The 57671-nt window shown below is 34.2% G+C and carries 51 protein-coding genes and 1 tRNA gene (2 of these 52 cut by a window edge); 34 read left to right on the plus strand and 18 right to left on the minus strand.

The annotated features are described in order from the left end of the window. The 7 genes from RAH34_RS17340 to RAH34_RS17370 all read right to left on the minus strand — a co-directional run. Window positions 1-3559, minus strand: the 5' portion of a protein-coding gene (locus RAH34_RS17340; protein ID WP_306596946.1) for an SDR family oxidoreductase. Its footprint begins 641 nt before the window's first position; 3559 of the gene's 4200 nt are visible here — the first part of the coding sequence; the start codon lies at window positions 3557-3559; its stop codon lies off the left edge, out of view. Between the two features lie 23 nt (window positions 3560-3582). Then, window positions 3583-4335, minus strand: a complete 753-nt coding sequence (locus RAH34_RS17345; RefSeq protein WP_306596947.1) for an SDR family NAD(P)-dependent oxidoreductase — start codon at window positions 4333-4335, stop codon at window positions 3583-3585. Window positions 4336-4483: 148 nt separating this feature from the next. Further along, window positions 4484-12547 carry a non-ribosomal peptide synthetase gene (locus tag RAH34_RS17350; protein ID WP_306596948.1) on the minus strand — a complete coding sequence of 2688 codons (8064 nt, stop codon included), beginning with the start codon at window positions 12545-12547 and terminating at the stop codon, window positions 4484-4486. Window positions 12548-13625: 1078 nt separating this feature from the next. Continuing rightward, the gene (locus tag RAH34_RS17355) at window positions 13626-14348 is read right to left on the minus strand and encodes a metallophosphoesterase (protein WP_090000243.1); all 723 of its coding nucleotides are present in this window, start codon (window positions 14346-14348) and stop codon (window positions 13626-13628) included. A 40-nt stretch (window positions 14349-14388) separates the two neighbouring features. Continuing rightward, the gene (locus RAH34_RS17360) at window positions 14389-14811 is read right to left on the minus strand and encodes a hypothetical protein (protein ID WP_306596949.1); all 423 of its coding nucleotides are present in this window, start codon (window positions 14809-14811) and stop codon (window positions 14389-14391) included. A 65-nt stretch (window positions 14812-14876) separates the two neighbouring features. Then, the gene (locus tag RAH34_RS17365; protein ID WP_306596950.1) at window positions 14877-15290 is read right to left on the minus strand and encodes a hypothetical protein; all 414 of its coding nucleotides are present in this window, start codon (window positions 15288-15290) and stop codon (window positions 14877-14879) included. A 6-nt stretch (window positions 15291-15296) separates the two neighbouring features. Next, window positions 15297-15761, minus strand: a complete 465-nt coding sequence (locus RAH34_RS17370; protein ID WP_090000240.1) for a hypothetical protein — start codon at window positions 15759-15761, stop codon at window positions 15297-15299. Between the two features lie 148 nt (window positions 15762-15909). Between RAH34_RS17370 and RAH34_RS17375 the strand changes: the two genes are divergently transcribed. Continuing rightward, window positions 15910-16146, plus strand: a complete 237-nt coding sequence (locus RAH34_RS17375) for a helix-turn-helix domain-containing protein (protein WP_090000239.1) — start codon at window positions 15910-15912, stop codon at window positions 16144-16146. Between the two features lie 286 nt (window positions 16147-16432). On the opposite strand, the gene RAH34_RS17380 is transcribed toward RAH34_RS17375, so the two are convergent. Both RAH34_RS17380 and RAH34_RS17385 read right to left on the minus strand, forming a co-directional pair. Beyond that, window positions 16433-16879, minus strand: a complete 447-nt coding sequence (locus RAH34_RS17380) for a RadC family protein (RefSeq protein WP_090000238.1) — start codon at window positions 16877-16879, stop codon at window positions 16433-16435. A gap of 188 nt (window positions 16880-17067) precedes the next feature. Further along, window positions 17068-17418 carry a hypothetical protein gene (locus RAH34_RS17385; protein ID WP_306596951.1) on the minus strand — a complete coding sequence of 117 codons (351 nt, stop codon included), beginning with the start codon at window positions 17416-17418 and terminating at the stop codon, window positions 17068-17070. Between the two features lie 402 nt (window positions 17419-17820). On the opposite strand from RAH34_RS17385, the gene RAH34_RS17390 reads away from it, so the two are divergent. From RAH34_RS17390 to RAH34_RS17420, 7 genes are all read left to right on the plus strand, one after another. Further along, entirely contained in the window at window positions 17821-18252 is a 432-nt protein-coding gene (locus tag RAH34_RS17390; protein WP_090000236.1) for a hypothetical protein, read from the plus strand. Further along, window positions 18252-19172, plus strand: a complete 921-nt coding sequence (locus tag RAH34_RS17395) for a hypothetical protein (protein ID WP_090000235.1) — start codon at window positions 18252-18254, stop codon at window positions 19170-19172. The genes RAH34_RS17390 and RAH34_RS17395 overlap by 1 nt, the downstream gene beginning before the upstream one ends. 81 nt (window positions 19173-19253) lie before the next feature. After that, entirely contained in the window at window positions 19254-19676 is a 423-nt protein-coding gene (locus tag RAH34_RS17400; protein ID WP_306596952.1) for a very short patch repair endonuclease, read from the plus strand. After that, window positions 19677-20852 (plus strand): restriction endonuclease, encoded by a 1176-nt coding sequence (locus RAH34_RS17405; RefSeq protein ID WP_306596953.1) that lies wholly within the window; start codon window positions 19677-19679, stop codon window positions 20850-20852. 1 nt (window position 20853) lies between these two features. Next, complete coding sequence (locus tag RAH34_RS17410; protein WP_306596955.1) at window positions 20854-22665, plus strand: AAA family ATPase; 1812 nt, start codon at window positions 20854-20856, stop codon at window positions 22663-22665. Next, window positions 22658-23965 (plus strand): LlaJI family restriction endonuclease, encoded by a 1308-nt coding sequence (locus tag RAH34_RS17415; RefSeq protein ID WP_306596956.1) that lies wholly within the window; start codon window positions 22658-22660, stop codon window positions 23963-23965. The genes RAH34_RS17410 and RAH34_RS17415 overlap by 8 nt, the downstream gene beginning before the upstream one ends. Window positions 23966-23986: 21 nt before the next feature. Further along, window positions 23987-24712, plus strand: coding sequence for a hypothetical protein (locus RAH34_RS17420; RefSeq protein WP_306596957.1), 726 nt, complete (start codon window positions 23987-23989; stop codon window positions 24710-24712). Here RAH34_RS17420 and dcm read toward each other — a convergent pair. The 8 genes from dcm to mce all read right to left on the minus strand — a co-directional run bounded on the left by dcm (window position 24698) and on the right by mce (window position 33417). Further along, entirely contained in the window at window positions 24698-25666 is a 969-nt protein-coding gene (gene dcm, locus RAH34_RS17425; protein ID WP_306596958.1) for a DNA (cytosine-5-)-methyltransferase, read from the minus strand. The genes RAH34_RS17420 and dcm overlap by 15 nt on opposite strands. Beyond that, the gene (locus RAH34_RS17430) at window positions 25659-26219 is read right to left on the minus strand and encodes a hypothetical protein (protein WP_090000228.1); all 561 of its coding nucleotides are present in this window, start codon (window positions 26217-26219) and stop codon (window positions 25659-25661) included. Before RAH34_RS17430 ends, dcm begins: the two co-directional genes overlap by 8 nt. Before the next feature lie 77 nt (window positions 26220-26296). Next, on the minus strand, window positions 26297-27550 hold the full coding sequence (locus tag RAH34_RS17435; RefSeq protein WP_090000227.1) for a DUF3871 family protein: 1254 nt from the start codon (window positions 27548-27550) through the stop codon (window positions 26297-26299). Then, window positions 27528-28505, minus strand: coding sequence for an AAA family ATPase (locus tag RAH34_RS17440; RefSeq protein WP_090000226.1), 978 nt, complete (start codon window positions 28503-28505; stop codon window positions 27528-27530). The genes RAH34_RS17435 and RAH34_RS17440 overlap by 23 nt, the downstream gene beginning before the upstream one ends. Window positions 28506-28922: 417 nt before the next feature. Beyond that, a complete protein-coding gene (locus tag RAH34_RS17445; protein WP_306596959.1) occupies window positions 28923-31439 on the minus strand; it encodes a DEAD/DEAH box helicase family protein in 2517 nt (838 codons plus the stop codon). A gap of 55 nt (window positions 31440-31494) precedes the next feature. Then, window positions 31495-32694, minus strand: a complete 1200-nt coding sequence (locus tag RAH34_RS17450; RefSeq protein WP_090000224.1) for a site-specific integrase — start codon at window positions 32692-32694, stop codon at window positions 31495-31497. A gap of 188 nt (window positions 32695-32882) precedes the next feature. Continuing rightward, window positions 32883-32956: transfer RNA gene (locus tag RAH34_RS17455), tRNA-Ile, on the minus strand. Window positions 32957-33018: 62 nt separating this feature from the next. Then, entirely contained in the window at window positions 33019-33417 is a 399-nt protein-coding gene (gene mce / locus RAH34_RS17460) for a methylmalonyl-CoA epimerase (RefSeq protein WP_114820906.1), read from the minus strand. A gap of 93 nt (window positions 33418-33510) precedes the next feature. Here mce and rbfA point away from each other — a divergent pair, with 93 nt between their 5' ends. The 8 genes from rbfA to RAH34_RS17500 all read left to right on the plus strand — a co-directional run bounded on the left by rbfA (window position 33511) and on the right by RAH34_RS17500 (window position 41671). Next, window positions 33511-33870 carry a 30S ribosome-binding factor RbfA gene (rbfA, locus tag RAH34_RS17465; RefSeq protein WP_034693455.1) on the plus strand — a complete coding sequence of 120 codons (360 nt, stop codon included), beginning with the start codon at window positions 33511-33513 and terminating at the stop codon, window positions 33868-33870. 3 nt (window positions 33871-33873) lie between these two features. Then, window positions 33874-35079 (plus strand): ABC transporter permease, encoded by a 1206-nt coding sequence (locus RAH34_RS17470; RefSeq protein WP_114820907.1) that lies wholly within the window; start codon window positions 33874-33876, stop codon window positions 35077-35079. Window positions 35080-35158: 79 nt separating this feature from the next. Then, window positions 35159-36952 carry an endonuclease gene (locus tag RAH34_RS17475; RefSeq protein WP_306596960.1) on the plus strand — a complete coding sequence of 598 codons (1794 nt, stop codon included), beginning with the start codon at window positions 35159-35161 and terminating at the stop codon, window positions 36950-36952. Between the two features lie 62 nt (window positions 36953-37014). Then, window positions 37015-37752 carry a shikimate dehydrogenase gene (locus RAH34_RS17480; protein ID WP_306596961.1) on the plus strand — a complete coding sequence of 246 codons (738 nt, stop codon included), beginning with the start codon at window positions 37015-37017 and terminating at the stop codon, window positions 37750-37752. Window positions 37753-37826: 74 nt separating this feature from the next. Next, a complete protein-coding gene (locus RAH34_RS17485; protein ID WP_114820910.1) occupies window positions 37827-39626 on the plus strand; it encodes a DUF349 domain-containing protein in 1800 nt (599 codons plus the stop codon). 63 nt (window positions 39627-39689) lie between these two features. Beyond that, window positions 39690-40715 (plus strand): bifunctional diaminohydroxyphosphoribosylaminopyrimidine deaminase/5-amino-6-(5-phosphoribosylamino)uracil reductase RibD, encoded by a 1026-nt coding sequence (gene ribD, locus RAH34_RS17490; RefSeq protein WP_306596962.1) that lies wholly within the window; start codon window positions 39690-39692, stop codon window positions 40713-40715. Between the two features lie 63 nt (window positions 40716-40778). Then, window positions 40779-40952, plus strand: a complete 174-nt coding sequence (locus RAH34_RS17495; protein WP_162800915.1) for a hypothetical protein — start codon at window positions 40779-40781, stop codon at window positions 40950-40952. Window positions 40953-41065: 113 nt separating this feature from the next. Continuing rightward, on the plus strand, window positions 41066-41671 hold the full coding sequence (locus tag RAH34_RS17500) for a YigZ family protein (RefSeq protein WP_306597013.1): 606 nt from the start codon (window positions 41066-41068) through the stop codon (window positions 41669-41671). Here RAH34_RS17500 and RAH34_RS17505 read toward each other — a convergent pair. Then, complete coding sequence (locus tag RAH34_RS17505; protein ID WP_171006330.1) at window positions 41668-42378, minus strand: zinc metallopeptidase; 711 nt, start codon at window positions 42376-42378, stop codon at window positions 41668-41670. The two genes, RAH34_RS17500 and RAH34_RS17505, sit on opposite strands and share 4 nt — an antisense overlap. A 104-nt stretch (window positions 42379-42482) precedes the next feature. On the opposite strand from RAH34_RS17505, the gene RAH34_RS17510 reads away from it, so the two are divergent. The 18 genes from RAH34_RS17510 to RAH34_RS17595 form a co-directional block, all read left to right on the plus strand. Further along, window positions 42483-43610, plus strand: coding sequence for a GNAT family N-acetyltransferase (locus RAH34_RS17510; protein WP_114820913.1), 1128 nt, complete (start codon window positions 42483-42485; stop codon window positions 43608-43610). A gap of 51 nt (window positions 43611-43661) precedes the next feature. Further along, window positions 43662-43838 (plus strand): hypothetical protein, encoded by a 177-nt coding sequence (locus RAH34_RS17515; RefSeq protein ID WP_185144340.1) that lies wholly within the window; start codon window positions 43662-43664, stop codon window positions 43836-43838. A gap of 67 nt (window positions 43839-43905) precedes the next feature. After that, window positions 43906-44952: a T9SS type A sorting domain-containing protein gene (locus tag RAH34_RS17520; RefSeq protein ID WP_306596963.1), complete on the plus strand. Its 1047-nt coding sequence runs from the start codon at window positions 43906-43908 to the stop codon at window positions 44950-44952. A 115-nt stretch (window positions 44953-45067) separates the two neighbouring features. Beyond that, window positions 45068-45439: an NADH-quinone oxidoreductase subunit A gene (locus tag RAH34_RS17525; protein WP_034693436.1), complete on the plus strand. Its 372-nt coding sequence runs from the start codon at window positions 45068-45070 to the stop codon at window positions 45437-45439. 95 nt (window positions 45440-45534) lie between these two features. Next, on the plus strand, window positions 45535-46095 hold the full coding sequence (locus tag RAH34_RS17530; protein ID WP_002983540.1) for an NADH-quinone oxidoreductase subunit B: 561 nt from the start codon (window positions 45535-45537) through the stop codon (window positions 46093-46095). 6 nt (window positions 46096-46101) lie between these two features. Beyond that, the gene (locus RAH34_RS17535) at window positions 46102-46596 is read left to right on the plus strand and encodes an NADH-quinone oxidoreductase subunit C (RefSeq protein ID WP_062675584.1); all 495 of its coding nucleotides are present in this window, start codon (window positions 46102-46104) and stop codon (window positions 46594-46596) included. 62 nt (window positions 46597-46658) lie between these two features. After that, window positions 46659-47882 (plus strand): NADH dehydrogenase (quinone) subunit D, encoded by a 1224-nt coding sequence (nuoD, locus tag RAH34_RS17540; RefSeq protein WP_089697003.1) that lies wholly within the window; start codon window positions 46659-46661, stop codon window positions 47880-47882. 91 nt (window positions 47883-47973) lie between these two features. Beyond that, entirely contained in the window at window positions 47974-48483 is a 510-nt protein-coding gene (gene nuoE / locus RAH34_RS17545) for an NAD(P)H-dependent oxidoreductase subunit E (RefSeq protein WP_062675585.1), read from the plus strand. Between the two features lie 107 nt (window positions 48484-48590). Next, entirely contained in the window at window positions 48591-49949 is a 1359-nt protein-coding gene (nuoF, locus tag RAH34_RS17550) for an NADH-quinone oxidoreductase subunit NuoF (protein ID WP_306596964.1), read from the plus strand. 5 nt (window positions 49950-49954) lie between these two features. Continuing rightward, window positions 49955-50866, plus strand: a complete 912-nt coding sequence (locus tag RAH34_RS17555; protein WP_185144341.1) for a hypothetical protein — start codon at window positions 49955-49957, stop codon at window positions 50864-50866. A gap of 41 nt (window positions 50867-50907) precedes the next feature. After that, window positions 50908-51906: a 2Fe-2S iron-sulfur cluster-binding protein gene (locus RAH34_RS17560; protein ID WP_034693425.1), complete on the plus strand. Its 999-nt coding sequence runs from the start codon at window positions 50908-50910 to the stop codon at window positions 51904-51906. 108 nt (window positions 51907-52014) lie between these two features. Next, window positions 52015-53076, plus strand: a complete 1062-nt coding sequence (nuoH, locus tag RAH34_RS17565) for an NADH-quinone oxidoreductase subunit NuoH (protein ID WP_306596965.1) — start codon at window positions 52015-52017, stop codon at window positions 53074-53076. Between the two features lie 88 nt (window positions 53077-53164). Further along, window positions 53165-53563 (plus strand): four helix bundle protein, encoded by a 399-nt coding sequence (locus RAH34_RS17570; RefSeq protein ID WP_306596966.1) that lies wholly within the window; start codon window positions 53165-53167, stop codon window positions 53561-53563. A gap of 72 nt (window positions 53564-53635) precedes the next feature. Further along, complete coding sequence (locus RAH34_RS17575) at window positions 53636-54193, plus strand: NADH-quinone oxidoreductase subunit I (protein ID WP_034693420.1); 558 nt, start codon at window positions 53636-53638, stop codon at window positions 54191-54193. After that, a complete protein-coding gene (locus RAH34_RS17580; RefSeq protein ID WP_034693417.1) occupies window positions 54193-54690 on the plus strand; it encodes an NADH-quinone oxidoreductase subunit J in 498 nt (165 codons plus the stop codon). The genes RAH34_RS17575 and RAH34_RS17580 overlap by 1 nt, the downstream gene beginning before the upstream one ends. 4 nt (window positions 54691-54694) lie before the next feature. Further along, on the plus strand, window positions 54695-55024 hold the full coding sequence (gene nuoK / locus RAH34_RS17585; protein ID WP_002983557.1) for an NADH-quinone oxidoreductase subunit NuoK: 330 nt from the start codon (window positions 54695-54697) through the stop codon (window positions 55022-55024). A gap of 2 nt (window positions 55025-55026) precedes the next feature. Continuing rightward, window positions 55027-56940, plus strand: coding sequence for an NADH-quinone oxidoreductase subunit L (nuoL, locus tag RAH34_RS17590; RefSeq protein WP_034693414.1), 1914 nt, complete (start codon window positions 55027-55029; stop codon window positions 56938-56940). 2 nt (window positions 56941-56942) lie between these two features. Further along, on the plus strand, window positions 56943-57671 hold the beginning of the coding sequence (locus tag RAH34_RS17595) for a NuoM family protein (protein ID WP_114820916.1). 765 nt of this gene lie beyond the right edge of the window; the window shows 729 of its 1494 coding nt (coding positions 1-729); the start codon lies at window positions 56943-56945; its stop codon lies off the right edge, out of view.

Consider the following 57671-nt stretch of genomic DNA (forward strand, 5'->3'; position numbering starts at 1 on the left):
CTAAATCAGTTTCAGAAAAGCTGATCATTTTTTGTCCCTGAACATAGCCACATACGGCAATTGTAGAAACATAATGAAGATGTTTATCTTGTCCTTTTTTACAAAAATCTATAATTCGTCTCGTGCCATCAACATTACTCGCTTTAAGCACTTCGTATTTTTCGCTCAGATTTATATTGGCTGCAGTATGGTAAACAATTCTGACCTCATTGGCCAGAGATAGATACACCCTCTCACTCAGTCCCAATAGATCCATAGAAATATCTCCTTCAATAAGAATCACTTTATTTCTGAGCAATTTTGAATGAGCATCCAGCCCATGCTCTTCGATCGAATTGTAAAACCGATCCTTAATTTCTTCTCTGTCTTTTCCTCTGACTAGAACATATATTTTCTCAAAACCGGCGTCTAAAAGCTGAAACAGAAGATTTGCCCCTAAGTAACCCGTCCCGCCTGTAAGCAAGACAGAACTTGTAAAATCCTGATCCCCATCAAAGTGTGGATCGGTATAAAGAAAAGGTTTACCTACCGAGTGAACATTATTTTCGGAAAAACTGGTTATTAGCTTTTCGGACACCTGTATTTCATCAAACTTAAAACAGTTATTCAATTTTTCGGCAAATCTTCGCAACAGATTCTTTGACAAATTAACATAAAAATTATTAGAAACGGTCTGTACATCAACCAACAGCCTGTTACCAATAAACCGGAGCGTAAAGTTTAATAAATATTCCCCATGCGCCTGTTTCGTCCTTGTTGATGCAAGATTAAATGCCGAAGGCTTAAATCTGATATATTCACCATCAAACGTTTCAGGAAATCTGCCTAGATAATTGAATCTGGCCCAAGACTCTTTGTCTTCCTGTGAAGTCAGATCAATATTCATTTGATGGGATTGTTTTCCTTTTTCGGTTAAGATTTCAATGCATTTTGATAAGGAAAAGTCTTCTTTTTCAAGCTCAAGAGGAATTGAATTTGCCCACCATCCAACGGATCTGCTGATGTCAACAAATTCATTTGACCGTGGTCTTCCATGAAACTCTACATCTACACATATTTTATCTTCATTGAGCTCTGTGAAAAGAGCTGTTGTAAAGGCGTGAAAAAGATAATTATCGATAGATATATTAGGATTTCTTTTTTCAAACTGAAGGAGATTATATCCAAATTCTTCGGAAAATGTCATATTAAAGGACTTAAATCCTTCATACGGTATCTGTTTATCTTCATGATATTTCTTTTCGAAGTGGGATTCTGATTTGCTGTGTATTTTTTTTGCCTTTTTCTTCAGATCCCCGTAAAAGTCATTGATCAAATTTTCTTGTGGAATATTAGGTTTTATTCCTTTCAGAAGATTATCATATATATCAAGGATCTCTTCAAATAAAATTTGCCATGAAGTAACGTCTATTACAATATGATGCGCTGCAAAAAACACATAATCTATTCCGCTTGCATCATCTAAAAATACATGCGTTAAGAATGTTCTTCCCTCTTCAAGAGAGATGTTACCAATCAGTTCTTCTGATTTATCAAAGATCTGTACACTTGTTGCCTTTTCCTTATCTAAAAAGCTGAATGTGAGTCCCAGATCTTTATCATTTTGATGATAAGGGCCAGAGTTAAAGCATCGTGTTAAAAGTTCGTGGCTTGATACAGCTATTTTTACAGCTAGACCAAACTCTCTCAGCTTCAAATCTGATGTTTCAAAAAGAACAGTCTGGCAATAGGCATCAAGATCAAACTTTTTTTTCAGAAATAGGCGTTGAGAAAGAGTCTGCTCATTTTTTGCAATACTAGCTCTCTTTTGAATCACTTTTGATTTATTTAAATTCAGAAAGTTACAGAAGTTTGAGTTTTCATAAAGTTCATTAACAGTAACGTTAAAACCCTGGCGCTGAATATTCCCAATCAGTTTAATGGCCTGAATAGAATTGGCACCCAGTGCAAAGAAATCATCTAATGGCTGAATTTTATCAATCATTAAGGTTTTCTTCCATGCAATTTCCACTACACTCTCCCAGTCCTGTTCAGTGGACAATTTTAAGCCATCAAAATAGGTTGTATCATTTTTGAACATACTTTTAATCTTCCGGGTATCAATCTTTCCGTTTTTATTTGAGATCACCTCTTCGAAAAAAAAGAATCTTGAAGGAATTTTATAACTTGATATACGATTTTGCAACCATGCTTTTAATTCATTTACATCCAATTGTTTATTATCTGCAGTATTGAGATACGCTTCCAGCCAGGTATTTTCTTCTTTTTTGTAAAGGTCTACAAATACGTAATTAATTTCCGGGTGAGAAAGTAAAGACAGTTCTATTTCTCCCAGTTCGACACGATATCCGCGTATTTTCACCTGACGGTCCATTCTATAAAGAAATTCAAAACTTCCATCTGGCATTATTTTACAGTAATCTCCTGTTTTATAAGTTTTTACAATGCCATTGCTTTGGAATTTCTCTTCATTTTTTGCTATGTTTTCAACACCAAAATATCCTAGGCTCACTCCAGGTCCGGAAATCACAAGCTCTCCTTCGTTTTCTCCACCGCTCAAACTGCATTTGTTCTCTCCTATCGGGAATCCAATGGGAACAGAATCTGAACATGTCCTGATATCCGAATACTGATCGATTTTATATAATGTTGCACCAATGGTTGTTTCAGTGGGGCCATAATGGTTGTAGAAGCTATTGCACAAATTGCAACCGAAAATCAGATCAACATTATTCCAGGTCAGTTTTTCACCACCTAATACTAAAAAATCAAGTACTGTATTTTCAAAAGAAGTTGTCTGTCCGTTTATTATTGACAAAATATGTGAAGGGGTGGATTTAAGAAACTGGATATTATCCTCTTTGATTATACTCAGAAATTTATTTGGGTCTCTTGAATCAAACCGGTCAAAAATTCTCATACATCCTCCTGAAATAAGGGCAATCAAAAAGTTTGTGAGTCCCAGATCAGCCGCAAATGTAGTTACGTGAGCGGTATTAATTTCTTTAGGACTTCCAATATCTGCATATACGGATGTGATATAATGTAAGACGTTCTGATGTGAAATCTGAACAGCTTTGGGTTCTCCGGTTGTTCCGCTAGTTAACAGCATATAGCAGATATCTGCAGGGACTACAGGCTCATATTTTACATTGGGCTGTGGGAGGATCAATTCGTCATAAAAATGGACCGGGGAAAGGTTCTCGATATTTTTGTCTTTGCAGGAAGATTTACTGACAAAAGCAATAAAGCTTGGTGAGAGATAGTTAATCTTTTCTTTTGTAAGGGTTTCCTGATCATCATTGTCAATCAAAACAGGGATTGCTCCGGAGAATAATATTCCCCAGAACAATACAATTGATTCTACATTTTTTTCTGTCATGCAGATAATCCTGTCACCTCTTTTAATTTTTTTTGAAATAGATTTCGCCACCAACATTGATCTGTCATAGAGTTCTTCGTAAGTGAATGCCTGCTTACTATCCTTAATACTTTTATTCTCCGGGAATACTATTGAAGCATTAATCAGTAAATTGGTTAAGTTTTTATATTTATCCATAGTAGTTTAAAATAGGTTAATGATCATGGATAAACTTGTCTTGTAGGTCTGATAGATAATGAATCAACCGTCACATTACCGGGAAGACTCAAAATAAAGTCAATGGTCTGAGCAATATCTTCACCACTTAAAATAGGGCCTATTTCTGCTTCATAATTTTTAAACCACTCCATATCATAGCCTGCTGTAGCCTGTAAATTAGTCTGTACCATTCCAGGTTCAATTAATGATACTCTGATTCCTTTAGGAGCGAGTTCACGTCTCAATCCTTCTGTAACTCCATAGGCTGCAAATTTAGTAGCACCATAGACAGAATTAAAGGGAGAGACGTTTCTTCCGATATTAGATCCAATCACCACTATATCTTTCGTAATTCCGTCCATGACATTTGTTGCTTCCAGGCTAAATACTCTAAGCTGATTCATTAATCCTATAAAATTGGTATTGATTAAATTGTCCCATTTCGTATCATCTGAATTCGTAACACTTCCCGGGAGAGAAATCCCTGCGTTGGCAATGAGTACAGATGGTGCCGTATTCCAGGTATCATATGCTTTTTGAATCATTTTTTCAGTAGTTTCAATATCAGTTATACTTCCTATCACCGTTTCTGATATCTTTTCTCCGGCAATGGCATTTATCTGATCTTGTATTTCTGATAAAGCTGATTCATTTCTTCCATTCAAAATGATTCTATATCCATTTTTCGATAATCTCAGGGCAGTAGATCTCCCAATACCTGATCCTGCTCCTGTAATTAAAACTATTCTTTTCATATTATTTTTTCTATATTGACTGGGTCTCTTCCCTTGTTGGGTTTTTAAATTCACTTTTACATTTTTTATACAAACGTTTTGTTTAAAAGAGCCCTGTATTTAATTATTTTATTTTTTGAAAGTGTATTCTCTGTTTCTTCATTAATTTCTATACATTCACGGAGGTTTTTCTATAGATCAAATCAGAAAGTTCTTTCACGGTATTATTTTCAAAAAGATCGGCAAAGCTTAAGCGGACATTAAAGTTTTCTATAAGCCTGGATTGAAGTTTGATAAGGTGTAAGCTGGAACCTCCTAGTTCGAAGAAACTCCCTTCCTGATCTAAAATATTTCTTCCGAGCAGTTCGCTCCATATTTCAAGGATTTTAAGTTTCTGCTCATTTATAGGTTCTTCGTGATTTAATACTGCCTCAGATTTTTCAATATCAATATTTAGCAAAGCTTTTCTGTCTGCTTTTCCACTATTGTTAAGCGGAAAGGTTTCCATTTGTCTGAATCCGCTAGGAATCATATAGGGAGGAAGTTTTTTACTTAAGAAGCTACGAAGATCCTTTATTGAAATTTCTTTTGGGGCTACAAAAAATACATAAATGCCTTTTTCATTATTTTCTTTAAGAACGGCTACGGCAGCATCTATACCTGGCATTGCAGTGACTGCATTTTCAATTTCCCCAAGCTCAATACGCTGGCCATTCAGTTTAATCTGGTTATCTTTTCTTCCTATAAATAAAATCTGTCCGTCGTCTGTCCATTTACCTATATCTCCTGTCAGATATATTTTTTTATCTGCTGCATATTCTCTTTGTACAAATCGTTCGTTCGTCAGATTTTCTCTGTTGAGATATCCTTTAGAAACACCTTTTCCTGCAATACAAATTTCACCGGCTACTCCAATAGGTTTTATATAACCATCTTCATCTGTGATATATATTTCTGTGTTGAGAACAGGCTTACCAATAGTAATCTTTTCGTCTTCTTTATGTATATGAGAGAACGTAGACCATATTGTGGTTTCAGTAGGACCATACATATTGTACATTTCAATATTATTTTCAAATATTGTCTGTACTTTCTGAATGACAGATCTGGTTACCAATTCTCCACCTAAAAGAATTTTTCTGAAAAGCATACCTGCACTCTTGTATTCTTCCAGTTTTGGAAGCATAAGTTCCAACAATGACGGAGTACTCTGAATAAATACATTTCCTAATGATTGAAAATAATTTTCAAAACCAGATGAAATAAGATCGGCAGTATCTTCATTCAGGATGGTTTTTATATCCTTCAGAAGAACTCTGTACCCTCTTGTTAAAGGCCATATCAATTCTAAGAATGAGATATCAAAAGTAATATTGGTGATAGCCAGAAAACTTCCGTTTTCTTCATAGAAAATAGGATTCATTGCTTCGCAGAAATTGGCCAGATTATCATGGCTGATTCGAACTCCTTTCGGTACTCCTGTTGATCCGGAAGTGTACATAACATAAGCCAGTGAAGAAAGGTCTATATTCTCATGCTCGAGTGAAACAGCATATGATGGCTGCTGTGATACAAATTTCCCGATTACTTTTTCATCGATGATCACTTTGAACTTACAGTCTTCCGCTACGTATGCCAGTCTTTCTTCGGTTTCAAAAGGATGAACAGGAATATAATGAGCCCCAACTGAAAGGATAGCGATCATAGCAAACATCATATATTCATTTCTTTCCAGACGAATACAAACCCCATCATTCTTATTAATATTATATTCTGTTTTCAGGAAGTTCGCAAATTGATTTGAGCATTCTGACAGCTTTTTGTAAGTAAAAGTCTTTCCTTCAAATTCCAATGCTGTTTGATCAGGGTGGCTGAGTGCTATATTATGGAACTTAGTGATTGGTGATATTTTCTCAATTGTAACTTCTACAGGATTAAATGATTCTATCAATGATTTTTCAGACGGACTTACATAATCTGCATATCTGATTTCGCCATCAGGATTGTGCATTAAAGAACTTATCAAAAACTCAAAATTATCAGCAAGACGTTCAATTGTACCAGGGAGAAATAAATCACTGTTATATTCTATGTTCAATGACAGCCCTTCATTTGTTTCAACAAAGTCGAACGTCAGATCGTATTTCGTCGCTTTTATTGGAAGACTTGTTCCCAATATAAACTGTTCATTTTTATCTGCAAATAACTCTGAATACCCGGTATTTTGAAGAACAACCATAATTCCGAACAGTGGAGACCTGCTTGGATCTCGCTTTATGCCAAGATTCTCAATCACATATTCTATTGGAACTTTATCATTTTTAAATGATTCTATTGCTTCTTCTTTTACAGCATTAACTATTTCATCAAAGCTACTGTTAGGTGTAACTGATAGCTTCAGAGCAATCATATTTAAGAACAAACCTATCTGGTCCTCAAGGTCGGCATGCTTTCTTCCTGCAACCGGTGTGCCTATGATAATCTCTTCCTGGCCTGTATACTTGTATAATAGAGACTGAACCGCAGCAACCAGTCCCATGTATAAAGTGGCTTCTTTATTAAGGAGAAATTCTTTCAGTTTTTTCAGCACTTTTGCATCAATAACTTTTCTATACTCATCACCTTTAAATGATTTTACCTTAGGTCTCGCAAAATCTGTTGGAAGGTCAAGAACCGGTATTTCAGCAGCAAACTTTTCTTTCCAGTATTTTTTTTGTTCCTCATATTCTTCATTCTTCATTTCGTTTTTCTGCCATGCAATAAAATCTACATATTGAATAGATTTAGCTTGAATATTCTCTGGAGTTCCTGTCTGAATGTGGTTATATACAGTGTTAATTTCATTTACAAAGTTTGCTATGGACCAGGCATCAGAAATAATATGATGCATATTCAGAATCAACTGCCAGTGAGCATCTCCTGTCTGGATAAGATTGATTCTGAACAAGGGGCCGTTTTCAAGATCAAACAAATGATTTGAGACTTCCGCAGTAATTTTTTTTATCAGTAATTCTGAATTTTCAGTATTATTTATATTATCAATCTCAAGTACCTCATGTAAAGCAAAACCTTCCATGATTTCCTGTCTAACGTCTGATGATTCGGCTTTTCGGAATACTGTTCTGAGAGATTCATTATTTTCAATTACTTTCAACAGCGCATCTGTAAAACAGCTGACATCAAGGTTCCCTGAAAAGGAGAATAAATTGACAATATTATTGGAAATATTTCCATCTTCCAGCTGGCTCATAATCCAAATTCTTCTTTGAGTAGAGTTTAACGGATAGCTCTTCTGGCGAATAATAGCAGGAATTTCAGAGTCCGAATGATGGGTCAAAGAATCCATTATTCTGGCAATTTCAACAATTGTAGCAGATTTGAACATATGAATCAAATCAAGCTTAACGTTTAACTGTTTTGAAATTAAGGATACAATTCGGACTGCTTTCAGGGAGTCACCACCGATTTCAAAGAAATTATCTTTTATTCCTACTCTTTCTATACCAAGTATTTCCTGCCAGATGGCTGCAAGCTTTTTCTCAGTGTTTGTAGAAGGTGAAATGTATTTTGAAGCATTGGACTGAAGATCAGGTTCCGGTAAAAGATCCTGATTTACTTTTCCGTTTGGCCGCAGCGGAAGTTCTTCAATGACAACAATGTGTGGGATCATGTATTTAGGAAGTTTTTCAGAAACGATGCGATACAGTTCTTCAGAAGTTACATTTTTGATCACCACATATGCCACGAGATATTTCTGATCATACTGATCACTTTTGGCAAGAACTACGCAGTTTTCAACACCGGAAATATCCAGAAATTTATTTTCAATTTCTCCCAACTCAACTCTAAAACCTCTGATTTTTACCTGAAAATCTTTTCGCCCTTTCAGTTCAATTTCTCCATTTTCACGATATTTCCCAATATCTCCCGTACGGTAAAGTATTCTTTTTTCACCCATTACCTCGATTTCACCATATTTTGATGCAGTCAATTCTTCATTGTTGAAGTAACCTGAAAAACCATGACTTCCATCCACACAAATTTCTCCCCACGCACCTATCGGGCAAGGTCTCAGAGTTTCATCCAGGATGAAAATCTGTGTATTTTTTATGGGTGTTCCCACAGAAGGAACACATGATTCATCAATAGACTGAAAGTCGATACACTGGGACGTAACAACATGCTGCTCCGAAGAACCGTAATGGTTATGAAGCATAACTCCGGGTTCTCTTCGTAAAAACTCTTTCAGCCCCTGAGAAATTTTAAGCTGCTCGCCTGCAGTCACTATATTTTTAAGAGAGCTTTTAAAATTGTCCGGAAATTCATTGAAATGACTAAACAAAAAGTTCAAATAAGTGAACGGCAGATACAAATTCTGTATTTTATTTTCACTTAGGAAGTTTGTCATATATTGAATATCCTGACGCTCTATTTCTCCAATCAGGAATAATTCTCCTCCATAGCAAAGGGTAGTAACTATTTCCTGAAAAGATACACAGAAGTTAATAGAAGTAAACTGCAGACATTTCAGGCTTCCGTCTATCTTGGCGCCCTCTTTATGCCATTGTACCAGATTGGCCAGAGATCCGTGAGATAAAACGGCACCATTTGGCATTCCGGTAGATCCAGAAGTATAAATGATGTAAAGCGGTGAAGAAGCTTTAACAGTTCTTGAAATATTTTCTGTTGAATACTGATCAAAATTAATGGTATCTATAGAAATGAGGGAACCATCAAAGAAATTAAGCAGTTCCCGCTTATCTTCAGTCGTAAGAATAATTGATCCTTTACTGTCATGCACCATATGCTCTATTCTGTCCTGAGGATAAGATGGGTCTATGGCAAGATAGGCAGCTCCTGCTTTTACCGTTGCCCATATGGCAATGATCATTTCAAAGGAACGATCCAGACAGATTCCTACAATACTGTTTTCTTTAATATCATGTTCCTGTATCAGGAAATTCGCATATTGATTAATATATTCATTCAGCTGCAGGTAGGTGAGTTTTTTATTTTCGAAAGTTACAGCATAATTATTGGGAGTTTTTGCAACCTGCTTCTCAAATAGTTCATTAATAAACTCAATATCATTGGTATTTCTTGCTTTATTGAATTGATGTAAAAGAGTTTCTTTTTCTTCTTCACCAAGAATCTTAAGGTTCTTTATTCTCTGATCATTTCCGTTGAGTGATTCACTGATGATATTTTTATAATTACAGGCAAGCCTTTCAATCGTTTTTCTATTGAATAGATCTTTATTGTACTCAATAGTCACTTTTATTTCATCCTTGAAATCATCAATAAAGAAAATCAGATCAAATTTGCTGATATTAACCTCTTCTGCAAAGTCAAGAGGAAGGGGCTGAATTTCTATTCCACCTTTTTTTTGATAAAGCACTCTTGTATTGTCATAGGCCAGCATTACATTAAATAAAGGAGAGTTGGCCAAATCCCTATCCATGTTCAGTTCTTCAATCAGTAAGTCAAAAGGAAAATCCTGATGGTCATAAACATCCAAGGCTTCTTTTTTAACGGATGAATAAAGTTCATCTAGTTTCTGATGTGGATCAATTCCAAAACGATATACAACGGTATTGACAAAAAATCCTATTAAATTATTCAGCTGCTGATCATTTCTTCCAGCAATAGGAGAACCGATAATGATGTCTTTCTCACCTGAATAAGTATACATAAGTATACCTAAAGTTGACAGGAAATGCATATTTATCGTCATATTATTATCCTCACATACCGTATTTAATTGTGCGAGCTGATCTTTATCTAGTAAGAAGCTAACGGAAGCTCCGTTGAATGTCTGAACAGGTTGCCTCTGGTAATCCAGCGGAAAATCTATTCCCGTTGGCTTATCAGCCAGCTTATTCAGCCAATATTCTTTATCGCCATCAAAAAAGCGATCTTCAATCAGCTGATTATGCCAGTAGGTATAATCTATATAATTGAATTCATTTTTGAGCAAAGAGTAATCAGCACCATTACTTATCGTTTCATAAAGTTCAAATAATTCATTTATCAGAACGCCCTCAGACCATCCGTCACTGATAATATGGTGTTGATTAATACATAAAAGTGATTGATTCTGACTTAGTTTAATAAGTAAAAATTTTGCAACAGGTCCTTCTTCCAGATTAAATCTTTCTTCGGCAAATGCAGCATATAAGCTCTTTGCATTATGGTATTTATCAGCGTGCTGGGATAGGTCCTTAATGGTGAGCTCTACACTATATTCTGTAAGTATTTTTTGTCTTGGTTCTCCGTCAACCATTTGAAAGCATGTTCTGAAACTCTCATGTCTATCCATCAATTGTGCAATGGCGCTTCGCAACACGGATTCTTCAATGTTTCCTTTCAACTCAACTCCCATTGGCATATTATAGGCAATTGAATCTTTTTCAAATTGAGATAAAAGCCAGATTCTTCTCTGGGCATAAGAAAGCGGATAATGATCCTGAACTTGTATTTTTTTTATAGAGGCAGCTCTGACTCCATCTGCAGTAGTATTCTTTTCAATCAAATCTGCAACCTCTCCGGCAGCAGGATTTTCAAAAATATCAGAAATCTTTAACTGGCCTGAATATCTGGTATTCAATTGATTCAGAAGACGGGTGACCAAAATACTGTGCCCGCCAAGATCAAAGAAGTTATGCTTTAGTCCTATATCATTTACTGAAACATTCAGTAAATCAGCAAACAGTTCCAAAACGGTTTGTTGAACTTCGGTTTTCGGAGCCACATATTCAACATTATAGACAAGGTCCTGATGGTTTATTTTCGGCAGATGCTTCTTGTTTATTTTTCCATTCGCTAATAATTCAAATTTTTCTAAAAGAATCACATGCTGTGGGAGCATGAAACGCTGTAATTTGGATTTTAAATAATCTCTTAATTCGTTGGTTTCGAAAACCTGGTCTGCTGTATAATATAAGGTTATAAATTCGCTGTCCTTATCAAATATGGCAATAGCGTCAACAACTCCTTGAAAGTTCAGAACATGTTGTTGAATTTCACCCAGCTCCACTCTGTTTCCCCTGACTTTCACCTGGTCATCTACTCTTCCTAAGAATACCATGTCTCCATTTTCATTCCATCTTCCGTAATCTCCCGTCTTATATAATTTCTTCCCAACTTCAAATGGATTATCAATAAAGCATTTTGAGGTCAACTCTTCGTTATTGATATACCCATACGAAGTTCCTTTTCCACTAGTACAAATCTGGCCGGATTCCCATTCCCTAGCTAAGCATCCAAACTCATCAAGAAGATAAACATTCGTATTGATAATAGGTTTACCAATCACATCAACCTCTTCTTCAAAGCGATCTTTAGACAATTTATAGGTGAATGTGTCATTTGAAGACTCTGTCTGTCCATAACCATTCCAAATCTCTACAGAAGGGTTTCTTCTGTATATTTCTTTAATCAAATTCAAAGGAATTCTTTCTCCAGTAAGTATAAGTGTTTTGATGTTGTCAAAATTTCTTACCTCTCTGAAAAATACATATTCTTTTAACTGAGAGGGTACAAGTTCTATTGTATCAATACCATAAGTGTTTGCCAAATCAAAAAGACGATCAATATCCATTACTTCTTCCGATTTTGGAATTACCAATGTAGCGCCTAAAATTAATGGCACCCATAATTGCCATGTTCCTCCTACATAATTCATTTTTGAAGTGTGTAGTAAGACATCTTCTTCTGTAAGACAAAGTTGTTCAATCTTGGATTGGCACTGGTTCATTAATCCATCATGGGAAAGTATCACTCCTTTTGGTGCTCCGGTAGAACCGCTAGTATAGATAATATATGCTTCATTTTCAGGATTTACGGTTACTGGCTGACTTACTTCCAGATCGCTGTAATTATTACGTAAAGCACTAAATTCTTCAAAAACAGTATTGTCTATCAAAAGTTTTGCAAGGCAATCCTGAAATATATGAGAAGTATGATCAACAGGTGAATCTTCATCTACAGGAACAAATACAGCTCCAATACGAAGTAATCCAAATATGGTAATAATTAATTTTTCAGAACGTATCATCTTTACAATGACTTTGTCACCTGCCGATATTTTTTTTTCTGTTTGTAGATAGTTTGATAGTTGAATAGATTCTCTTATCAGATCATTGTAGGTTAATTCATTATCACCATATACTATTGCAGCATGCCTTCCTCTTTTTAACTCATGCCTGTCTGATAATTCAATTAAGTTTTTCATGGTATTTTTCATTATTGAGATTCATGGTTTGTTAGGGCACTAAACTATACAAAAAAAATCAAATTGCATCTAAAATATTTAATTAATTCACCTGGTGTTGTATTAATACGTGATTCAAAATCAATATAACATATTGTATTATAATTATTTAAAATACTTTCCTCAATATAATATAACCTTGATTCATGTTATTTCTCATTATTGGGGGTTAAGTAAAATTTCCAACACTTAGTTAATTTTCACAACACATTGCTTATCTATAAATTGAAATCAAAAACACCCATTTAAATACATAATAATCAATTATTTATAATTTAGAAGTGGATTTTTCATTTTTAAAAAAAGTATTGAAAATTTAGTGTAATTCTTTTTCTCAATAGTTCAAAACTGCTCTGTCATAAATTTGTGTTTTGATTGTTTTAAGTTTATTTACAAAGCCTTCCACTGGACCTTTACCACAAAACAGGTTAATTGCACTTTCTATGGATTGATATTCTGTAGCAAACTTTTAGCAAAATGATAGATTTCTTTAACTCCTGAATTTAGATTTCTGGTAATCAACTTTTTTAAGAACTTCCTTTGGAGGAAAGCGCCCTGTGAAACGTTTTAAAAAACAACGAAAATATTATTCAGGAAAAAAGAAGCATCATACCCAAAAGCCAGATGGTGGTGGAAGAACAGAGTCGAAAAATCATTTGTATTCACTGTAGATAAGGGTTCAACATGATTTCAAGCTGTTTAAAGAAAGTAGGCTCCTTATACTACCTTCCACAGAAATACAGGCAGATAGTTAAATCTTCAAAGTATCGTAAAGGGGATTTTATTACTTTCCATATTCAAAAATAAGCAAAAGTTAAAACAGGAAAGCCAATGAAAGATAAATCGGAATTATTAAAATTATTGTACATATGCTGTACCTGAATAAAAAAACCACTTAGTAAAAATTACATAAGTGGTTTATTTTCTGTGGTCCCACCTGGGCTCGAACCAGATCATATTTCATATTGATATTTAACATTTTACATATTTTCCTTAATGAATGGATACCTAAATGGATACCTTTTAAGCTTAAACTTTACTAATACCTGTTATCAGTATACAAATCTTCAACTGTATCACTCTGCCAAAATTCTTTACTAGCAACATCTAGAATTGTGATCTTTCCTCCAAATCCTGCACCAGTATCTAGATTCCAAATATTATATTTATTCATAGGTTCTGTTTCATCCCAATTAAGTGTTGGAGTATGACCTATAAATATTTCTTTATGAGATTCATATATTCTCCTTTCTTTAGAAAGCTCTTTATTTTCATTGTTTAGAAGAGCTAGCTCCCATAAAGTTCTATCCCAATAATATGTATTAGGATTGTCATGACCTAGACCACTATGAGATGTGAACCCTGCATGAACATATCCCCTGTTCTTAGTGTCAATATAGAAATCAAACATTTCATTAAAAAAGTTTAAATGTACTTCACTATCCAAATAGTCTGTTCTAATATAAGAATCAATAGTTTCTGTACCTCCATTCATTAACCATTCCATATTAATTTCACCTGATTTTAACCATTTCTGACAGTAATCATCATGGTTTCCTTTAATGAATAAAGGTTTATAAAGACATTCTTCTGAAAGTTCTATGTAGAATTGTACTAATTCAGCACTTTCTGTGCCTCTATCAACTACATCTCCTAAGTTTATTAATAAGTCTTCATTTGGATTGAAATTACACCTTTCCAAAACCTGTTTTACAGCTTTTAAAGCCCCATGGTTATCAGTTGTTATAAGTATTCTTCCCATTTTATATTTTTATATTAATGTTAATAATGATTTCAAAGCTTTATTCCAGTAAGGTTTTGATGTAAGCAAAGGAGTTTGAAAAGTAAATCAACCTTATTTCTTTATTTACAGGAAAGTAGATATTCCAATAAGTCACTTTGCTAGTTATAAACTTGTGAATAATCATACCATCAGGAAGAACTTCAGGGTTCACTCTAGTGGCTCTTTCTGATAAGGCTTTATTGAGCCTTTTGTAATAGTGTTCAGATTTCTTATCAAACTCAAGGATTACAACTTCTAGTATATCCCAATAGAATATAAGCTCTGTTCTGTGAGGTATGAAGTTTAAGAACTTCTTAATTTCACTTCCTACCCATATATAGCTACAATAAGAATTATCAGGGATGCTGTCTGATATGCTCAGTAGGTTTAGTTCCCACTTATCATATTGGTAGCCTATACGAAATGGTATTTTGGGTTTCATATTAGTTTTGAGATTAAAAAACCACCTGCTTTGAGGTGGTTATAAGTATTATTGTTCTGTAAAGCTTATTCTTTTCTACATACAGTTTTATAAATGGTTTCAATAACTGAGTTTGGTACAACAGGTTTGGGTTCTTCAAATATAGGAAAATCATGTGTCCCTATAACTTTTCCAGCACTATCATACTTGATTGTATTCTTGAACAAATATGTTTTTTCTAAACATGAGATTCTCATCAAAGTTAAAAAGTATCCTCCTCCAGTGGTAGAATATTTTCCTGACTTGGTTTTTATTTTCTTTACTGAGATTCCTTTTTTTAACCAGAAGTCAGTGTATAATCCCATATTACTATCTACATCACTTGATATTTGGTAGTAATAATCAGTACCATCTTTGCTAGTTGTAACATACTGGAACCCATCTTGTGAATAAAGACAAACTGATATTGTCATTATGAATAATAGTAAAATCTTTCTCATATTACTTTAGTTTACATATTTAACTTTAGGTTGTGGGAACTTTTTAATGTATTCTTTTGCTTTTTCAGGCTCAATAATATCAAAAGAAGCTTTTCCTGTTGTCAGACCATAAGCAGGGCTAAGTCTTATGTAATAGGTCTTTCCTTCTTTAGCATTTACAGTAAAGAAATCTTTGTTTTCAGTCTGATCCTTTCTAATCTTATTACCCTCAAAAGCTCCTTCTAAATTATATGTACCTGCATTTACATCCCAACACAGGTAGTTCTTATAATCAAGTCTGCCTATCATATCCCCATTAGATGATAGAGTTATATAGTAATGGCTTAACTTTCCTGTTGGTCTTATAACATAGATTCTAGCCTTATTAGGAGATACATCAGAGTTTATATCTGGAAATGATACATATTGAGATGTTTGAGAGTAAAGGTAAGTTGAACATACTAAGATGAACAGTAGTAAAGTTTTTTTCATTGTTTTAAGTTTGTTTTAATTAGCAAATTACTTTTAAATCTGATCAATACCTTACGGAAATCCATAAGGTAACAAAATCAATATTGCCATATATGGCATTACAAGCTGTAAATATAATCAACAACTTTGACTTGACAAATATGACAAGTTGGAAAAATCAGAAATATTAAAATTAATTGGTAAAAGGATTAAAGAATTGAGAATGCAAAAAGGTATTTCTCAAGCAGATTTAGTGGGCAGAATGGAAGGAAATATTGACCCTACCAATATATCAAGAATTGAAGCAGGTAGGACTAATCCTACAGTAATTACTTTATACAGGATAGCAGAAGCTTTAGAAATTAAGCTTGTTGATCTATTAAATATTGAAGCTTCTGAAAGGTAAGATTTGGCTATTATGGTTTGGAGACTTTTAGAGCTTTTATTTTTCCCATCTATCTCCCTTTTAATCTAGCACCTCTGAGTATCTATTCCATTACTTAAGAGCCTTCTTTGTTAATCTATCATAAACTTGAATATTATAATTTGGCTATATTATATATGTAATAAGATTTAGCCATTAGCTTTAATTAAGGTAGTTTAGGATAGTATTCAGCTCTTATGTGCGAATGTGAATAATATTAAAAATAAATTATTAGTCCTAGATTACATATAAAGAGAAATCCATATAACTACAATAACCCCTCATCAGCAAAACTAAAATAACTTTCCTTTGAGATAATTAAATGGTCTAGGAGATTTATTCCCATAACATCACATGCAGACTTTAATTTCTTTGTAATATCTAAATCAGCTTTACTAGGTTTAAGATTTCCAGTTGGATGATTATGAACTAAAATAATACCTGTTGCTAGAGCCTTTAGAGATACTGATAATACTAATCTAATGTCAACAATACTAGATGAAATACCACCTTTAGATAAAGAATAAAAGCCTAGCACCATAAGAGCATCATTGAGAAATATTACTTTCACTTCTTCCTGTATTTGAATAGTATTAAGATTCCATAGACTCATAACAATATCATAACTATCATCACTGTTGCTTATTTTTTGTTCTGGACTTATATTGTTAGAATAAGAAACAAGTAATTCTGCAACTTTTGTATTTGTTTTCATATAAAGATTAGGGTTGTTAGTGAATGAATAAGTTGAAAAATAAAAATGTCCATTTGTGTATAAGTATATAGCATTACCACACAGAATGGACTTTTCATTATAGAAAAGAAAAATACGTCCAAAATTCCTAAACCCTATATATGGATTCAGGAAAAATGGACGTATTAAGTCTTCATGCTCTAGAATAACTACGCAAAGGCTTCTTCAAGTTGTTTTGCTAGTTTGTCCTCAGAACTTTCTACACCTTCTGGAAGATAGATGTATTTGTGATTGAGAGTGACTTCCTCTCCAGATTCTTTGATAATATACTGATAAGGCTCTGTAGTAATCTTTGCAACTTTACCAGACATATCAGAGCCTATTAAGCCTTTACAGGTTTCTTCATCAAATGTAGTTGATACAGCAGCTTTTTTAGCTGTAGCATAGTATTGACCAGTAGCCTTACTTAGTACCATTTCAATGCCTCCTTGCACCTCTAGAAGATAAAATTTTTTTCCATCCTCTTTTTGTACTTGCTTGTAATTAATAATTCTTACCATTGTTTTTAAGTTTTAAAATTTTAAGATTACTTTTTAGAGAAACAAGCTCGCAGCAAGATTAAAAATTTATTACAAAGTCTAATTCTGCTTAAAAGTTGTTTTCACATAAAATGTATGGGGGGAGTTTCCCTTCATTCAAGAATGGGGGCAGGTGTCATAAGGGTATGGAGCAAAAGAATAACTTCATAATTTTTTTTTAAAAATATTTGAGTAAATAAAATACTTAATAAGATGTGTATGAAATACATGGAGGTATAATTGTAAAAATCACTAAATTTGGAAAAAACTAATTCATGAACAATTTAATTGAAATATCTCCGGCATTATAAGACAGTGTTATCATCATAATTGAAACTCAACTTCTTAACCTAAACATGTAAAATCATATTTTGAAATTAAAAAATGCCAAACATAAATTACACTAGACCAATAGGAAGAAAAAAATATATTTCTATTGAAAAACATCAATCCACAGCTAGGAATAAATATGCAAAGTGGATTAGTATTAATGTAGAAAGAGACTTATTTGACTATGCTGACTATGGTAATTTTACTAAAATAGAAAATAATCCAATAGATATTGAATGGACATGCACTTCTTCAAATAATATGTGGTCACTATTACCAAATAAAAACTCAGTAGGTCAGGATAATGAACAATTTGGGTTCTTCCAAAGACCTGTAAATGATAATGATGACTGGCATGGTTTTCCTGTTATCCCATTTTCAAAATCTAGATATAATATTTCGAAAGATCTTTTAAATCTTTGGGTTGAAAAAGGAGTTATTTCCATTGATGACATATCATCAATTGTAAAAAGAAAAAGAATATAATGAAACAGGAGAAAATAATCATATCATTAGAAGCCTATAATTTTCACCTATTTATTCATTACTTGGGAGAAGATATAGAAGTAATAAAGTTTGACAACTTCCAATCTAAATTTCATAGGATTAACATTGCAAATCTAAATTATATTGATAAAATTACTAGTGATAATAATATTACAGAAGTAAATTTTTATAATAATAATTTATTCGCTCTTAGTGATAATAAGTTATTACGTCTTAATTTATCAAATGATTTCGATAAAAAAATTATGTTTATTGATGAAGAGTTTGACCAGTTATTTTTAAACAAGTCTAGCCAACGTATAGATTTACTAAATACTGACAATAAAATTAACTTTTTTAATGCTAATTCTACTGGTGGATTAAAGTCTTCAGCTAAGGATATAGATATAGAGAATGATCAAACTGTTACAAATATGAAGAGTAACAATGATAATATATATTTATCAATAAGAGGATATGGTGTAAAGGAAATAAATAAAACAAATTCAAATTCATTCAGAACCGAAGATGCACAAGATTTAGAAATATTAAATAGAAACAATATTATAGTTATTGCAGATGCATTTGAGGGACTTATCTTATTTGAAATAAATGATAAGACAAAACCAATAAAGAAAATTAGATTTGAAAATGAAATAATTCAAGAAGTAAGATTATATCAGAAGATGCTATTGATTAAAGGGAAAAACGGATTATATTTATATGACTATTTATATGATAAAAAATTTAAGATATTTGAAGGTTCTGTAGGAGCTGTTACATCTTACTATGATATGATTTTCTTTACTAATCACAATAAAATACATATGATTAGTAAAGAAAACAATTCTATTAAGACCTTTAAATTATTTAAAGATCAAATTGAAATTCAATTTAGTAAAATAAAGAAAAATTTTTAACTAATTTAATCTACATCCTATTTTCAACTCTAAAATACCCTTTTGAATTCTTTTGATTTATAACCCATAACAATAGCATATATGGATAATTTAACACCTGAACAAAGAAGAAAGAATATGCAGGCAATCAAAAGTAAGGAAACTAAAGAAGAGGTTCTGCTCGCTAAGGCATTATGGAATATGGGTTATAGGTATAGAAAAAATAATAAAAAGATATTTGGAAAGCCTGATATCAGTTTCTCCAAATATAAAATAGCTATATTCGTTGATGGTGAATTTTTTCATGGAAAAGATTGGGAAAACCAAAAAAATAGAATAAAAACTAATAGAGACTATTGGATTCCAAAAATTGAGAGAAATATACAACGAGATAAGGAAGTCAACGAGTACCTTCTGTCAAATAATTGGAAAGTAATAAGATTTTGGAGTAAAGAAATCAAAAAAAATCTTTCTTCATGCTTAGAAATAATTCAACAAGAAATCTCAACTGTAAAGAATAATTGAATGTTTTTAAATGTACAAACACAGCAGAAAATTGAAGAATATCAGGAGAAATTAAAAGCTATTGGAGCATTATCTAAACTCTTCAGTGAGTCTGATAAGCCCTATATTCAATATAGAATTGCTGAGAATATATTTTGTGATGTTTTTGGGGCTGAAAATCTCGCCAGGGCTGATGGAGCTTATGATGCAGTAATAAATAAGTGTGGTATTGGAATTAAAACCTTTGTATTAAATGGATCTTCAAAAGTTGAGAAGGTTGCTGAATTTAATGCAGATAGTTCAATTCTTAGAACTCTTCGAGGACTTGATCTTGCAAATAGACTGGCAGATTTAAGAAATGAAAGAATTTTAGTTGCAGATAGAACTTATGATATTCATAAGAGAGTTTATCACATTATTGGAAGAGATAAAGGTGTAATAAAAATCTTTGAGGATAACTATGATTTGATAGATAAAGAATCCATAGAAATTATTGATGATTCAGCTGTAGCATTAAAGTTCAAAGATGCCCTTAACGAATATAATTTTAATCATTCTAAAAGTGTATTGATGAAAAGGTTTACAGTTCCTAATAACTGTAAAAGTATTGATATTGATATAATTAATGATCCTATTACTATATTGAGGAATGCAATAGCTAACCCACGTGTTCAAGTTGAAAATATAAATACATATATAGAACCCACTAATCAAATTACTCAAAATGAATTAACTCCAGGGGAAGACTATATTATACTGCCATTATATTCCGCAAAAAGAAAAGCTAAAGGGCACAGTCATATAGTTCCTGAAAAGAGCCAATTAAATCAATGGAATGCAGGTGGAAGAGCAAGAAACTATGGAGAAGTATATATTCCTATACCTGTAGAAATTAAAGACTTAGACTTTCTTCCACCAAGAGAAGAGCCATTCACATTAGTGATTCCTAGCGGAGAAGAGTTTTCCGCAAAAGTATGCCAGGAAAATGGAAAAGCCTTAATGACTAACCCTAACAATGCACTTTCGAATTGGATGCTCAGAGATATTTTAAACTTAAAAGAAGGTGAACTTCTGACTTATAACAAACTAATTGAAATTGGTTATGATAGTGTAAAAATAACCAAAACACCTGATAATAAATTTTATATAGATTTCACAAAATTAGATGAGTATGAACTATTTTTAGAAGAAATATAATATGGATAGAGACTTATTAATTGATGAGTTTTTAGAATGGTCTGAAAAACAACAAAATTATAAAAAGGGATATAAAGGGATATTAAAGAAAGATCTCTTGAAGAGATGGGATGAACATTTTTTTGACAACAATCTCTTTGATGTAAATATTGACTTCATAGAAGATGATATAGCACGAATTAAAGAGATGGTCTATAACAATAATGAAGCTGGATGGAAGGCAGAAAATGCAAAATATAGAAAAGGGGCACCACAAGCTATATTAGGGAATGAAAACTATTTGAAATTCTTGAAAGAAAAAAAACCTGTTGTGGAAAAAACAAGAAATTACTATTCTTATAAGACATCAAAAACATCAATAGATCTTGCAAGTCCAGACAGTATTGCTGAATTTGAATTTGATGGAATTTATCAGCATGAAAACAAAACAAATATTGGTGATATTATTTTTTTTAATCAACATGGAGACAAGCCTGCTTGGCCATCTGGTTTAAGTGCCATTTGTATCGTGACTGCTGGACCACATAGTAAAGGCTATGATGCAAATAAGCCAAATAATTTTAAAGTTACATTAAAACCAATAATTATTTTACCAAGAGTTCTTTCACGAAAAGAATTCATAGGATATTTCGCCACCTATAATATATCTTTTATAGGGCCTATGATAAAAAATGAACAGAATCAAGCTAATGCTGAAATTAGCACTTTAGAGGCTAAAAATTTAGTTGGAATTCTTATTGATATCTTTCCAGAACTTAAAGAGGAGATAAATGCAATTTTTGGAGATGATTTTTATATTACTAATCTTAAAGCTATTGAAGGAGGGTATAAAGATTTAAATATAGTTTCAAACTTAGATTTAGAGCCTAATCCTATTTCAGAAGATTTTCCTAAAAACCTAATTTTATATGGAGCTCCAGGAACGGGTAAGAGTTATGAAATGAATAAAAGAGCAAATGCTTCTTTCCCAAATGAGTTTTTATACAAAAGGGTTACTTTTCACTCAAGTTACTCCTATAGAAACTTTGTTGGAACCTATAAACCCAAGTCCTTATATAAACAAACAGATATAATAATATTTGATTCTGACAGAGTTACCATGAATGAACATAAGGTTGAACCTGTTATTGAATATGCATTTGAGCCTGGCCCTTTTTTAATATTATATGAAAGAGCAGTCAAAAATCCAGATCACAATTTTTTATTACTGATAGAAGAGTTGAATAGAGCCAACACTACTGCTGTTTTTGGAGAGCTATTTCAACTGCTTGATAGAAATGATAATGGTGAGAGTGAATATCCTATTACCTTAGAAGCTTCAATATATGATTATCTAAGAGGGAGAAATATTACTGAAGCTGAAATTAAAATCCCTTCAAATTTCTATATATGGGCAACCATGAATAATGCAGATCAGGGAGTACTGCCTCTTGATACAGCTTTTAAAAGACGCTGGAGCTTTGAACATCTAGGAATAAATAAGAGTGAAGCCCAGATAGATGGTATTTATATCAAGATGCCTTTCCTTGAAGGCAAACCAGAACTTAAATGGAATACTTTTAGAAGAATCATAAACCAAAAGCTTCTTGAACTTGGAATTCATGAAGATAAGCTTGTAGGTCCTTTCTTTTTAAATAAAAGAGAAATTACAAATCAGGAATCAGTTAAAAACAAACTGCTTCTGTATCTAAAAGAAGATGTTTTAAGATATAAAACTGGAATATTTAAAAGTTCTTTGAAGACCTTCTCAGAAATAGCAGAAGAGTATGATAAAGGAAATAATGTATTTGATGAAACTTTAGCTTTTGAATAATCCTGTTATTTATATTGAACAAAAGCTATATACTAAGTCTGAATTGTTGATTTCTTTTTCAGAAGAGGAATTATTCACATTAGGCTTAAAGGGTATAATTGAGCAGAGTAAAACCTATTATAAATTTACTTTTGTTGGAGTTGTATCTGTACGAAGTGTGGCATTTGCTGTTATACCTAAAATATACACTAGAGAGCTAAAAGAGTCTGCTTTATTAACAATTAAAACTTTAAAAAGATATACAAAAACCAATAGACATCTATTTGATGGGATTGATTTTTTCAACATAGAGCCTGATAATCCTGAATGTTCTGAATTAGCAATTGCAGAGTTCTTATTAGAGGACTTTCAAAGTAATGGAATTTATACTTACAGAGATAGACTGTACGAAATAAATGGGAATGGAGACATTCACTGGGTTCATACAGTTAATGATATTGATCCAGTCTATTCTTCTGGTCAGCCAATTTATACTGATACTATAAATCACACTATAATTGAAGATACATTTAACTTAACAGCAGCTATTCAAAAGTGGGGGTTAAATTATATTTCAGAAAAATATTCAGTATTTCTAGGAATAGATCTGATTAATTTTGATTTTGATTACGAAGAGGATCTAAGTGAAATAGGAAATCCAGAGCAGTTAATAAATCATCTTCTAAAGTTATTACAAACTGTTTATACTGACAGAGAAATATATTTAGTAAAATCATTAATATTCTTAATTAGAAGTAAGACGGGAGCTTTGGAAAGTGATATGTCATTGTATGGTACAAAAGCATATTCAACTATTTGGGAAGATATATGTAAGCAGATATGGAAGTACAAGCATTCAAAAGATTCTTATTTTCCAAGACCTAAATGGGATATTTTAGGTAATAATTATGAATCTAAAAATATATTATTACCAGATATTATTATAAATGATAATGAAAATAATACCTATCTATTTGATGCAAAGTATTACAGCCTAAAATTTAAAAGCAGTCTATCTGGAGAACCAGGATACAAAGACATTTTAAAACAGTTTCAATACCAGCAGCATATTGAAAATAAAATAGAAAAAGCAATTGGAAACTTTTTTCTTTTCCCAGCAAATGAGGATGAGTTTTCAGAACTTAAAGAAGATGAGCATGCTGTTATAATTAATAATATAATACTGATTGGAAATATTAAATATGAATTATATCCAGGTAAAAAAATATTAATTATTTTATGCCCATTTAAAGACTGGCAGCAGATGTATCTGGAAAATAAAAGTTTAGAAGTTACAAATTTAAAAGATCTAATTTCTTAATTTTAACTAAAACTAATACAGATGAGCAGACTTGAATTTAAAGATGGAATATACAGGATAACTAAAAAAATTCCTTTTACTGAAAATATGGTCAAAAAGGAATTTATTAGTATAGCTTTCGAATTTGCATATGAAATGGCATATGGAGAAGGATTTCATAGAGATCACAGAAATGGTGGAAGTTTAGTTAGAACTCCAGCAGAAGTCTTTGCTAATACTTTCCAAGGTAAGCTTGCAGAACTGATTTTAAATAATGAATTAATAAAAAATGGTATTACAACCTCTGGAGTTGATTTAGGAGTATTTAAAAAAGGAATATGGGATCACGGAGATATAGTTGCAGAAGGTAAAAATATTAACATCAAATCTATGGCTTTCTTTTCTAATTTATTCTTACTAGAGTGCAGAGATTGGGATCAAAGTGGCAATTATATACCTGATAATGGAAGTTTTACCTATGATTATTTTATAGCTGTTAGAATTAAGCCAAATGTAAAAGATATAGTTCTCAATGATAAAAATTTTGATAAACAGAGGATGCTTGAATTAATAAATAATCAGGATTTTTCATTTGATATTCCAGGAGTTCTATCAATTACAACTTTAAAAGAGATCATTAAAAGAAAATATATAATCAAAAAAGGAGATAGATTAAATCATACCACAATGGATGCTGACAATTATTACATCCAATGTGGTGATTTAAAGGATATTAATTTGATGTATAATAAATTAAAGGGTATTTGATTCAAGTACATCAAAAATTTTACCTGCAAGTCTTTCAATAACAGGAACACTTACAGAATTACCTGCTTGTTTGTATAAGTGTGAATTAGCAATCTCAGGAAGTTTAAAGTCATCAGGAAAACCTTGAAATCTAAAACATTCTCTTGGAGTTAACTTCCTAAAACCAAATTCTGTTTTAACCATAGGAACATTGTGTCCACCTGTTCCCATGTTTGCAGTAAGTGTTGGACATACATTAGATTTATTTTCCCTTACATACTGTCTTCTGAACTGATAAATAGTATCTTCTTTTGTCATAGTCTCTTCTAACATGTGATACATATATTTATCTTTTCCATAGTAAAACTTATCATCAACTTTTTCATGAATAATAAGATCTTTTATTTTCCTTTTTAAAGGGTCTTTTTTAGGAAACTGAAACTTAAAATCATCTGGGTGCTGTAAAATGTTTTTATCAAAACAAACCATAAAGATTCTCTCTCTATTATGAGGAATATCTCCATAATCTTTAGTATTTAAAACTTTTGCATCAAATGTATAACCTCTGCTTTCCAAGTTTTCTTGTATAACCTTAAAGGTATTGCCATGGTCATGTCCCACTAAGTTTTTTACATTTTCTAAGAAAATTACTTTAGGTCTAATTAGATCAACAATCTCCATTATGCGAAAAAAGTGGTTTCCCCTATCATCTGTAAATCCTTTTCTATAACCAGCTACTGAAAAGGGCTGACATGGAAATCCTGCAGCTAGAACATCAATTTTCTTTAGCTTATTAATATCAAAAGATATGATATCATTCTCATATAGTTGATGGGAAAAATTATGCCTATATGTTACACATGCATTCTTGTCATATTCATTTGCCCATGAAATATTAAATTTTGCTTTTTTAAATCCTAAACAAATTCCTCCTATACCAGCATATAAGCTCCCTACTGTGAATTTTTTATTCATTATCTTCTTTTATGATTAATAATAATTCTTCCAATGAATCGAATTTCTTTAAGTGGCTAAATCCATTGAACTCCACAACTTTTTTTGATTTTGAACCAATCCCAATAATTCTTTCTCTTCCTTGATATTTTTTAATAGTTTTATTTGATGCAAAACCACATATCCAAACCTCCTTAAGGTTATTAAGAATAAAAAAGATTATAGGACAATCAGAGTCTTTTTCTACCTCTGGAGTATTACCATATAAACTTAAGTTTAAACTAATTTTTATATCAGATATTGTAATATCAGATTGGATATTTTTAAGTTCTGATTTCTCCCAATCAAAAAGTTTAATCTTAAGTAGTTTTTCAAGAGAAACAATAGGTAAGCACTTACTTAATCTATTTTTATAAAACTGCTCACCTTCAAATTTGTCTCTTAACTCATTCAGGTCTTTAAGCTTAAGTTCTTTAAGTACCTTATTTTGTATTAAATGGATATCTCTATAAGGTACATCAACAACATGAAACAAAGCTTTATATTTAAGTACATTATTTACAAAGTGATTCATCAATACAATTTTTTCGAGCTACAAATATAATCATTCATTAGGTTTAAATATGTACCCAATATTTATTGGGTACACTATTAACTCAAAAACCAATGATAATCAGAACTATCATTAAGCATTTTTTGAATATCTTTTGAAAACTCAAAAGCATTCAAATTTCTATCCAGAAAAGTATCTATATAGCTACTTTTATTAGCTTGTGTGAAAAGGTTGTAAACATTCCACAAGTTAATCCTGCCATCCTCTTGTCTGCAAAAATTCTTATCTTCATAATAATCCTTAGCTATAGTATTAATATGACTATCATTAAAGTTTAATAAAGGGATATTCTGTTTTTCAGACTTAGGTAAGTGTTGATATAATCTGCTTCTACCTATAAGCTGAGCAAATTGATGTTCAGATAGATAATATTGTGTAAGCTCTTTCATTTCCATTAGATGAAGTTCAGCATTATAACCTTGTATTGTTTCAAGTACCCTAGTATACAAGTCTTGTAAACTTCCAACCCTCATATCTTCCAAAAAGCCATCTGTATTAATACACATGTTCATGCAGATTTGATTCTGAAAGCCTATAAAGAACTTGAATCTCTCCAGAGACTTCTTATTATAAAGATTCTCCAAGTTATAACTTCTAACACCTCCAACTGTCAAAGAAATCTCATTACCATTTACTCTATCAGTTATACTAGGTACTTTAATAACAAATGCCATTCTTTCATAATAAATGGTTTTCTCATGCTCTAAAAGCTCTTTTACAGCCTTATGAATAGCTGAAGGTATTCTGCCCTTAATTTGATGAGAAACCCTGATTTCAGGTTCTGTAATATGGTGATGTGGAAAAACTGTCTGAACTGCACTTAAAACAACTTCAATAAATTCCTGATGAGCAATAGTTTTCTCATTATCCTTACTGAATACAGGAATAATACAGTCATTCTGTAAATGATCTAATGTAGCTTCTGATGTATTAGCTATGATAAAAGGACTAGTCTGTTTATCATCATTTTTAGCTAGCCCAACTGGAGTATCAGGTCTATTCTGAATTTTAGAGTCAGACATTAAAAAAGCCTGAACTACATTTGAAGTTTCAGGCTTTTTATTTGGAATATCAACTTGTATAGGGATATTAACATCATTCATCTTGCTTGGATAAAATATTTCTGCTTCTTCAAAGCTCTCATTGTCATCTAAGAAAATATCTCTAATTAATTTCTTTTCTACATGAGTAGTATTACTTACACTTCTTAGCTTTAGATTAATTGGGTTTTGTTGTGGTCTTAAAATTACCTCTATAATGTTGGGAGTTTTACTGAAACTTTGAGTGTCCATTTTTACTAAAGTTATTAGGGTTAGTTAGATTGATAAGTAAAGATTTCTTGGCTTCAAAATCAGGTTTTAAGCTTTCCTGATATTGTGGAAACTGTCTGTATAAAGCTAATAGTTCAGTAACAGACTTGCAGTTCTGAATAGCCTCATATACTTCCTGTTCTGTAGCATCCATTAGATTCTGACTAGGAGAACATTCAAAAGCATCACTTGAATCTATTTTAGGCATAGAGTTTCTTCCTGTAGAACTTGGAATAATTTGAGATGGATTAGTTTTTGAGCCTGAATTACACCACTCTAATATCATTTTACCTGTATCAGAAGTAATAAGAAATTCAGGCTTATTCATAAATAATCCTGTTCTGTCTTTTGAAGCTTTAGCAAGATGATTCTCATTAATAAGTTCGAAATTGATAGTTAACTCATATTCAAAGCCATCTCTGGTGATTTCTTTAGTTCCATGTTTCACTACTTGAGTTTTACCATTACTTCCAACATCAAGAGAATAATCTATTTTCCTTCTTGTTGTAGTAATGATGTGACAGGTAGATTGTAAAATCTTATTAATGAAACCCTGGTGTCGTGGAGTTACATTAGCCCAATCTTGAAATCTTCCACCTAACTTTTCATGGATTTCTAGGCAACCTCCTATACCATTCCATTCATGGCTGGCTGAATCTATGATAATGACTTCAATTCCTGATTTCTCACATAGTTCAATAGCTTGGATATATCTTTCAGGAGAATAAGGAGCTTGTAGATCTAGAACATTGTAATTCCCTAAATCTGAATATAGAGAAGCTGAAGAATTCTCTGTATCTATTACAGCTATTTTACTCCAATCCTGTGTCATTCCATAGGCTAATAATAAGGCTGATTTGGTCTTTCCAAATCCACTTGCACCAGAAAGCCCTAACCTGAGCTTTACTTGTTGTCTTTGTGATTGTTTTAATTGCATAATGATTAATTTAAAAGGTTAAAAAATGAAATTATTTTATAGGTGAATTACAATTTGGCTATTAGCTTCAAATATGCATGGGTAGGACTAAAACTATTGATATTGTCCTGAGAATTTTGTAATTTTGTATACCAAAAGTTTTGGAACAAAACTACAACAGAGTTGTCCTCCTCTGAATTCGTGCGTTGTTAAATCATAGATTTTTAAGGTTGGGGAGATTTAAAAAGAACCCCTTGTGGCACTTGCTGAAACTAACCATTTTAAGGCTAGCACATTAGGAGTATAGTATATCTTCAAAGAGAGTGTAGAGTTTACTAGAAATAATATATCCCTGTACCACTAGAGTACAGGGATTATGTTTTTCAATCCGTCCATTTTTCTTAAAACCTATATATAGACTCAGGGATTTTGGACGGATTATTTTCTTATTTCTTCTGTTATGTTTTTTACTTCTTCCTCAGAAAGTGCATTTACTTCAAAAAATGTTTCAGGTAAGGCTTCATAGTCATAATCAGGTAGAGAGATATAATTTACAACTTCTGTGTGTCTAGGAATAGGTTTAATTTCAATAATTTTCTTCCCATTTCTCCTAGCACCACTAGCTTCTTTATAATCTGTTGTTTTGAAAAAATCATTCAATATTATACTATAAAGGGATTCAATTTGTTTGCTTTCTTCTTTATTTATAAATCTATGTTTAAATTCATACCTTGAAAGTATCTCATCCTCTTCTAGGAAATGCTTTAGTATTTCTCTAAATTCTTCTAATCTGTCTTGTGGAATGAAGTTTTCATTAGGTTTATTTAAGACAAATTGAAATGTACCCTGATGGGCTGTAGTTATGGTTATTTGAGAATTAATCACTTGTTGTCTTAAAAAATTCAAAAATTTAAATGCTTTAAGTCTTCTAGTGGCATTTGGGTTATCTTGAATATCCTCAGTATTAATTATTTCTGCATGTGCTATCCCTTCAAGGAAATACTGACTTCTATCATATACACCATCATGAAGTTTTCCATCTTTAAAATACTCATGTCTGTTTACTGGATTATTGGTATAACCAAAATGCTGTACAAAGCTAAGTAGCTGTAATTCAAAACACTTATTATGATTAGCTGTTCCATGCTTTTTTAATGGTAACAATTGTCCACTAGAATTTTGAAATATAAGTTGAAAGCTATTGAATAAATCATCCCTGAATATATTATAAAACTGGGTATCATTATAAAAGTAATATATATGCATTCTTCTATCATCTTGGAAGTAATAGCTATTACAATATTCTTTTAATCCCTTTTGTATTTCTCCATATTTAAAGATTAATGCTGGTACTCTATTACCTGAAGCTAGTTTACAATTAATAAACTGATTGGTAATAGCACAATAAGTAATATATGAAGATAGATCATTCCCATAGAAATCATATTTTTTAGCTAGTAAAGCTTCTCCTTCATTTAACTTGAATAACCTATACTCAGGGAAGTCTAGCCTAACACTATTTAATCTATCTAGTGACTTAACAAAATCAATCTCATGTCTTACATTTTCTTTTATTTCTTTTTCATAGAATGCATTAAGTATCTCATCTTGTGATGATAAAGAAAGATATTTTGTTTTATGTTCTAATTGCTGAGTATCCATTACTGAAGTATAAAATTCTTTGAATACTTCTACCTTTTCTACTTCCTCAAACTGTAAAGATTCAAAATCAAAATCTTTTGGTTTAGGGAGAATAAGATGTATTTCTCCTTTCACTCTTTGTCTTGCTAGTGCCTGAATAATTGAATTTATGCCTCCAGAGAATATTCCATAGTTATTTTTAAAAGGCTTTTTAGCTCCTTTTGGAGGTAAGATAATAACATAAGCATGATTGCCCTTTTTAATGCTTACACCAGTTTTAAAATTAGTACCAACATTACACATGCTTGGATTGTATCTGTTTTGGGGGGTAACTCTATCATTCCTTTGGTTTAGAACTAATTCAGAGGTACAATTATTGATTTCAGCATATTTCGAATATAGCTCCTTTCCAATACCTGAACCTTTATTTTTAATAATATTATCTGCTAGTGTCTTTGAATAAGATAATATGTCAATATCCTTATCAAGGTAAATAAGCTCCTTAACTAGGTCAGTAATAGCTTTATCATCATAAGTATAAAACTGTTCGTTATTATAATGCAGAAATAGCTCACTTTGCTTTTCAGAAAACCTTCTCCTTTCAGATTCTATGATTTGTATTTTATCATCAGTAAGCTCAGCTAGATACTCAATAACAACTTTTGAAGCTTCATTATATGTAGCACTAATGATATAGTTTTTCAGGATTACATTTCTCCATTTCCAAAGATTGAAAATATATTTTTCCTTAAAATTATGAATAGCATCATGTATTTCATCATAGATAAAAATAACTTTCTTCCCATGTTTTTCACAGTATTTAACTAGTCTATTAGTATAATACCTTTTGACACTAGAGCTTACAAAAGCATCTTCTCCAGGATTTCCTAACAGACAATTTGCTGTAACTATATGAATCCTTTTATGCCAGAAATCTGTTGGTTCCTCATTCCCTAAAACCTCATATCTGAATACATCTCTTTCTGGAATTTCTTTTTCCAATATATCCTTATAATACTGTTCCACTAGACTCACAAAAGGAGAAGCTAGGAAAATAACATAATCAGTATTACTGTAATATTGCTTTACAATATCAATTATTGCTGTAGTCTTACCTTGTCCTACACCTGCGTTAATAACCACAGTATTCTTGTCATACAGCTTAATGTGATTAGTTAAAGGAGTTTTAATGTATCCATCACTATCAGGAGAAATAATAACTTTCTCAGTAGTATGGAAATTAGAGAAATCTTCAGGATTAATTTGTTTGAACTCAATAGGAAAGTCTTCAAAGTGGGTATTAGGTAAATTCATGCTTAATATAAAGTTTAACTGCCTTGTAAAAATACACAAAGCAGTTAATCCATAGTTATTTTAGTTTAGAATTTAACCTATTCATCTGCTCACCAACCTTACTCTTAACAACTTTAGCATAGTGCTCTTGAGTAATAGTGATTTTAGAATGACCTAGCAGTTCTGATACAATCTCCATAGGAACATCATTAAAGAGTAATACTGTTGTAGCAAAGGTTCTTCTTGCTAGATGGTGAGTAAGTCTTTTATTTAGTCCAACTATATCAGCTATCTCTTTTAAATAAGCATTAAATTTTTGATTACTAAACTTTGGTAAAGCTTTCTTTTCATCAACATAATCATATTTCTCAATTATCTTCTTACCTCTAGAAAGTAGTGGTATTGATAATAAATGCTGAGTTTTTCCTCTGATCATATTAATCCATTCATTACCATCAAAGCCAATTATAATATGTGATTTCTCAAGGTTTACCATTTCATTATATGCTAAACCTGTATAACAGCAGAAAACAAACAAATCTGCTACTATTTGTAATCTCTCTGCTTTAAATTGATACTCTTCTATTTTAGCTAGCTCTTCCCTAGTCAAATAAGTAATTTCTTTTTTGATATGCTTTACTTTGTAGCTTGTAAATGGTTCTTTTTGTATAATATCTTGGGATATGGCAAGCTTAACTATCTTCCTGAACCTTTGTATCATCTTATTAGTAGTTGCAAGGGCTAAGGATTTCTCTGCCTTCAGGAAGAATTCATAATCTTGAATAAACTTTAAGTCCAAATCTTTGAAATGATAATCTCCCTTATTAAAAGAATACTTAATAAAGTCTTTTAATAGCTCTTTTGCCTGTTTAAACTTCCATAAAGTTGCTATAGAATACTCCTTACCTATTAGTTTTTCAATTCTATCATTATGTTCTTGAAAGAGCTGTAATATAGTTTTGTTCTTTTTAGGAGGATTTCCTTTATACTGTAAGAAAACATCTTCCACATCAAACTCTTCTTCATTAACCTGTAAAAACAAAAAAGCCTGATTAATTTTATTCTTAATCAGACTCAATTGTGTATTGATAGTTTCATTCTCAGAATTTGGTGGTTTAGCTTTCTGCTGCTTATTATCCCAGTTTTGAGGATTAATAAATATGCCTGTAGCAAAAGGTTTTCTTTCTCCCATGTAAGTAATCCTACACTTTAAGGGAGCTAGACCTTTACTATTAGATTTTGATTTATCTAATACAAATAATATTTTAATTGTCATTTTCTAGTGTTAATGAGGGTTATAATGGGGTTCCAATTTCCCAGAATAGGGTTCCTTTTGGGGACCTTTTTTAGTTTAGATTTAAAAGATAATGAGAATGTTCTAGAAAAAATAAGAATATAAAACCTTGATTCTAAGGCATAAAAAAAGCCCAACAAACTTGACGTTTTGTTTGGGCTCTTAATTAGTGGTCCCACCTGGGCTCGAACCAGGGACCACCTGATTATGAGTCAGGTGCTCTAACCAACTGAGCTATAGGACCTCAAAACTTGGTTAAATTTTGTGTTTGCAAAAATAGTAAAATTTCTTTCACTACAAAATTTTTTATTGCTTTTCTTGGCAAAGTTCTACCAGCACTCCGTTGGTAGACTTGGGATGAAGGAATACAACTAATTTGTTATCAGCACCTTCTTTCGGTTCTTCGGAGATAAACTGAAATCCTTCTTTTTTTAATCTTTTTACTTCCTCAAAGATATTGTCAACGCCAAATGCCAGATGATGGATGCCTTCTCCCTTTTTATCAATAAATTTAGAGATCGCACTTTCAGGATTACTGGCTTCTAAAAGCTCAATTTTACTTTCCCCTGTTGCATAGAAAGAAGTTACTACCCCTTCCCTTTCCACTGTTTCTTTCTTATAGGATTCTTTTCCTAATAATTTGGTAAAAAGTTCATCAGAAACCCCTAAAGACTTTACGGCAATACCAATATGTTCTAGTTTCATAAATACTAATCAATATAATTAAATCGTAAATTTGATACCGTAGTTGAATTTCAAAGTATCAATTCAAACAAAAGTACTAAATTTGCAGAAATTATGGAAAGTAACAGACAAAGAAAAGTAGCACAGATCATTCAGGAAGACTTCGCAGAGCTTTTCCGCAAACAGGCTTCAGAAAGCAAACAGAGCATATTGGTATCTGTTTCAGATGTAAAAGTAACTGCTGACTTAGGAATTGCGAAAATTTATTTAAGCATTTTCCCACAGGAATTCCGTACCGCTGTGATGAAGGAGATTGAAGAAAACAAACCTCAATACAGAAACTTCATTGGCCAGAAAATGGCAAAACAGGTACGTATTATTCCACAACTTAACTTTTACCTGGATACCGCTCTTGATGATGTTGAAAGACTGGAAAGAGAATTAAGAGGCGAAGGCGACAATCCTGTTTTATAGATCTTGAAGAATATTGCATTTTACATAGCATCCAGATACCTTTTGGCTAAAAAGGGAAGTACTGCCGTTACGTTCATTACGTGGCTGGCCGTAGGTGCCATGACGGTTGCTGTGGCTGCAATGTTCGTCATTATTTCTGTTTTTTCAGGGCTTGAAGACCTGAACAAAGATCTCATTTCCAATCTTCATGCAGATCTTACTATAAAAAGTACTTCGGGGAAAACCATCAAAAATCTGGATAAAGTCAGTAAAACTTTAAGCAGTACTAAAGAAATCAGCAGTTTCTCCCGTGTTATTGAAGAAAAAGTATATATCAGTTTCAACGGAAAAGGTGATATTGCTTACTTAAGAGGTGTAGATTCTGCCTACGTGAAAGTAAATCCTATTAATAAAGAAGTGTTCTACGGAACGTATCCGAGTTTCAGATACTCCAATGAGGTATTGATGGAAAACAGTCTGGATAACAGACTTTCGATTCCGGTAGATTCTTCCAATCACTACGCAACAGTTTTCATGCCCAAACCGGGAACAGGAATTATCAGTAAGGAAGAAGACATCTATAATAAAAGAGACATTCTGGTAACGGGTGTTTTCCCCGGTAAAGACCAGCTGGACAATTATATCATTTCTCCTATTGAACTTACAGAAGAATTACTTACCCTTCCTAAAAAATCGGCTTATCAGATTGTTATTAAACTGAAAAATCCGGAAAATGCAGATGCCGTAAAACAAAATCTGCTTTCTTCTCTTGGAAAAAATATTGAGATCAAAACCAAGGAAGAGGAAAATGCCGCTTTCTGGAAGATGATCAATACTGAAAAACTTTTTATTTACCTGATCTTTGCATTGGTGATCTTTATTACCACCTTTAATTTGGCGGGAGCCATTATTATTCTTCAGCTTGATAAAAAAGAGCAGGCAAAATCATTGATATCACTAGGTTTCCCTTTAAGCCATTTAAGAATGACCTATTTCTACACCGGCCTCCTGATTGTTATTTCCGGTGTGATTACCGGATTAATTCTTGGAACAGCACTTTGCTACTTCCAGCTTTATACAGAATTCTTCAGAGCCAATGAAGTTCTGCCATTCCCGGTAAAAATTGTAGGTAAAAATTATCTTATCGTAGCCCTTACAGCTTCCTTATTTGGAATCACTATTTCATGGTTCTTTTCAAAAATCAGTAAAGAATATATTACTAAAAACTAATACATTTAGTTTATACGTTACATTAAGTTAATATACTTCGGTTTCATTTTTTCGTACCTTTACGCCCCAATTTTAAAAAATGAAACAAATTTTATCTTTTTTTCTTTTAAGCGTGACATTTATAAGCGCTTTGGCACAGGCTCCGGCAGGATATTATACAAATGCTAACGGATTAACAGGTGCAGCTCTTAAAACAGCTCTTCAAATCATTATCAGTGATGGACACATAGATAATGGCTATGGTGGTTTATGGACAGGCTATGCTACTACTGACCGCGACTATTTTTATGAAAATGACGGAACTATTCTGGATATTTATTCTGAAAATCCAAATGGACCAGATCAGTATAATTTCACTCTGGGAACCAGTCAGTGCGGATCTGCCGGATATTCTAATGAAGGTGACTGCTACAACAGAGAGCACGTGATTCCTCAAAGTTTATTCAACAGTGCTTCTCCTATGGTTGCTGATATTCATTTTATCCGAGCTACCGATGGAAAAGTGAACGGAATGAGATCCAACTACCCTTTCGGAACGGTTGGCAACACTTCTTTCACCTCTAAAAACGGATCAAAACTTGGTACATCTGTATCAGCAGGATACGGAGGGACTGTATTTGAGCCTATCGACGCTTTCAAAGGAGATATTGCAAGAATGATTCTTTATTTTGTAACAAGATATGAGGATAAACTTCATAATTTCACCACTGGTGATATGCTTGGCAACACAGCATTTCCTGGACTACAGCCTTGGGCACTTAACCAATATTTAGCGTGGAATGCAATGGACCCTGTATCTCCGGAAGAAATTGCAAGAAACAATGCTTCTTATACTTACCAGGGAAACAGAAACCCTTTCATTGATCACCCTGAATATGTTACCCAGATCTGGGGAGCTCCGGTTGTTGATAGCCAGGCCCCTACAGCAGCAACCAACCTTGTTGCCAGCAACCCAACTTCAAACTCTATTGCTTTAAGCTGGACAGCGGCTACAGACAATGTGGGAGTAACCTCGTATCAGATTTATGCGAACGGTACCTTAAAAGCTACTGTTTCAGGTACAACTACATCTACTATTGTTTCCGGATTATCACCATTGACGCAGTACACATTCTACATCATTGCTAAAGATGCTTTCGCAAACTCTTCTCCACAAAGTACAACAGCTACAGAAACAACTCTTGATGTACCCGCAGGAGGAGGAAGCTGTGGAACTGAAAATTTCGAAACAATCAGTGGTCCTGTAAATACATATCTGACAGTAAACTGGACCAACAACGGAATTTCATGGACTGCTACAGACTCAAGAGTTGACCAAACTATCAATAATAAAGCTATTACCATAAAAAATGGTACTTTAACAAGTTCAACTTTCTCAGGTGGTGTTCAAAGCTTAACTTTAACAACTCAATTGAAATTCTCCGGGAGTGCAGGCTACTTTAATGTTCTTGTAAACGATGTTAATGTAGGAACTATTCCTTACAGTAATGTTGTTACCACCACTACCATCAGCAATATAAATGTAAGCGGAAATGCCGTGATTAAACTGACAAATTCCTCTACTTCCAACAGAGTGGCTCTGGATGATCTTAGCTGGACATGTTTCGGAACTACGTTAGCGACTGCTGAAAATCAAAAAGACAAATCAGCAGTTACCATCTACCCTAATCCGGTAAGAAATAATGAATTATTTGTAAAAGGAGAAAACCTTAGCAAAATTTCAAAAGCCGAGATCTATGATCTTTCAGGGAAATTAATTGAAACAATTGCCAATCCTTTCAGACATTCAAACAAAATCAATCTTAAAGGTATGATTAAAGGAACTTATGTCCTGAAAACAGATAATTTCTCTACCAAATTTATCGTAGATTAATTATTAAAAAATATTTCAAACTAAGGCCGGATTTATCCGGTCTTTTTTTTTATTTTTGATAGATGGATTCCAATAAAAAATTAGGATTGATAGGAAGAAATATTTCCTATTCTTTTTCTAAAAAATTCTTCGAAAATAAGTTCCAGAAGCTCATGCTGAAGAACTTCTCCTATGATATTTTTGACCTGAACGACATTCATGAAGTAAAAGATCTTTTTGCTTCTCCCGACCTGTTAGGATTTAATGTAACCATCCCTTATAAAGAAAAAATAATCGATTATCTGGATGAATTAAGTGATGAAGCCGAGAAAATAGGTGCCGTCAACTGCGTTCTTATTCAGGATGGAAAAAAAACAGGCTACAATACAGATGCGTTCGGTTTTGAAAAGACGCTTCTTTTACACAAGAAACCGTCACAGGACAAAGCATTAATCTTAGGAAACGGAGGGGCTGCCAAGGCCGTAAAATATGCATTGGACAAACACAGTATTCCTTCTGTAACCATTTCCAGAAGTACAGAAATCAATTTTGAAAATCTTGATCAGGAAACTGTTGCCGACCATAAAATTATCATTCAATGTACACCGGTAGGCACTTTCCCGAATGTGAAAGACTGTCTGAATTTTCCTTTTGACGGACTTTCTTCGGATCATCTGGTTATTGATCTGATTTACAACCCCAATTATACTCAATTCATCATCAATGCCTCTGAAAAAGGAGCAAAAACGGTAAATGGATACTATATGCTTGAACAGCAAGCAGAAAAAGCTTGGGAAATTTGGAATTTTCAAAAAAAATAACATAAATTAGTACTTTAATTGGCCTTAAAGCTATATTTAAAGGATATTAACGCCACTCACATAAAAGATTTGCTATGACTACAGAAAACAATCTTTCTGAAAACGAAGAAAAGAAAAATCCTAACGAAGTATCTCAGGACCCATCAGAAAACACAGTTTCTCATGATGCAAACCAACATGAAGATGATGCAGAACACCTGGATGAACATGAAGAAGAAATTTCCCTTGCCGATGCTTTAAAGGAAATGGAAAAAATCATCAACACTCCCAACGCTGGTGAGAACTTCAAAAGATTCAATCAGCTGAAGGAAAAAGCAAGTCATTACATCCATGATGAAGTGGAGGATAAAAAGCATGAATACATAGAAGCCGGAAATGCAGCTGAAAATTTCAGCTACGAACACCCTTCTCAGGCTAAATACTCTGCATTGGTTAATATTTTCAGAGAAAAACATGACGACTTCCAGAAAGGACAGGAAGAAGAGCAAAAGAAAAACCTTGACCACCGTCAAAGTATAATTGAAAGACTTAAAAATCTATACACAAGCTCTGAACCGGGAATCAATCTTTTCAAATCTATCCGTGAGATTAAAGAGGACTGGTCAAAGGCCGGACAGGTTGCCAAATCTGAATTCAAAATTCTTAACAATAACTATTTCCACCACCTGAATCAGTTTTATCAGATGCTGGATCTGAACAAAGAATTTCTGGAGCAGGAATACAGCCACAACCTTGAAAAAAGAGAGCACATCATTGCCCGCGCTAAAGAACTTGAAAATGAACCGGTGATTCAGAAGGCTTTAAATGAGCTTCAATACCTTCACAAACTTTGGAAAGAAGAAGCTGAGCCTGTTGCAGAAGAATTCCGTGAAAAAACATGGGAGGAATTCAAAGAAATTTCAAACAAAATTCACGAAAGAAAATCTGAGCTTTCTGCTTCCATTGAAAAAGAGCAGGCCGTTAATCTTGAAAAGAAGAATGAAATCATTGCCGAAATCAAGAAACTTTCTGAACCATCAGAAGCACCTAATCACAACTATTGGCAGAATGCTATCAAAAGAGTGGAAGATCTGCGCTCTGAATTCCTGAAAACCGGAAGTGTTCCGAGAAAACTTTCCAACCAAAACTGGAATGACTTCAAAACTACACTAAGAGGTTTCAATACAACGAAAAACAACTATTATAAATCGTTGAAAGGTTCTCAGCAAGCGAATCTTGAAGAAAAATTAAAGCTGATCCAGACGGCACAGGATAATATGAACAACGAAGAATGGGATATTGCTGTTCCGTTATTCAAAAAACTTCAGGAAGACTGGAAAAAAATCGGCCACGTTCCCAAAAGCATGACCAATAAAATCTGGGATGAATTCCGTGACGCTTGTAATGCATTCTTCAACAATTACAGAGAGAAAAGCAATACCTCCACAGACAACTGGAAGGAGAACTATAAGAACAAAAAAGCTCTTCTTGATGAACTTAAAGAAGTTTCCAACGAAGAAGGAAGCATTGAAAGAATTGAGCAGATCAAAACTTCATGGAATAATATCGGAAAAGTTCCGAGAGATAAAATTTCAATCAACTCTGAATTCAACAAAACATTGAGAGAGAAATTGAAAATAAATAAGATCAACGAACTTGAACTGAAAGAGGAAGGTCTATCTGAAAACCAGCTTACCGATAAAGCAAGAAAGATCAAAAATCAAATCTCTGATCTTGAAGCAGAAATCGTTAAACTGGAAAACAACCTTTCTTTCTTCAACAAGCCGTCCAGAGAAAACCCTCTGTTAAAAGATACTTACAACACGATTGATGAGAAAAAAGCTCATCTGGAAACATTAAAACAAAATCTCCACACTATTATCAGCGGAGAATAATACATAACAGAATAAATAAAGGCGGAGCAAAGCAATTTGTCTTCGCTTTTTATTTTTATACCTATGAACAACGACGAATTTTATATTAAAAGATGTATTGAGCTTGCCCAAAAAGCTCTTGGCAACACCTACCCCAACCCTCTTGTTGGAAGTGTAATTGTACACAACGGAGAGATCATTGGTGAAGGCTATCATCACAAGGCAGGAGAAAACCACGCAGAGATCAATGCGATCAATTCCGTTAAGAATAAAGAGCTTATTCCGGAATCTACCATTTATGTATCACTGGAACCGTGCGCACATTATGGCAAGACACCGCCTTGTGCTTTAAAAATTAAAGAACTGGGCTTTAAAAAAGTAGTGATTGGCGCTATGGATTCCCATGATAAAGTGAATGGAAAGGGGAAGAAAATCATTCAGGATGCAGGAATTGAAGCTGTTTCAGGAATACTTGAAAAAGAATGCATTGAACTTAACAAAAGGTTTTTCACGTATCACGAAAAGAAAAGACCTTATATCATTTTAAAATGGGCAGAATCCGGTGATGGTTTTCTTGATAGAGATTTTAAACCTACAGCCATTTCCAACTCATTGGTTAATCAGTTTGTGCATCAGTTAAGAGCAGACGAGCATGCCATTTTAGTAGGAACTCAAACCGCTTTGAATGACAACCCAAGTCTTACCGTTAGAAATGCTGAAGGCGTAAATCCTATCAGAATTCTGATTGATTTTGATTTAAAAGTTCCTGCTGCCTTCAATATTTATAATAATGAAGCAAGAACATTGGTTTTAAATTCTGTGAAGGAAGGTTCTGAAGGACATATTCAATTCATTAAAATCAACAAGGCTGATTTTCTGGCTGAACTCATGGAGATATTGTATAAAGAACAAATACAATCTGTGATTATCGAAGGGGGCCGCTTTACGCTGCAGGAATTTATTAATGCTGATCTTTGGGATGAAGCCATTGTGATTAAAAATGAGAATTTGATATTGGAAAATGGAACAAAAGCCCCGGAATTTGGCAAAATTCCTTCTACAATTGAAAATTTCAGAGATAATACCATTTCATTTTTTAAAGCAAAATAGCAGTTTTATCACTGTAAAATGAAATATTTTTTTTTACATTAGTTTTACAAAATTAAAACTACCATGAAAAATTTGAAAAAAGTATCAAGAACCGGCTTAAAAGCAATCCAGGGAGGAGCATTTGTAAACTGTACTTTACCAAATGGAGACCTTACGAGATGTAGAGATTTCTGTCCTACAGACTTTTGTGGCCCTACCAACTACATCTGTTTACTTCCGCTGGATTATTGCGGATAAAAATAACAGAAGTTATAATACATAAAATTGGGAAGCTGCCAGAAATCTGGCGGCTTCTTTACTTAACTACTTGGATTTATTTAATATTTTTGCAGAACAAAGCAGCAACTCTGATGACGTTCGAATACAAAACCATAGAAAAACCCATAGAAAATACTCTTTTAAAAGAAAAAGGCAGTAAGTTTATAGGATTTGCTTATCCTGTGACTAACGAAAAAGAATTAAAGAGCGCGCTGGAAAAGATAAGAGAAGAACATCCGAAGGCGACTCACCACTGTTATGCTTTCAGAATGGGATTGAATGGGGAAAACTATCGCGCCAACGATGACGGTGAACCTTCCGGAAGTGCAGGATTACCCATTTACAATCAGTTATTAGCTAATGAAATCACAAATGTACTCGTGATTGTTGTTCGTTATTATGGAGGGACTAAACTGGGAGTTTCCGGACTTGTAAAGACTTATAAAGAATCTGCGAAGATTACATTGGAGGAAGCTACTATTATCACCAGAGAATTAGAAACAGAAGTAGAGATTCAATTTAATTTTAATCAACAGAATACTATTTTCACTTTACTTTCTAAATTTGATGCTAAAGTTTTGAACTTCGATGCCAATGAAAACTGTATTCTTACTGCATCATTAAAACTGGCCCAAAAAGAAAGCATCTCAGAAAAGCTTTCTGAGATGCAATATGTTTCATTTGAATTTAATGATTAATCCCTTCTTCCACCAAGAAGCAAAGATGCCCAGTAAAGAAGTTGTGCCAGAGAACCTAACGCTGCTACCACATAAGTTCTTGCTGCCCATTTCAAGCTATCCTGTACTCCAACAAATTCTTCTGCAGTTACAGTTCCTGTATCTTTAAGCCACTTCATCGCTCTGTTACTTGCATCGTACTCTACCGGAAGCGTTACAAAAGCAAAAAGTGTAGTCATCGCAAACATTGCAACTCCTATGGCAAGCACAGTTGTATTTCCATTTGGATTCTCAATTGTTCTGGATGCAGCCATTACTGCGATACCCGCAATAAGGACAAATTGCATCAGATTGGAACTTATATTTACAATAGGAACCAGTTTTGAACGTAAATTCAACATAGAATATCCTACCGCATGCTGTACCGCGTGTCCGCACTCATGAGCTGCTACTGCCGCTGCCGCTGCGTTTCTTTGCATATAAACGCCTTCAGAAAGGTTCACTGTTTTATCTGCCGGATTATAGTGGTCCGTCAACTGCCCGGGTACTGATATGACCTGAACATCATTTATTCCGTTGTCTCTCAACATCTTTTCCGCTACTTCTTTCCCCGAAAGGCCATTTCGAAGGTGTACATTGGAATAATATTCAAATTTCGATTTCAATCTGGACGAAACCCACCAGCTCACCAACATTGAAATACCAATAATGATATAATAACCCACCATTTTATATAAATTTTGTGTTTAATTTTACCCATAATCATATAAAAACTGTGCCAAAGTATAAGATATTATTATTTATATTTGTCCTTTAATTCCTCTCAAAAAACATGTCTACAGTTTCAATTATTGAAGTAAAAACAGCGGGTCAGCTCAAGCAATTCGTAAGATTTCCAATGGATTTGTATAAAAACAATCCCTACTACGTTCCGTCCTTTATCAATGACGAAATCAATATTTGGAATGCGGATGAAAATCCTGCGCTTCAATATTCGGAGGCCAAACAATATCTGGCTTACAGGAATGATAAGATTGTAGGAAGAATTGCAGTTCTCATCAATCATAAGGAAGAGAGAGAATTAGGAATTAAAAAAGTACGTTTTGGATGGATCGATTTTATTGATGATGCTGAAGTTTCAAAGGCATTAATTCAAAAAGCGGTTGATTATGCCAAAGAAAAAAACATCAACAAAATTGAAGGTCCAATGGGCTTCACCAATCTTGACAAAGCTGGAATGCTGATCAAAGGCTTCGACCAGCTGGCAACAATGATAGGAATTTACAATAATGATTACTATCCAAAACATCTTGAGAACCTGGGATTGACTAAGGAAAAGGAATGGGTAGAGTTTGAAATCATCTTCCCTGAAACGTTACCGGACAAAATTCATAAATTCAACCAGCTTATTTCTGAAAAATACAAGCTGAAGGTTTTAAAATTCAAAACAAAAGAAGAGATTATTCAGTATGTGGATCCTATGTTTGATCTTCTGGATGAAACTTACAAACATCTTTCCACGTATACTCCTATTTCGGATGAACAGCGCAAAACCTACAAAGAAAAATATTTCAAACTGATCGATAAAGATTTCATTGTTTGTATTGCTGATGAACACAATAATCTGGTCTCATTCGCTATTACAATGCCTTCTTACTCCAAAGCACTGCAGAAGTCAGGAGGAAAACTGCTTCCTTTTGGCTGGTGGCATTTCTTACAGGCAGGAAAGAAAAATGACAGAGCAAACTTCTACCTGATCGGAATTCATCCGGATTATCAGAGAAGAGGCGTAACTTCTATTATTTTTAAAGAAATCTGGGACATATTCAGAAAAAAGGGAGTAAAATACCTTGAAACCAATCCCGAACTGGAAGAAAACAAAAGTATTCAGCTTTTGTGGCAGGATTACAATCCGGTGAATCACAAAAGAAGAAGAACGTATTCAATGGAACTCAACTAATTGATACCGCAATTAGTAAAACGTAAACTTACCACCCAAACTTTGAACTTTATGAAACCACAGCTTATCATATTTGCTATTTTAATTGCCGGATTTATCGGTTACAACATCTTTTTTCAGTCGCCCGATGACAAAACCAACACGGTAATTAATATTCTTTTTGCCAGTATTCTTTTTGGATACATCTCCTTTATGGCCTATACTCTTCTTAGAAAAATGAAAAAATAAGAAATCTGAAATTATAATAAGATTCAATGAAATAAATTTATATTTGTTCTGACTAATACCCAACAGCATGAGCAAAATATTATTTTTCATTGGAATATTGTTTATTCCGGCATCAACCTATTCGCAGGAATTTTACGTCAATACATTTTCTGTAATTAACTTTACTAACTTCACCAACGGCGTCTATAAATTTGATGTTTCAGGTCCTTTGGAAGTTCCCGAAACCTCCTGTACAGCCAATATTACAGCCAACGACATATCCACAGACATTGCCATTGACAGCAATAATAATCTGTATTATGTTACCAATTCGGGATTATTATACAGAAAAAAAAGCAGCAATACAATTTGTGAATTCTTAGGTGATTTCACGACTGGCAACGCTGCAGCCAACTCACTGGTAGCCGATTCCGGAAATTATCTATATGCTGCCGGAACTAACCCCAACGCACTCTACAGGTATGATATCAATACCGGTACTTTCACAGAGATCGGTAATCTCTCGGATGGCCAGACTCCTTCAGGAGATTTATTCTTCTATGAAAGCAGGCTTTTTTTAACTACCACGGAGGGAATTGTTGAAATTAACCTGGAAAACCCAACCCAGAGCTGTCCTTTCATGACCATCAATACAGCGAACCCATACGCCGCTTTTTCTATTGATTACGGAACATATTCAAAAGCCTATCTGATAACATACGGCAACAATAAATCCACCTTGTCTGAAATTGATATGGTGAACAAACAGATAGGAACTCCCATACGAACTTATAACCATCTCATCTATGGTGCTGCTGCCCGTTATAATATTACATCCACCAACACGACATGCAGTCTCACCCCATTAAATACCAAAGAAACTTCCGCATCAGAAACCTATTTCAATGTAAACAATCCCGCGAAGCATACGATGATATGCCATACCAATATTCCACGCAATGAAATCATCTCAATATATCTGTTTGACAACTCAGGTAGGATGATCAAAGACTTCTCGAATCAAAAAAATATTGAAGGTTTGAATATCTCCGATATGCCCGATGGAATATATCTTTTGGCAGTTACTACAAAAAAAGGGGAAAAACACACCAAAAAAATAATCATAAAAAGCTAATTTTTATTGATTCTAAATTACCGATTTAACTCATTTTCATCCGACTTTTAAGCTGATAAATTTCATGCTTTCTTGTTTATTCGCTAAATTTGCAAATTGAGATAATAATGCAAAAATGAATTTACCTGAAAGTTATATTCCAATCCTTATCCAGGCTGGTGTAGCAGTAGGATTTGTAGCTGTTTCTTTGCTTGGAGCACATTTCTTAGGCCCACAGCAGAAAAAAGGAAACTCTGTAAAAAACCAAAGCTGGGAATGTGGGGTTCCTGTAGAAGGAAACGCAAGAACACCGTTTTCTATCAAGTACTTCCTGACTGCGGTATTGTTCGTACTATTCGATATTGAAATCGTATTCTTTTATCCTTATGCTGTCAACTTCAGAGAATTCGGTATGGAAGGATTCCTTGCCGTACTTACATTCGTTGCGATCTTCTTCGTAGCGTTTTTCTATGTCTGGAAACGAGGTGCTCTGGATTGGGATAAATAAATTTTAACATTAAAAGATTGAACAATTTAATCATTGAAAAACAGAGATGATTAAATTTTATAAACATTTTAATCTTTAAATATCAACAAAAGAAAATGTCAGATAAAAAACCAGTAATAAGAACAGATGCACCTGCTCCCGAAGGCTATGAAGGAGAAGGGTTTTTCGCAACAAAACTGAGCAGTGTAATCGGGATGGCAAGAAAGTTTTCACTTTGGCCGTTACCCTTTGCAACCTCTTGTTGTGGTATCGAGTTTATGGCTACCCTGAACCCGACTTATGATGCTTCAAGATTTGGTATGGAAAGAAACTCTTTCTCTCCAAGACAAGCAGATATGCTGATGGTTTGCGGAACTATATCAAAGAAATTAGGACCAGTCCTGAAAGAAGTTTACACTCAGATGGCTGAGCCGAAATGGGTGGTAGCAGTTGGAGCTTGTGCTTCCAGCGGTGGTATTTTTGATACGTATTCTGTACTTCAGGGAATTGATAAAATTATTCCGGTAGACGTTTATGTTCCCGGATGTCCTCCAAGACCTGAACAGATCATTGAAGGCGTAATGCAGGTACAGGCTCTTGCAGAAAGCGAAAGCATCAGAAGAAGAGACATGCCTGAATATCAGAAATTATTAGATTCTTACAACATAAGCAACTAAACGGAAATGACAAACGAATTTGTATTAGAAGCTATCACAAGAGAATTTCCGGAATCTGTCATTTCAAGTTCAGAACCTTATGGAATGCTGACGATTGAAGTGAAGAAAGAAGATATTAAGAAAATCATTCACTATCTGAAAGATTCATCACTGGAATTTAATTTCCTTACGGATATCTGTGGTATTCATTATCCTGAATTCCCGGAAAAGGAAATTGGTGTTGTTTACCATTTGCATAATATGATGGCCAATTTCAGATTACGTCTGAAAATCTTTATGTCCAGAGAAAATATTGAAGTAGACTCTCTTGTAGAGCTATTTGCAGGAGCCAACTGGATGGAAAGAGAAACGTATGATTTCTATGGGATTAAATTTAAAGGACACCCGGATCTCAGACCTATTTTAAATATGGAAGATCTTGGATACCACCCAATGTTGAAGGAATATCGCCTTGAAGACGGTACAAGAACCGACAAGAACGATAGCATGTTCGGAAGATAAAAAAGCGAATGGCCAATGGCAGCTAGCCAATAGCCAGAAGCAAATAGCTAAAAGCAATCATTATGAAAGATAACTCATTATCTAATATACTAAACCAGTACGAAAGTAAGGAACAGATTGACGGACAATTATACACCCTGAATCTGGGACCTACCCACCCTGCTACGCACGGGATTTTCCAGAATATCTTAACGATGGACGGAGAAAGAATCCTTCATGCAGAGCAAACCGTAGGATACATCCACAGAGCATTTGAGAAGATTTCTGAAAGAAGAAACTATTCTCAGATCACTACCCTTACCGACCGTATGAATTACTGTTCTGCACCCATCAATAACTTAGGTTGGCACATGACAGTAGAGAAGCTGATTGGTGTGGAAGTTCCAAAACGTGTAGACTATATGCGTGTGATCCTGATGGAGCTAGCCAGAATCGGTGACCACCTGATCTGTAACGGGGTAACCGGAATGGACTCAGGAGCGATTACAGGTCTTACTTATATGTTCATCGAAAGAGAGCGTATTTATGACATGTATGAGCAGATCTGCGGAGCTAGAATGACCACCAATATGGGAAGAATCGGAGGTTTTGAAAGAGATTTCACCCCTAAGTTTCATGAGTTGTTGAAAGACTTCTTAAAAACTTTCCCACCAAGATTCAAAGAATTCTGTACTTTATTAGAGAGAAACAGAATTTTCATGGACAGAACCATCGGTACAGGAGCTATTTCTGCCGAGAGAGCATTAAGCTACGGTTTCACAGGTCCAAACTTACGTGCAGCAGGGGTAGATTATGATGTAAGAGTTGCACAGCCTTATTCTTCATACCAGGATTTCGACTTCATTATTCCTGTAGGAACTTCAGGAGATACTTACGACCGTTTCATGGTTCGTCAACAGGAAATCTGGGAATCAATCAAAATTATCAAACAAGCATACGAAAATCTTCCGGAAGGACCATTCCACGCGGATGTCCCTGATTTCTATCTTCCTGAAAAGGCCGATGTCTATCAGAAAATGGAAGCATTGATCTACCATTTCAAAATTGTAATGGGAGAAACTGATGTACCGAAAGGAGAAGTTTACCATGCTGTGGAAGGTGGAAACGGAGAATTAGGTTTCTATCTTGTGAGTGACGGAGGAAGAAGCCCTTACAGACTTCACTTCAGAAGACCATGCTTCATCTACTATCAGGCCTACCCTGAAATGATTACAGGTTCTGTAATTTCAGATGCCATTGTAACGATGTGTAGTATGAATATTATTGCGGGAGAATTAGACGCATAACTGGAATTATAAATTTTGAATTATAAATTATAAATTGATTTTAGACCGTTATTCATTTAGAATTTAAAATCTAAAATCTAAAATTTCAAAAATGAGCGAAACAATAGCTTTTAAACCGGAAAGTTTAGCACAGGTACACAAAATTATCGCAAGATATCCTGAAGGAAGACAGAAATCTGCTCTTCTTCCTGTACTTCACCTGGCACAAAAAGAATTCGGAGGATGGTTAGATGTTCCTGTGATGGATTATGTTGCCGGACTATTAAGTATCCAACCGATCGAAGTATATGAAGTGGCTACTTTCTATACCATGTTTAATATGAAGCCGGTAGGTAAATATGTATTGGAAGTTTGCAGAACAGGACCTTGTATGGTTTGTGGAAGCGAAAAAATCCTTGATCATATCAGAACCAAACTGAACATTAAGGATGGGGAAACTACTGAAGACGGTATGTTCACTTTAAAGCCTGCTGAATGTCTTGGAGCATGCGGATATGCACCTATGATGCAGCTAGGAAAATTCTTTCATGAAAATTTAACGATAGAAAAAGTAGATGAAATCCTTGATCTTTGCAGACAGGGACAAGTTGCTTTAGACTAATAGAAATTTTAAATTCTACATTTTAGATTTTAAATTATTCAGTTATTTTTTTTAATAATTATAAAAAGCTAGAAGCCAAAAGCCAATAGCGAAAAGCATAATAAACAATGAGTAAAAAACTTTTACTTAAAGACGCACATATAGAAGGTATTCGCCACTTTGAAACTTACCGTAAACAGGGAGGTTACACAGCCGCTGAAAAAGCCTTGAAAATGACTCCTGACGAAATTCTTGAAGAAGTAAAAGCTTCGGGGCTAAGAGGTCGTGGTGGAGCTGGATTCCCAACAGGAATGAAATGGAGCTTTCTGGCAAAGCCTGAAGGTGTTCCAAGACACCTTGTTGTGAATGCGGATGAATCTGAACCCGGAACATTCAAGGACAGATATCTGATGGAGTTCCTTCCTCATCTATTGATCGAGGGAATGCTGATTTCTTCTTACTGTTTAGGTTCCAATACTTCTTATATCTACATCCGTGGAGAATATTCATGGATTCCGGATATCCTTGAAGAAGCTATTGAAGAAGCCAAAGCAGCAGGATTTTTAGGTAAAAATATTTTAGGAACTGGTTTCGATCTTGAAATCTATGTACAGAGAGGTGGTGGAGCATATATCTGCGGTGAAGAAACTGCATTGCTTGAATCCCTTGAAGGAAAAAGAGGTAACCCAAGATTAAAACCGCCATTCCCGGCTGTAAAAGGTCTTTGGGAAAGACCAACGGTGGTAAACAACGTTGAATCTATTGCGGCAGTAGTTCCAATCATTGATATTACAGGTGCTGAGTATGCTAAAATAGGTGTTGGAAGATCTACAGGAACGAAATTGATTTCTGCTTGTGGAAACATCAACAAACCAGGTGTATACGAAATCGATATGACAATCACTGTGGAAGAATTCATCTATTCTGATGAATATTGCGGTGGTATCAAAGATGGTAAAAGATTAAAAGCTTGTATTCCTGGAGGAAGTTCTGTTCCGATTGTTCCGGCTAATTTATTGTTGAGAACCGTGAACGGAGAGCCAAGATATATGAACTATGAATCATTGGCAGATGGTGGTTTTGCTACCGGAACGATGATGGGTTCAGGAGGTTTCATCGTTTTGGATGAAGACCAGTGTATTGTAGATCACACCATGACATTGGCAAGATTCTACAACCACGAAAGTTGCGGACAATGTACTCCTTGCCGTGAAGGAACGGGATGGATGTACAAGATTTTAAAGAAAATCGAGAAAGGAGAAGGAAAAATGGAAGATATCGATCTACTTTGGGATATCCAGAGAAAAATCGAAGGAAATACGATTTGTCCGTTGGGTGATGCAGCAGCCTGGCCGGTTGCAGCAGCGATCCGTCACTTCAGAGATGAATTTGAGTGGCACGTGAAAAACCCAGAGTTGTCTCAGACACAAAACTATGGATTGGCACATTATGCAGATCCTATCCCGGCTGTTGAAAAGAATGCGTAGGTAAGATGAAAAAATTATTGGTTGTCGGCTTAATGATGTCGAATCTTGTATTTGCACAGAACAAGAAGAGTGATACCGTAAATTATAACAGATCCGTTGAAGAGGATTTGTCATATTTAGTGAGTGAGAAAGAGCAGATTAAAGCTGAGAAAAAGGAAAAGCCTTTACCACTAAGCAAAAAGGGTCAGGTTTTCGTATTTTATGGATGGAACAGAGCCGCTTATAGTAATTCTGACATTCATTTTACCGGAAACGGATACGATTTTCAGCTGAATAATGTAACCGCACAAGACAGACCTACAAAATTTGGAATTGTCTATTTTGATCCAAGCTGGTTTACTGTAACACAGTATAATTTCAGAATAGGATATTTCATTAAAGACAATTTAGCGTTGGTATTGGGGATAGACCATATGAAATACGTTATGGATCAGAACCAGACTGTAGGTTTCAAAGGACATATTTCAGATCCTGAATATGCAGCAATGGTTCAAAACGGGCAGGTTAATCTTGCAGATGAGAAGTTCCTTACTTTCGAACATACAGACGGACTTAATTATGAAAACTTAGGTCTTGAGAAATACAAAAATCTTGTTCATAAGAAAAATATAGATTTAGTATGGTCTTATGGGGCCGGAATCGGATTTATGTTTCCGAAAAGTAATGTAAAACTTTTTGGTAACGAAAGAAGTGATCGTTTTCACGTTGCGGGTATGGGAACCGATATCAGATCCAGTCTTAACTTAGTATTCTGGAAAAACTGGATGCTGAGATTAGAAGGAAAAGCAGGATATATCAATATGTGGGACATCAAAACCACGTTGAATAATAAGCCGGACAAAGCACGCCAGGATTTTGTTTTCGGACAGATTCTGGGAGGAATTGGATACACATTTAATACAAAGAAATATAAATAACAAAGCCTATTGCTTAACGCATAAAGCTTAAAGCATATCATATGAGCGAAGAAGTTAAAAAATTCAAAATAACTATAGACGGACAGACTACTGAAGTTTTGCCTGGTACTTCTATTCTGGAAGCTGCAAGACAAATCGGTGGTAAATCTGTACCTCCTGCAATGTGCTACTACAGCAAGTTGGAAACCAGTGGAGGAAGATGTAGAACTTGTCTTGTGGAAGTTTCTAAGGGATCCGAAGCAGATCCTCGTCCTATGCCAAAATTAGTAGCAAGCTGCAGAACTAATGTAATGGATGGGATGGAAGTAAAAAATCTTACTTCTGAGAAAGCTCAGGAAGGAAGAAAAGCCGTTACCGAATTCCTATTGGTAAATCACCCGCTGGACTGCCCTATCTGTGACCAGGCAGGAGAATGTCATCTTCAGGACTTAGGATATGAGCATGGTGTGGAAAATACAAGAACAGAATTCGAAAGAAATACTTACGAAGCTGATGATCTTGGACCGAACATCAAACTAAATATGAACCGTTGTATTCTTTGCGCAAGATGCGTACTGACTGCTAACCAGCTTACAGAAACAAGAGAACACGGTATCCTTTTCAGAGGAGATCACGCTGAAATTTCGACCTATTTAAATAAAGCTTTAGACAATGACTTCATTGGAAACGTTATCGACGTTTGCCCTGTAGGAGCATTAACAGACAGAACAGCACGTTTTGCAAGCAGAGTTTGGTTTACAAAACCGATGAACGCAACTTGTAAATGTGATAAGTGTTCCGGAAAAGCTGTTGTATGGTTTAAAGGAGACGAAATTGTAAGAGTAACTGCAAGAAAAGACCAGTGGGGTGAAGTAGAAGAATTCATCTGCGATACATGCCGTTTCGAAAGAAAAGCTTTATCAGACTGGAACATCGAAGGTCCTAGACATATCGACAGACATTCTGTAATTTCATTGAACCACTACGAAAAGCCTAAAGATGAGCTAAGAGTTTTAGACAATCCGATGGCTAAAGAAATCAGTGAAAAAGACGAAAAATAAAATTTGAAAATGAGGTAATTTGAAAATGAGAGTCTCTGTTGATGTGATTGCTACAATTTCCATCTTCCAGCTCCCATCTTCTAACCTTTAACATCTATAAAAATAAAAATGGATTTACTTACATTTAAACTTATACTTGTACTAGCACTTTTCCTGCTGTCACTTACGATTGCAGCCTACTCTACCTGGGCAGAAAGAAAAGTAGCCTCTATCATGCAGGATAGAATTGGTCCTAACAGAGCCGGACCTTTCGGATTGCTGCAGCCTCTTGCTGACGGTGGAAAATTCTTCTTTAAAGAAGACTTTACGCCTGCCAATGCAGAAAGATTCCTTTTCGTATTGGGGCCAGCTTTGGTAATGTTTATTTCATTGATTACAGGAGCTGTGATTCCTTGGGGTAAAAGTTTAAATATTGCAGGTACTTCTTTTGATCTTCAGGTAGCAAACATCGATGTTGGTGTACTTTTCATCATCGGTATGGCTTCCATCGGGGTTTACGGAATTATGATCGGAGGTTGGGCTTCGAACAACAAATATTCATTACTAGGTGCTATCCGTGCTTCTTCTCAGATGATTTCTTATGAATTGGCGATGGGATTAGCACTTCTTTCTATCATCATGATGTCAGGAAGTTTGGATTTAAAAGAAATCACTGAAAGTCAGACAACCGGAAAATTATGGGGCGTTATTCCTTGGGTTTCAGGATTGAACTGGAACATTTTCTACCAGCCGATTGCATTCCTTGTTTTCTTTGTAGCTGCTCTCGCAGAAACCAACAGACACCCTTTCGATTTACCTGAGTGTGAATCTGAATTGGTAACTGGATATTCTACAGAATACTCTTCCATGAAGTTAGGATTATATATGTTCGGAGAATATGTGAACATGTTTATTTCCAATGCTTTTATGGTTGTCCTTTTCTTTGGAGGGTATAACTATCCTGGTATTGAATGGGTAACTCAGAACTGGGGAGAAAATGCGGCAGGAATCTTAAGTATCGTGGCATTCCTTACGAAAACAGTAATCGGAATTCTGATCTTCATGTGGATCAGATGGACACTTCCAAGATTCAGATATGATCAGTTAATGCACTTAGGATGGAAAACATTAATCCCAATGGCATTGGTAAACCTATTAATTACAGGAGCTGTAATTTTAGCGTTCCAGTAAATTTGAGATTTGATGTTTGAAATTTGAGATTCAACTAATTGACTTTAAATTAGTAATTTTAAGAATAATAATTTCAAATATCAAATACATGGCAACGATAAATAATTTTGAAGATTTAGAAATATGGCAGCAATCAAGATGTCTTTGCCAATTGATTCAAAAAGAATGTTTGTTGAATCCAAAATTTCTAAACCACGATAAAAACCAGATTGACAGATCATCTGCATCAATTATGGATAATATAGCTGAAGGGTTTGAAAGAGAAGGTAATAAAGAATTTATAAACTTTCTTACCATGTCTAAAGGTTCTGCTGGAGAAGTTCGTTCTCAATTAATCAGAGCTTTTGACCGAAATTATTTAGATGAAGAAGTTTTTAATTTTTTAAAAAGCCAAACAATATCTTTGTCTAAACAGCTGTCAGGATTTATAAATTATTTGAAGATGACAGACCACAACGGAAATAAATTTAAAAGAAATAATAATTAATAATTAAGGGTTTGAGAGATAAAATCTTACTAATAAATTTCAAATCTCAAACTTCAAATTTCAAATTATATAATGAAATTAACTAACAGATCAAAAGTTGTTTCCAATAAAGAAATGACCCTTGCTGAAAAAATCTACCTTCCTGCCATCTTTACAGGGATGGGGATTACATTTAAGCATGCTGTAAGAACCGTGATAAAGGGTGCTCCCGCAGTATATTCGTATCCGGAAGTACAGAAACCAAGAACCACCATCTGGAGAGGCCAGCACGTTTTGAAAAGAGACGAAGAAGGCAGAGAAAGATGTACAGCTTGTGGACTTTGTGCGGTAGCTTGTCCTGCAGAAGCCATTACGATGACTGCTGCTGAAAGAACTAAAGAGGAAAGAGGTCTTTACAGAGAAGAGAAATACGCTTCAGTATATGAAATCAATATGCTAAGATGTATTTTCTGTGGTATGTGTGAAGAAGCTTGTCCTAAATCTGCCATCTATCTTACTGACAGATTGGTAGATGTAGAAACCAACAGAGGTTCTTTCATTTACGGAAAAGATAAATTAGTTGAAAAAATAAATGAAAGGATTGATATCACGACAAGACAATCCGAGAAACAAAAAAATGCGGTAAAATAATGGATCAGTTTTTATTTTTCTTGGTGGCGTTTTTAGCAGTGGCAAGTGCTGTTTACTTTGTATTTGCAAGAAATCCTCTTTATGCTATTTTGTCATTAATTGTTACGATGTTTTCAATTGCCGGAATGTACATTCTTCTCAATGCACAGTTCCTGGCAATCATCCAGATTATTGTTTACGCAGGTGCCATTATGGTACTTTTCCTTTACATCTTAATGATGCTTAACCTTAATAAGCAAGACGAAAGTAAGAAGAACAATACTTTAAAATTTGTTGGAGTTTTTACGGCAGGTCTTCTTTTGGTAGGCGTACTGGGAGTTTTCAGAGGAGTAAAAGACAATCACATTGTTGTTGAAAATGTAGACAGAGGTGTTGGTCTTACCAAAAATCTGGGTAGACTTTTGTTTAATGAATATGTTTTACCGTTTGAGCTTGCTTCCATCCTAATTCTGGCAGGTATTGTAGGCGCGGTATTAATCGGTAAAAAAGATTTATAAAATTATGGGAGAAGTAAATACATTTATACAAAGCATCCCTTTGGACTACTTCATCATTCTTTCATCAGTATTGTTCTGTTTGGGAGTAATGGGAGTATTGCTTAGAAAAAATGCTATTGTGATTCTGGGCTGTGTAGAGCTTATGCTGAATTCTGTAAACCTTTTATTGGCAGCTTTTTCAGCGTATAAAGGCAACGGCGACGGACAGCTTTTAGTTTTCTTCATTATGGTGGTAGCTGCGGCTGAAGTAGCAGTAGGTCTGGCAATTATTGCGATGCTATATAGAAACACCCGTTCTGTAGATGTGAGTATATTTAATAAATTAAGAGGATAAGAATGGAGAATCTAGTATATGCAATAGTACTTTTACCACTTTTAGGGTTTCTTATTAACGGGCTATTCGGGAAAAACCTTCCCAAAATATTGGTAGGATCTTTGGCTACAGCTATGGTTTTCGGATCATTCTGTATTGCGGTAAGTATTTTCATGAATTTCAATTCTGAAAGCCAGCCTGTTATTGTAAAAGCTTTTGAATGGTTTAGAGTAAACGGAGTTCAAATCAATTTTGGATTCCAGATTGATCAGCTTTCTTTAATGATGGTGATGATCATTACGGGTATCGGTTCACTGATCCACTTATACTCTATCGGATATATGAGTCATGATAAAGGATTCTACAAGTTTTTTACTTACCTGAATCTTTTCATCTTCTCGATGTTACTTTTAGTAATGGGAAGCAACTACCTTATCTTATTCATCGGATGGGAAGGTGTAGGTCTTTGTTCTTACCTGTTGATCGGATTCTGGTATACCAACGAAGAATACGGTAAAGCAGCAAGAAAAGCTTTCATCATGAACAGAATTGGTGACCTTGCGTTATTGATCGGTATTTTCATGATCGCTTCTCAAACCAATGCTGTAGATTATCTTTCTGTAGCAGAAAACGCTTCAAAATTTGAATTAGACGGAACAGTGATTATCTTTATCACAGCGAGTTTATTCATCGGTGCTACCGGTAAATCGGCTCAGGTTCCATTATATACATGGTTACCGGATGCAATGGCCGGACCAACTCCTGTATCAGCGTTGATCCACGCGGCAACGATGGTTACAGCAGGTATCTATTTGGTAGTAAGATCCAACTTCTTATTTACTTTAGCACCAACTGTACAGGGAGGAATTTTATTCATCGGATTCTTAACCGCTGCTTTAGCAGGATTCTATGCATTACGTCAGAACGACATCAAAAAAGTATTGGCATACTCTACAGTTTCACAGCTTGGATTTATGTTCATTGCTTTAGGTCTTGGAGCATACACAACAGCAATGTTCCACGTAATGACACACGCTTTCTTTAAAGCTTTATTATTCTTAGGTGCAGGATCTGTAATCCATGCGATGAGCAACGAACAGGATATGCGTTTCATGGGAGGTCTTAAAAAATATATTCCTCTTACCCACGCTACATTCCTTATCGGAACATTAGCCATCTCAGGTTTCCCTTTATTATCAGGGATGATCTCTAAAGACGAAATTTTAGTAGCAGCTTTCGCTAAAAACCCTGTTTACTGGGTAATTCTATTTGTTTTAGCGGCAATGACTGCAACTTATATGTTCAGACTATACTACCTGACATTCCACGGAGAATTCAGAGGAACAGAAGAACAAAAACACCACTTACATGAAAGCCCGTCTAATATGACATTACCATTGATCGTATTGGCTATTCTTTCTGTAATCGGAGGTTTTATCAACCTGCCACACTTCATCGGTCACGGGCACTATGCTAAACTGATGGAATGGTTAAAGCCAGTTCTTACGGAACAAAGCTACAGCCAGATGGAAGCTACTCTTTCAGGAGTGCCTTTCAATACTGAAATGATCTTATTAGCAGCTACAGTATTAATGTTCTTCACTGTATGGTTCATCGTTAGAAATACTTATGTAAGTAAGAAAAAGATGGCTGTTGCAGAGGAAAACTATACCGGATGGGAAAAGCTTTCTGCTAAGAAATTATACGTTGACGAACTTTACAACGCATTGATTGTAAAAACTGTTGAAGGATTAGGACGCGGAGGAAAAATGTTTGATAAGGGTATCTTAGACCGTTTTGTAAACTTTGTAGGTGATGGTGCTGAAGACAGCGGAAAAGCTATGAAGCGTGTACAGAACGGAAATGTAGAGACATATATCCTTATCATGTCTTTAGCGGTGGGAATTATATTAATTGTTAACTTTTTATTACAATAATAATGTCTTGTTTGTTATTAACATTATTACTATTACCTCTAGTAGGTTCGGGATTAGTTTTTGCCTGGAAGAATAATTCCAGCAAATATTTGGCGCTTGGAATTGCATTGGTACAAATGCTCCTTACGTTTTACGTACTTTCGGATTTTGATTTTACTCCGACAGTAGACAGCGTATTGCAGCATGAGATCAATTATCCATGGTCACGATTTATGAAAAGCTCTCTTCACTTCGGTATCGATGGGATGAGCATGCTTCTTTTATTATTGACCAACATTCTGGCTCCAATCATTATTTTATCATCTTTCAATGAAAATGTAAACTACAGAAATACATTCTACGGACTGATTCTGTTGATGCAGTTTGGTCTTGTAGGAGTGTTCACTTCTTTAGACGGATTGTTATTCTACATTTTCTGGGAAGTAACTTTGATTCCAATTTGGTTCATTGCCGGACTTTGGGGACAAGAGAATAAAAGGTTCGAGTTCACTACGAAATTCTTCGTATATACATTCGTGGGATCACTATTTATGTTAGCCGGATTGATCTATGTGTACAACCACTCTGCATCATTCGCTTTAACAGATTTATATAATGCGCAATTGAACGAAGTACAGCAGACTGTGGTATTCTGGTTTATTTTCTTTGCTTTTGCAGTGAAATTACCGGTATTTCCTTTCCATACATGGCAGCCTGATACGTATACCTACTCTCCTACTCAGGGATCCATG

Origin of the sequence: Chryseobacterium sp. WLY505 (genome assembly GCF_030846215.1) — a bacterium.
In the GTDB taxonomy this organism is placed as follows: Bacteria; Bacteroidota; Bacteroidia; order Flavobacteriales; family Weeksellaceae; genus Chryseobacterium.

Coding starts and splice junctions, on each gene's coding strand:
- RAH34_RS17420 (WP_306596957.1), top strand. CDS start 23,987: ATGAGCAGACTTGAATTTAAAGATGGAATATACAGGATAACTAAAAAA.
- nuoH (WP_306596965.1), top strand. CDS start 52,015: ATGGATTTACTTACATTTAAACTTATACTTGTACTAGCACTTTTCCTG.
- rbfA (WP_034693455.1), top strand. CDS start 33,511: ATGGAAAGTAACAGACAAAGAAAAGTAGCACAGATCATTCAGGAAGAC.
- RAH34_RS17570 (WP_306596966.1), top strand. CDS start 53,165: ATGGCAACGATAAATAATTTTGAAGATTTAGAAATATGGCAGCAATCA.
- RAH34_RS17525 (WP_034693436.1), top strand. CDS start 45,068: ATGAATTTACCTGAAAGTTATATTCCAATCCTTATCCAGGCTGGTGTA.
- RAH34_RS17370 (WP_090000240.1), bottom strand. CDS start 15,761: ATGAAAAAAACTTTACTACTGTTCATCTTAGTATGTTCAACTTACCTT.
- RAH34_RS17395 (WP_090000235.1), top strand. CDS start 18,252: ATGAAACAGGAGAAAATAATCATATCATTAGAAGCCTATAATTTTCAC.
- RAH34_RS17380 (WP_090000238.1), bottom strand. CDS start 16,879: ATGAAAACAAATACAAAAGTTGCAGAATTACTTGTTTCTTATTCTAAC.
- nuoF (WP_306596964.1), top strand. CDS start 48,591: ATGAGTAAAAAACTTTTACTTAAAGACGCACATATAGAAGGTATTCGC.
- nuoD (WP_089697003.1), top strand. CDS start 46,659: ATGAAAGATAACTCATTATCTAATATACTAAACCAGTACGAAAGTAAG.
- RAH34_RS17355 (WP_090000243.1), bottom strand. CDS start 14,348: ATGGGAAGAATACTTATAACAACTGATAACCATGGGGCTTTAAAAGCT.
- RAH34_RS17405 (WP_306596953.1), top strand. CDS start 19,677: ATGTTTTTAAATGTACAAACACAGCAGAAAATTGAAGAATATCAGGAG.
- RAH34_RS17365 (WP_306596950.1), bottom strand. CDS start 15,290: ATGAGAAAGATTTTACTATTATTCATAATGACAATATCAGTTTGTCTT.
- RAH34_RS17505 (WP_171006330.1), bottom strand. CDS start 42,378: ATGGTGGGTTATTATATCATTATTGGTATTTCAATGTTGGTGAGCTGG.
- RAH34_RS17440 (WP_090000226.1), bottom strand. CDS start 28,505: ATGCAATTAAAACAATCACAAAGACAACAAGTAAAGCTCAGGTTAGGG.
- RAH34_RS17555 (WP_185144341.1), top strand. CDS start 49,955: ATGAAAAAATTATTGGTTGTCGGCTTAATGATGTCGAATCTTGTATTT.
- RAH34_RS17400 (WP_306596952.1), top strand. CDS start 19,254: ATGGATAATTTAACACCTGAACAAAGAAGAAAGAATATGCAGGCAATC.
- RAH34_RS17500 (WP_306597013.1), top strand. CDS start 41,066: ATGACGTTCGAATACAAAACCATAGAAAAACCCATAGAAAATACTCTT.
- RAH34_RS17350 (WP_306596948.1), bottom strand. CDS start 12,547: ATGAAAAACTTAATTGAATTATCAGACAGGCATGAGTTAAAAAGAGGA.
- RAH34_RS17560 (WP_034693425.1), top strand. CDS start 50,908: ATGAGCGAAGAAGTTAAAAAATTCAAAATAACTATAGACGGACAGACT.
- RAH34_RS17485 (WP_114820910.1), top strand. CDS start 37,827: ATGACTACAGAAAACAATCTTTCTGAAAACGAAGAAAAGAAAAATCCT.
- RAH34_RS17510 (WP_114820913.1), top strand. CDS start 42,483: ATGTCTACAGTTTCAATTATTGAAGTAAAAACAGCGGGTCAGCTCAAG.
- RAH34_RS17495 (WP_162800915.1), top strand. CDS start 40,779: ATGAAAAATTTGAAAAAAGTATCAAGAACCGGCTTAAAAGCAATCCAG.
- ribD (WP_306596962.1), top strand. CDS start 39,690: ATGAACAACGACGAATTTTATATTAAAAGATGTATTGAGCTTGCCCAA.
- RAH34_RS17575 (WP_034693420.1), top strand. CDS start 53,636: ATGAAATTAACTAACAGATCAAAAGTTGTTTCCAATAAAGAAATGACC.
- RAH34_RS17445 (WP_306596959.1), bottom strand. CDS start 31,439: ATGAATTTACCTAATACCCACTTTGAAGACTTTCCTATTGAGTTCAAA.
- nuoK (WP_002983557.1), top strand. CDS start 54,695: ATGGGAGAAGTAAATACATTTATACAAAGCATCCCTTTGGACTACTTC.
- RAH34_RS17360 (WP_306596949.1), bottom strand. CDS start 14,811: ATGAAACCCAAAATACCATTTCGTATAGGCTACCAATATGATAAGTGG.
- RAH34_RS17430 (WP_090000228.1), bottom strand. CDS start 26,219: ATGAATCACTTTGTAAATAATGTACTTAAATATAAAGCTTTGTTTCAT.
- RAH34_RS17435 (WP_090000227.1), bottom strand. CDS start 27,550: ATGGACACTCAAAGTTTCAGTAAAACTCCCAACATTATAGAGGTAATT.
- RAH34_RS17345 (WP_306596947.1), bottom strand. CDS start 4,335: ATGAAAAGAATAGTTTTAATTACAGGAGCAGGATCAGGTATTGGGAGA.
- RAH34_RS17515 (WP_185144340.1), top strand. CDS start 43,662: ATGAAACCACAGCTTATCATATTTGCTATTTTAATTGCCGGATTTATC.
- RAH34_RS17520 (WP_306596963.1), top strand. CDS start 43,906: ATGAGCAAAATATTATTTTTCATTGGAATATTGTTTATTCCGGCATCA.
- RAH34_RS17580 (WP_034693417.1), top strand. CDS start 54,193: ATGGATCAGTTTTTATTTTTCTTGGTGGCGTTTTTAGCAGTGGCAAGT.
- RAH34_RS17450 (WP_090000224.1), bottom strand. CDS start 32,694: ATGACAATTAAAATATTATTTGTATTAGATAAATCAAAATCTAATAGT.
- RAH34_RS17385 (WP_306596951.1), bottom strand. CDS start 17,418: ATGGTAAGAATTATTAATTACAAGCAAGTACAAAAAGAGGATGGAAAA.
- RAH34_RS17530 (WP_002983540.1), top strand. CDS start 45,535: ATGTCAGATAAAAAACCAGTAATAAGAACAGATGCACCTGCTCCCGAA.
- RAH34_RS17535 (WP_062675584.1), top strand. CDS start 46,102: ATGACAAACGAATTTGTATTAGAAGCTATCACAAGAGAATTTCCGGAA.
- RAH34_RS17390 (WP_090000236.1), top strand. CDS start 17,821: ATGCCAAACATAAATTACACTAGACCAATAGGAAGAAAAAAATATATT.
- RAH34_RS17480 (WP_306596961.1), top strand. CDS start 37,015: ATGGATTCCAATAAAAAATTAGGATTGATAGGAAGAAATATTTCCTAT.
- nuoL (WP_034693414.1), top strand. CDS start 55,027: ATGGAGAATCTAGTATATGCAATAGTACTTTTACCACTTTTAGGGTTT.
- RAH34_RS17475 (WP_306596960.1), top strand. CDS start 35,159: ATGAAACAAATTTTATCTTTTTTTCTTTTAAGCGTGACATTTATAAGC.
- dcm (WP_306596958.1), bottom strand. CDS start 25,666: ATGAATAAAAAATTCACAGTAGGGAGCTTATATGCTGGTATAGGAGGA.
- nuoE (WP_062675585.1), top strand. CDS start 47,974: ATGAGCGAAACAATAGCTTTTAAACCGGAAAGTTTAGCACAGGTACAC.
- mce (WP_114820906.1), bottom strand. CDS start 33,417: ATGAAACTAGAACATATTGGTATTGCCGTAAAGTCTTTAGGGGTTTCT.
- RAH34_RS17410 (WP_306596955.1), top strand. CDS start 20,854: ATGGATAGAGACTTATTAATTGATGAGTTTTTAGAATGGTCTGAAAAA.